General features: G+C 46.1%; 50 protein-coding genes (1 of these 50 running past the window's edge). 30 read left to right on the top strand and 20 right to left on the bottom strand.

The annotated features are described in order from the left end of the window. Positions 1-64 precede the first annotated feature (64 nt). Entirely contained in the window at positions 65-673 is a 609-nt protein-coding gene (locus KIV41_RS18750) for a YitT family protein (RefSeq protein WP_038886138.1), read from the bottom strand. A gap of 218 nt (positions 674-891) precedes the next feature. Between KIV41_RS18750 and KIV41_RS18755 the strand changes: the two genes are divergently transcribed. Beyond that, positions 892-1,287, top strand: coding sequence for a GFA family protein (locus KIV41_RS18755; RefSeq protein WP_010453571.1), 396 nt, complete (start codon positions 892-894; stop codon positions 1,285-1,287). 26 nt (positions 1,288-1,313) lie between these two features. Here the strand turns inward: KIV41_RS18755 and nhaD are convergent, their stop codons facing one another. Further along, positions 1,314-2,744: a sodium:proton antiporter NhaD gene (gene nhaD / locus KIV41_RS18760; protein ID WP_138953993.1), complete on the bottom strand. Its 1,431-nt coding sequence runs from the start codon at positions 2,742-2,744 to the stop codon at positions 1,314-1,316. 439 nt (positions 2,745-3,183) lie between these two features. Beyond that, positions 3,184-4,209, bottom strand: a complete 1,026-nt coding sequence (locus KIV41_RS18765; RefSeq protein WP_285337406.1) for an acyltransferase — start codon at positions 4,207-4,209, stop codon at positions 3,184-3,186. Positions 4,210-4,461: 252 nt separating this feature from the next. Here KIV41_RS18765 and KIV41_RS18770 point away from each other — a divergent pair, with 252 nt between their 5' ends. Further along, entirely contained in the window at positions 4,462-5,052 is a 591-nt protein-coding gene (locus tag KIV41_RS18770) for a TetR/AcrR family transcriptional regulator (protein WP_285337407.1), read from the top strand. A 121-nt stretch (positions 5,053-5,173) separates the two neighbouring features. Next, positions 5,174-6,028 carry an alpha/beta fold hydrolase gene (locus tag KIV41_RS18775; RefSeq protein ID WP_038886135.1) on the top strand — a complete coding sequence of 285 codons (855 nt, stop codon included), beginning with the start codon at positions 5,174-5,176 and terminating at the stop codon, positions 6,026-6,028. Between the two features lie 121 nt (positions 6,029-6,149). Here KIV41_RS18775 and KIV41_RS18780 read toward each other — a convergent pair whose 3' ends face one another. Together KIV41_RS18780 and KIV41_RS18785 are read right to left on the bottom strand one after the other, a co-directional pair. Further along, positions 6,150-8,690, bottom strand: a complete 2,541-nt coding sequence (locus KIV41_RS18780; protein WP_285337409.1) for a glycosyl hydrolase family 18 protein — start codon at positions 8,688-8,690, stop codon at positions 6,150-6,152. A gap of 388 nt (positions 8,691-9,078) precedes the next feature. After that, the gene (locus KIV41_RS18785) at positions 9,079-9,582 is read right to left on the bottom strand and encodes a DUF2850 domain-containing protein (RefSeq protein ID WP_285337411.1); all 504 of its coding nucleotides are present in this window, start codon (positions 9,580-9,582) and stop codon (positions 9,079-9,081) included. A 225-nt stretch (positions 9,583-9,807) separates the two neighbouring features. Here KIV41_RS18785 and KIV41_RS18790 point away from each other — a divergent pair, with 225 nt between their 5' ends. Together KIV41_RS18790 and KIV41_RS18795 are read left to right on the top strand one after the other, a co-directional pair. Then, positions 9,808-10,092: a pyrimidine/purine nucleoside phosphorylase gene (locus tag KIV41_RS18790; RefSeq protein ID WP_010453558.1), complete on the top strand. Its 285-nt coding sequence runs from the start codon at positions 9,808-9,810 to the stop codon at positions 10,090-10,092. 146 nt (positions 10,093-10,238) lie between these two features. Beyond that, a complete protein-coding gene (locus tag KIV41_RS18795; RefSeq protein WP_010453556.1) occupies positions 10,239-10,520 on the top strand; it encodes a hypothetical protein in 282 nt (93 codons plus the stop codon). A gap of 53 nt (positions 10,521-10,573) precedes the next feature. On the opposite strand, the gene KIV41_RS18800 is transcribed toward KIV41_RS18795, so the two are convergent. Beyond that, positions 10,574-11,767: a GGDEF domain-containing protein gene (locus KIV41_RS18800; protein WP_138953988.1), complete on the bottom strand. Its 1,194-nt coding sequence runs from the start codon at positions 11,765-11,767 to the stop codon at positions 10,574-10,576. Between the two features lie 507 nt (positions 11,768-12,274). Between KIV41_RS18800 and KIV41_RS18805 the strand changes: the two genes are divergently transcribed. The 8 genes from KIV41_RS18805 to KIV41_RS18840 all read left to right on the top strand — a co-directional run bounded on the left by KIV41_RS18805 (position 12,275) and on the right by KIV41_RS18840 (position 21,744). After that, entirely contained in the window at positions 12,275-13,570 is a 1,296-nt protein-coding gene (locus KIV41_RS18805; protein ID WP_252042181.1) for a carbohydrate porin, read from the top strand. Between the two features lie 342 nt (positions 13,571-13,912). Continuing rightward, positions 13,913-14,917, top strand: coding sequence for a LacI family DNA-binding transcriptional regulator (locus KIV41_RS18810; RefSeq protein WP_010453548.1), 1,005 nt, complete (start codon positions 13,913-13,915; stop codon positions 14,915-14,917). Between the two features lie 22 nt (positions 14,918-14,939). After that, positions 14,940-16,187, top strand: coding sequence for an ABC transporter substrate-binding protein (locus KIV41_RS18815; protein ID WP_252042182.1), 1,248 nt, complete (start codon positions 14,940-14,942; stop codon positions 16,185-16,187). 62 nt (positions 16,188-16,249) lie between these two features. Then, entirely contained in the window at positions 16,250-17,239 is a 990-nt protein-coding gene (locus KIV41_RS18820; RefSeq protein WP_010453544.1) for a carbohydrate ABC transporter permease, read from the top strand. A 1-nt stretch (position 17,240) separates the two neighbouring features. After that, a complete protein-coding gene (locus KIV41_RS18825) occupies positions 17,241-18,125 on the top strand; it encodes a carbohydrate ABC transporter permease (protein WP_009706754.1) in 885 nt (294 codons plus the stop codon). Positions 18,126-18,150: 25 nt separating this feature from the next. Continuing rightward, entirely contained in the window at positions 18,151-19,500 is a 1,350-nt protein-coding gene (locus KIV41_RS18830; protein ID WP_071235799.1) for a GH1 family beta-glucosidase, read from the top strand. Continuing rightward, the gene (locus tag KIV41_RS18835; RefSeq protein ID WP_285337415.1) at positions 19,500-20,594 is read left to right on the top strand and encodes an ABC transporter ATP-binding protein; all 1,095 of its coding nucleotides are present in this window, start codon (positions 19,500-19,502) and stop codon (positions 20,592-20,594) included. Before KIV41_RS18830 ends, KIV41_RS18835 begins: the two co-directional genes overlap by 1 nt. 130 nt (positions 20,595-20,724) lie before the next feature. Beyond that, positions 20,725-21,744 carry a LacI family DNA-binding transcriptional regulator gene (locus tag KIV41_RS18840; protein WP_285337416.1) on the top strand — a complete coding sequence of 340 codons (1,020 nt, stop codon included), beginning with the start codon at positions 20,725-20,727 and terminating at the stop codon, positions 21,742-21,744. Positions 21,745-21,799: 55 nt separating this feature from the next. Here the strand turns inward: KIV41_RS18840 and KIV41_RS18845 are convergent, their stop codons facing one another. Next, positions 21,800-22,579 (bottom strand): transporter substrate-binding domain-containing protein, encoded by a 780-nt coding sequence (locus KIV41_RS18845; RefSeq protein ID WP_285337418.1) that lies wholly within the window; start codon positions 22,577-22,579, stop codon positions 21,800-21,802. A 524-nt stretch (positions 22,580-23,103) separates the two neighbouring features. Here KIV41_RS18845 and KIV41_RS18850 point away from each other — a divergent pair. The 6 genes from KIV41_RS18850 (at position 23,104) to KIV41_RS18875 (ending at position 32,279) form a co-directional block, all read left to right on the top strand. Beyond that, complete coding sequence (locus tag KIV41_RS18850) at positions 23,104-24,738, top strand: ABC transporter substrate-binding protein (RefSeq protein WP_285337420.1); 1,635 nt, start codon at positions 23,104-23,106, stop codon at positions 24,736-24,738. 103 nt (positions 24,739-24,841) lie between these two features. After that, a complete protein-coding gene (locus KIV41_RS18855; protein WP_005428401.1) occupies positions 24,842-25,816 on the top strand; it encodes an ABC transporter permease in 975 nt (324 codons plus the stop codon). A gap of 8 nt (positions 25,817-25,824) precedes the next feature. Then, a complete protein-coding gene (locus KIV41_RS18860) occupies positions 25,825-26,817 on the top strand; it encodes an ABC transporter permease (RefSeq protein ID WP_161445443.1) in 993 nt (330 codons plus the stop codon). Beyond that, entirely contained in the window at positions 26,814-27,767 is a 954-nt protein-coding gene (locus KIV41_RS18865) for an ABC transporter ATP-binding protein (RefSeq protein WP_038887923.1), read from the top strand. The genes KIV41_RS18860 and KIV41_RS18865 overlap by 4 nt, the downstream gene beginning before the upstream one ends. 13 nt (positions 27,768-27,780) lie before the next feature. Then, the gene (locus KIV41_RS18870; protein WP_285337422.1) at positions 27,781-28,764 is read left to right on the top strand and encodes an ABC transporter ATP-binding protein; all 984 of its coding nucleotides are present in this window, start codon (positions 27,781-27,783) and stop codon (positions 28,762-28,764) included. A 65-nt stretch (positions 28,765-28,829) separates the two neighbouring features. Beyond that, positions 28,830-32,279 carry a hypothetical protein gene (locus tag KIV41_RS18875; RefSeq protein WP_285337424.1) on the top strand — a complete coding sequence of 1,150 codons (3,450 nt, stop codon included), beginning with the start codon at positions 28,830-28,832 and terminating at the stop codon, positions 32,277-32,279. 89 nt (positions 32,280-32,368) lie between these two features. Here KIV41_RS18875 and KIV41_RS18880 read toward each other — a convergent pair whose 3' ends face one another. Continuing rightward, complete coding sequence (locus KIV41_RS18880) at positions 32,369-33,373, bottom strand: LacI family DNA-binding transcriptional regulator (protein ID WP_285337425.1); 1,005 nt, start codon at positions 33,371-33,373, stop codon at positions 32,369-32,371. 758 nt (positions 33,374-34,131) lie between these two features. Next, positions 34,132-34,320, bottom strand: coding sequence for a hypothetical protein (locus tag KIV41_RS18885; RefSeq protein ID WP_285337427.1), 189 nt, complete (start codon positions 34,318-34,320; stop codon positions 34,132-34,134). Between KIV41_RS18885 and KIV41_RS18890 the strand changes: the two genes are divergently transcribed. Next, complete coding sequence (locus tag KIV41_RS18890; protein WP_045455779.1) at positions 34,319-35,617, top strand: carbohydrate porin; 1,299 nt, start codon at positions 34,319-34,321, stop codon at positions 35,615-35,617. The genes KIV41_RS18885 and KIV41_RS18890 overlap by 2 nt on opposite strands. Positions 35,618-35,817: 200 nt before the next feature. Here KIV41_RS18890 and KIV41_RS18895 read toward each other — a convergent pair whose 3' ends face one another. Further along, on the bottom strand, positions 35,818-36,696 hold the full coding sequence (locus KIV41_RS18895) for an AraC family transcriptional regulator (RefSeq protein WP_285337429.1): 879 nt from the start codon (positions 36,694-36,696) through the stop codon (positions 35,818-35,820). A 259-nt stretch (positions 36,697-36,955) separates the two neighbouring features. On the opposite strand from KIV41_RS18895, the gene KIV41_RS18900 reads away from it, so the two are divergent. Both KIV41_RS18900 and KIV41_RS18905 read left to right on the top strand, forming a co-directional pair. Next, on the top strand, positions 36,956-39,730 hold the full coding sequence (locus tag KIV41_RS18900; protein WP_285337431.1) for a glycoside hydrolase family 3 C-terminal domain-containing protein: 2,775 nt from the start codon (positions 36,956-36,958) through the stop codon (positions 39,728-39,730). Positions 39,731-39,926: 196 nt separating this feature from the next. Then, positions 39,927-41,267: an MATE family efflux transporter gene (locus KIV41_RS18905; protein ID WP_285337432.1), complete on the top strand. Its 1,341-nt coding sequence runs from the start codon at positions 39,927-39,929 to the stop codon at positions 41,265-41,267. A gap of 42 nt (positions 41,268-41,309) precedes the next feature. Here the strand turns inward: KIV41_RS18905 and KIV41_RS18910 are convergent, their stop codons facing one another. After that, positions 41,310-42,017, bottom strand: coding sequence for a DUF445 family protein (locus KIV41_RS18910; RefSeq protein ID WP_285337434.1), 708 nt, complete (start codon positions 42,015-42,017; stop codon positions 41,310-41,312). A 564-nt stretch (positions 42,018-42,581) separates the two neighbouring features. Next, entirely contained in the window at positions 42,582-43,301 is a 720-nt protein-coding gene (locus tag KIV41_RS18915) for a PAS domain-containing protein (protein WP_038887021.1), read from the bottom strand. A gap of 833 nt (positions 43,302-44,134) precedes the next feature. On the opposite strand from KIV41_RS18915, the gene KIV41_RS18920 reads away from it, so the two are divergent. The 5 genes from KIV41_RS18920 to KIV41_RS18940 all read left to right on the top strand — a co-directional run bounded on the left by KIV41_RS18920 (position 44,135) and on the right by KIV41_RS18940 (position 51,530). Continuing rightward, a complete protein-coding gene (locus KIV41_RS18920; RefSeq protein ID WP_010453504.1) occupies positions 44,135-44,944 on the top strand; it encodes an AraC family transcriptional regulator in 810 nt (269 codons plus the stop codon). A gap of 414 nt (positions 44,945-45,358) precedes the next feature. Then, a complete protein-coding gene (gene putA / locus KIV41_RS18925) occupies positions 45,359-48,490 on the top strand; it encodes a bifunctional proline dehydrogenase/L-glutamate gamma-semialdehyde dehydrogenase PutA (protein ID WP_285337436.1) in 3,132 nt (1,043 codons plus the stop codon). A gap of 11 nt (positions 48,491-48,501) precedes the next feature. Further along, the gene (locus KIV41_RS18930; protein ID WP_071235808.1) at positions 48,502-49,209 is read left to right on the top strand and encodes a 1-pyrroline-5-carboxylate dehydrogenase; all 708 of its coding nucleotides are present in this window, start codon (positions 48,502-48,504) and stop codon (positions 49,207-49,209) included. A 137-nt stretch (positions 49,210-49,346) separates the two neighbouring features. Beyond that, complete coding sequence (gene putP / locus KIV41_RS18935) at positions 49,347-50,840, top strand: sodium/proline symporter PutP (protein ID WP_138953782.1); 1,494 nt, start codon at positions 49,347-49,349, stop codon at positions 50,838-50,840. Between the two features lie 180 nt (positions 50,841-51,020). After that, entirely contained in the window at positions 51,021-51,530 is a 510-nt protein-coding gene (locus tag KIV41_RS18940; RefSeq protein ID WP_138940898.1) for a MerR family transcriptional regulator, read from the top strand. A 108-nt stretch (positions 51,531-51,638) separates the two neighbouring features. Here KIV41_RS18940 and KIV41_RS18945 read toward each other — a convergent pair whose 3' ends face one another. Further along, entirely contained in the window at positions 51,639-52,169 is a 531-nt protein-coding gene (locus tag KIV41_RS18945; protein WP_010453496.1) for a GNAT family N-acetyltransferase, read from the bottom strand. A gap of 413 nt (positions 52,170-52,582) precedes the next feature. On the opposite strand from KIV41_RS18945, the gene KIV41_RS18950 reads away from it, so the two are divergent. Continuing rightward, positions 52,583-52,822, top strand: a complete 240-nt coding sequence (locus KIV41_RS18950; RefSeq protein ID WP_285337439.1) for an RNA-binding protein — start codon at positions 52,583-52,585, stop codon at positions 52,820-52,822. Positions 52,823-52,840: 18 nt separating this feature from the next. Here KIV41_RS18950 and KIV41_RS18955 read toward each other — a convergent pair whose 3' ends face one another. The 5 genes from KIV41_RS18955 to KIV41_RS18975 all read right to left on the bottom strand — a co-directional run bounded on the left by KIV41_RS18955 (position 52,841) and on the right by KIV41_RS18975 (position 55,389). Further along, positions 52,841-53,329: a GNAT family N-acetyltransferase gene (locus KIV41_RS18955; protein ID WP_285337441.1), complete on the bottom strand. Its 489-nt coding sequence runs from the start codon at positions 53,327-53,329 to the stop codon at positions 52,841-52,843. After that, positions 53,298-53,747, bottom strand: coding sequence for a hypothetical protein (locus KIV41_RS18960; protein WP_285337443.1), 450 nt, complete (start codon positions 53,745-53,747; stop codon positions 53,298-53,300). Before KIV41_RS18960 ends, KIV41_RS18955 begins: the two co-directional genes overlap by 32 nt. Continuing rightward, entirely contained in the window at positions 53,734-54,096 is a 363-nt protein-coding gene (locus tag KIV41_RS18965) for a hypothetical protein (protein WP_045394722.1), read from the bottom strand. The genes KIV41_RS18960 and KIV41_RS18965 overlap by 14 nt, the downstream gene beginning before the upstream one ends. Before the next feature lie 146 nt (positions 54,097-54,242). Beyond that, the gene (locus KIV41_RS18970; RefSeq protein WP_045394724.1) at positions 54,243-54,776 is read right to left on the bottom strand and encodes a GNAT family N-acetyltransferase; all 534 of its coding nucleotides are present in this window, start codon (positions 54,774-54,776) and stop codon (positions 54,243-54,245) included. Between the two features lie 7 nt (positions 54,777-54,783). Next, a complete protein-coding gene (locus tag KIV41_RS18975; RefSeq protein WP_071235814.1) occupies positions 54,784-55,389 on the bottom strand; it encodes a histidine phosphatase family protein in 606 nt (201 codons plus the stop codon). A gap of 315 nt (positions 55,390-55,704) precedes the next feature. Here KIV41_RS18975 and KIV41_RS18980 point away from each other — a divergent pair, with 315 nt between their 5' ends. Then, a complete protein-coding gene (locus KIV41_RS18980; RefSeq protein WP_045394728.1) occupies positions 55,705-55,953 on the top strand; it encodes a hypothetical protein in 249 nt (82 codons plus the stop codon). A gap of 10 nt (positions 55,954-55,963) precedes the next feature. Here the strand turns inward: KIV41_RS18980 and KIV41_RS18985 are convergent, their stop codons facing one another. Beyond that, positions 55,964-56,131, bottom strand: a complete 168-nt coding sequence (locus KIV41_RS18985; RefSeq protein WP_156145290.1) for a hypothetical protein — start codon at positions 56,129-56,131, stop codon at positions 55,964-55,966. 321 nt (positions 56,132-56,452) lie between these two features. Here KIV41_RS18985 and KIV41_RS18990 point away from each other — a divergent pair, with 321 nt between their 5' ends. Next, entirely contained in the window at positions 56,453-56,935 is a 483-nt protein-coding gene (locus KIV41_RS18990; protein ID WP_010453479.1) for an Lrp/AsnC family transcriptional regulator, read from the top strand. Between the two features lie 71 nt (positions 56,936-57,006). On the opposite strand, the gene KIV41_RS18995 is transcribed toward KIV41_RS18990, so the two are convergent. Further along, positions 57,007-57,671, bottom strand: the final stretch of a protein-coding gene (locus KIV41_RS18995) for an RluA family pseudouridine synthase (protein ID WP_285337446.1). The gene runs 1,015 nt beyond the window's last position; the window shows 665 of its 1,680 coding nt (coding positions 1,016-1,680); the start codon falls outside the window, past its right edge; it ends in the stop codon at positions 57,007-57,009.

Genomic DNA, 57,671 nt, shown 5'->3' on the forward strand with positions numbered 1-57,671 from the left:
CGGACCATATAATTAGCCCCGAGTTAATGGCTCGGGGCTTTGTTTTGTTCGTGACTCAGTCCTATCACACAACTTGTGGCTTCGGCTGATAGCGCCCAGGTTTGTGGTTCATCGCTAAGATTAAGTTGGTCGCGATCGCGCCAAGTACAGAAAGGGCGATCAAGTAAACATCGACGATAAACAGCGACATCACAACGATAGTACAGTCGAGCGCCATTTGTACTTTACCTGCACGAATACCAAAGCGCTCCTGAAGGTAAAGCGCCAGGATGTTAAAGCCACCTAAACTCATCTTGTGACGGAAAATCACCAGCATCCCCATACCAATCAAACCACCGCCTAGTAGGGCTGCGTACACGGGCTCAATACGAGAAATTTCAATCACATGGTGCAGGTGGTCTACCGCAAAGGAAACGATCGAAACCGCAATAAAAGTGTTGATGGTAAAACGCCAACCCATGCGCATTACAGACAGAATGTAGAAAGGTAGGTTCAGTGCGAAGAACACCTGACCAAAACTGAAGTCGCTGATTTTGGTAAGAAAGATTGCCAACCCTGCCGTACCGCCAGTAAGTAGTCCAACCTTGTTGAAGAAGATAACCCCAAGTGACACCAACGCGCTACCGAGCGTCAGCGCTAAGAGGTTCTCTCTAAGGCTATGATCTTTATCCATAAAAACATTTTCCTAGGTTTTAAAAACGTTTTAGCTGCGAGCACGCAACCAAAACGGATGCGGTTAGCAAAACGCCAACCAAAGAGTGATAAAACGCTAAATAAAATGTCGCGAAAAGTGATTGATGTCGAGTTTTTGACCTAGATTACGCAGATGTTAACTGTTTAACAGACTTTACACATTAAACTGAGCGAACACGGAAGGAACAAGGAAAAGTCATGATTAAACAAGTGGGTAGCACCACAATTCAGCCTTTGCATAAGCTCTCTTGTCACTGTGGAAAAGTGCAAATCGAACTGTCGTTACCGAATGGAATCGAGAAGCCTCGGCGCTGTGATTGCTCCATGTGTCGACGTCGTGGTGCGATTGCGGCGTCGGTACCTTTGAATGGGATTCGCATCATTCAAGGTGAGGAAGCACTCAAGCTTTATCAATTTAATACCAATACGGCTAAGCATTTCTTTTGTGGTGAATGTGGCATTTATACTCACCATCAGCGCCGCTCTAACCCAAGCGAATACGGTTACAACGTTGGCTGTTTAGAAGGTGTAAACCCATATGAATTGGGAGAGATAGAAGTAATGGATGGCGTAAACCACCCATCAGACCGATAAGAATTCTTAGAATCGATTAAGGCAGTTTAAGTAAACAAACTGCCATTCATCCATAGGTGCGCGGCAATACTTGCAGCATAACCCAGAGCAATAACGGGTGCCCATTTGAGGTGCCCGAAGAAGGTGTATTGCCCTCTTGCTGCCCCCATGAGTGCTACGCCAGCAGCAGAACCAATCGACAGCAAGCTACCACCGACACCCGCAGTGAGAGTCACGAGTAGCCAGTTACCCATCGACATGCTTGGGTCCATGGTCAAGACAGCAAACATCACCGGAATGTTATCGACGATCGCGGAAAGGATACCCACCATAATATTTGCCCAAATTGGGTTCCACTCGGTATACATCACGTTAGAAACCAATCCTAGGTAGCCAAGTAAACTAAGCCCACCGACACACATTACCACGCCATAGAAGAACAACAGAGTGTCCCACTCGGCACGAGATATACGATTGAATACGTCAAATGGTACTACCGATCCTAGCCGTTTCAACGCGTAATCATCACCATTGGCAATCGCCATTGCAGCTTTTTTGGCAAGAGAATGTTTGAGCGTTTTACGCAGGAAGTAGCCGAAAAATTGTAGATAGGCGAGTCCCATCATCATGCCGACCACGGGAGGGAAGTGCAAAACAGCATGGAAGGAAACCGCTGTCGCAATGGTTAGGATAAACAAACCAACGATGCGCCTTGCACCTCGCTTAAGTTCAATGTGTTCGTGAACCGTATCTGGCTTCGTATTTGGTACAAACAACGACATGATGAAAGCAGGAATGACGTAGTTGATCAGTGAAGGTACAAACAGCGGCATAAATTCAGCGAAGCTGACGTGCCCTGCCTGCCAGACCATCAGAGTAGTAATGTCACCAAACGGGCTAAACGCCCCACCGGCGTTGGCAGCAATGACGATATTGATACATGCAAGATTGACAAAGCGGGGATTATCACCTGAAACCTTCATCACCACTGCACACATCAAAAGGGCGGTCGTTAAGTTGTCTGCGATAGGGGAAATCACAAACGCTAAGCTTCCCGTTAACCAAAATAGTTTTTTAAAGTTAAAGCCTTTTCCGACCATCCACGCTTGTAGTGCGTCAAACAGTCTGCGCTCTTCCATTGCGTTGATGTAAGTCATCGCCACCAGTAGGAACAATAAAAGTTCAGCGTATTCCAAAAGGTTGTGTTCCAGTGCGGCTTTGGCGATGTCTGCTTGGTTGTGCTGGGCAAAGGTGTAACCAATCAAGATCCAAATTAACCCTGCAGCGAGCAACACGGGTTTAGACTTTCGCATTTGCAGGTATTCTTCCAGCATCACCAGAATGTAGGCAATGGTGAAGAAAATGAGCGCGGCATAGCCGACGGTGGAATTGACGAGATTAAGATCACTGGTCGCAGCTGCAAATGTAGAGCTAGAAAACATCAAACAGCAAAACGCGACAATTGGATAGATTGGCATAGACATTTCTCCTTGTCCGACTGGAGAAATTTTAGCCACATATTAGAGGGTTAAGTGTGAGAAAGCTCGAATTAACGATAGGAGTTTTGAATTGATGTAGCTTGCGCCACTACTTTCTGAGTGACGCAATACTTGCCGCGCCAAATAGGATTGCAGCAGCATATAAACCATAGGTTAACCAATGGCTAATTTCTAAAAAAGGAACGAGTCCTTGACCTGCCCACATACAGCCTCCGTTTAATGAGCACGTTGTTGATGTCGAATGAATCTAAAGTAAATGAACAATGTTTTTTGTGAGTGATAGCAAATTACGCAGTATTAGAAATGATAATTTTGATGAGTGAGAGAGAGCTCTCATTTTTGATTGGCTTGCTTTACCCCTTAAGTGTTAGAGGTGTATCTATGCCCAAGCACCTTGAGGTTACTTGGGCATACGGACTCAGCGGAGTAATAGTTTTTGTAGTGGTGTTGCTTCAATAGCCTTTACAAGCAGCAGTGTCACCACAATCGTTGCTGGATAAATAAAGGCGTCTTTGGCTAGGTTTTCCAACCCTAATATACCTGCGACGTTCATCATCATGATGATCACCAATAAGTGGCTCACGTAGATGCCTAGAATGCTAGGTGACCACTTAAACACCCACGGCATATTGCCAAAGTTTGGATGTGCAAGAAGCCACATGAATACGCCTAAAGCCCAAATCACCGTGCCAAATAAGAAGTCGTGTGAGTTAAAGGCGATCTCGTAATCCATTAAGTAATAGGCTTCGGCAAAGTGCAGTGCCATACCGATAAGAATCAAACGAATGGTGTTATTGCGTGACCATCGCCATTGATGTTGTCTCGCTAAATAACCAAGCACCACCAACAAAGTACTGAAGAACGGACCATTACGAGTGAAGAATGGGGCTGGTAGCTCTGTGAGCGTGATGTAACTGCCGGCGAATACACCATAGACATAAAGCAATACTGCTGTGGGAAGTAGTAGCTGTGTCATGCCAATTCGAACCAGAAATGCAATAAATGCCACCGCAATCACAAGGGCTGGTAGGAACCATAAATGGACTAAGCCACCCTCCAATAGCGAATTAATTGGGTTCGACATTAGATAACCCCAGTAACCCTGTCGCTCAGTGAGATAGCCTGCTTCAGCAACTACTTGCCAACGGAAGGGAACTAACAAACAGATCGCACTCCAAACCAGCCATATCTTAAGCAGAGGTTTGGCGTAGTTTTTCAGTGTTTCAACAGGATGTGTGCTGAGCTTAGGTTGGATTAGATAGCCGGAGATGAGGAAAAAAAGTGGCACAGCAAAGCGAGCCAACTGGTTGAGTATGTACCCAATCCAAGGCACTCCATCCCACTGCCAATAAGTGAGAGCCATCTGACAGTGAAGCCCAACGATCGCAAACATTGCGATGATCCGAGCGAACTCTAAACTGGCAATTTTCTTTGTGGTTGCCATAAATACTTACCTAAAAAGTGAAAAATCGCTGAGAAATTAGCAGCTAATAGCCCACTCATCGTGGTAAAAAATCAACTCATGTGCAATTGATGGTAACCAGTTTCCGAAATTCAGACCCATCTCAAATTTCGAAAATTTGTATTCATTGAGTTGCTCAATGTATTGCGAACGAGAGTGTGCCTGATCGTAATAGTTGGTTTGACCAGTAAACTTAACATTGAAAAATAGGACGATCGTGCTAAAAATGGTGTTATGAAAAAAGGAAAAGTAACCAAAGAGCTCATACTGCAGCGCGCGTTCCAACTGGCGAGTGAAAACGGCTTGGAAAGTCTCACCATTGGTGAGCTCGCAAAGCAGTGTGGTATGTCGAAAAGTGGCTTGTTTGCTCACTTCAATTCCAAGTTGAACCTTCAACTGTCGGTGTTGGAATTTGCCAATCAAGTATTCGCTGAGCGCGTAATTGCGCCTGCGCGCGAGTTAGGCGATAGCAACATTGAGCGTAAAGTACGTGGCTTGTTGGACACTTGGATGACGTGGAATCACTCTTTTCAAGGCAGCTGTATGTTCCTTGATGCTTGGAACGACACCGCAGAAGAAGGCTGTGCGTTGCAAGCAGCATTGCGCAAATCGATTGATACTTGGTTGAATTACTTAGAAATTCAGATCAAGAAAGGTAAAGAAAACCAAGAGTTTGTCTCCGATTTAGACACGCGGCAAGCGACCTTTGATTTGTACGGGCAGTACTTAAGTGCGCATGTGTTTTACTCAATCAAAGGACAAGAAGAAAGCCAGAGGTTGTTCTGGCAAGGCATCGATAATTTGTTTACTCGATGGAAGCGCTAGCTCCGCGGTAACGGGCATAGTACAAGATTCATAACGAAGAGCGACATAGAGCGCTCTTTCTTATCAGCATAAAAAGCACGACCGTTCTATTTTGTGCAAGGCTGATAGCTAAGGAAAAATCATGAGTGAGAAAATTTACTTCAATACTTCGCAGAAATTCAGTGTTAAACGCAGTTTGGTCAACATCAGTACGCGTCTGCACCATACTCTGGCGCCATCACACGCAAAAAAGACGGCACGTAAACTGCTGCTTACCCCTGCTCGTACTCAGCCCAAAAATGCCGAGCCACAGGGGCTTATCAAAAGCGAAGTGCAAGGCCATGCTGGCGCAATCAAGACCTATCAGCTTGGCAGCGGTCCGGTTTGGGTACTTACTCATGGTTGGTCAGGGACAGCGAGCCAGTTCTATCCACTGATGGAGCATATTGCGGCATCGGGTTACACCGCACTGGCTTACGATCATCCTGCGCATGGTGAAAGTGATGGTCAGTATGGACACATCCCTGCGTTTGTTCGTGGCCTTGAGGAAGTATTGGATTCCGTCGATGACGTTGCAGGCTTGGTGGGGCACAGCATGGGCACAGCATCTGCATTAGAGTGTCGTCATAGTAAATTGGAAAACAAGCCTTTGTTGTTGATTGCCCCGGTTCTTAACTACGTAGAGAACTTGTTTGGCAGCATCGCGCGTTCGGGTTACTCAATGAAGTTATTCAAAGCGGTGGTTTCGGAAGTAGAAGACCAGTTTGGCTACCCATTGCAATCCATTGACCCAGAGAAACGCCTAGCTGAGCGAGAAGCGAAAACCATTATTGTTCATGATGAGCAAGATAAGTTCACCAAACACAGTGTGTCTGCTAAAGCAGCGGACGAGATTGAACGAGTTGAACTGGTTACGACGCAGGGGCAAGGTCATGGCCGCGTGATGAAGTGTGATGAGGTATTCCAGAGTTTCGACCGTTTAATTGAAGCAAGCTGATTATTGAAAACCATCCCCTAGGTTCTGATGAAACAACAAAGGACAGCCGAAGCTGTCCTTTTCTTTTTTATAACTCTATTAAAAGCGAGTGATGTTGAATCACAACGCTTTTTCGTAGTGCTTAGTTACAGTTAGCTGGACCAACTTCTTTCCAAACACCCCATTCGCCAGATTGGCTAGGATCTTGGCCTTGAGTCCACCATTTCGCTTCCCAAGTCTTACCAGCGTGTGTCACTTGGTCACCGCCAGTGTAAACCGCTGCTGCATCCCAAGCGTTAGTACAAGTGCCACCACCTGTGCTGTGCTTCGATACAACAACGGTTGCATTTGCTGAAGACGCTGCCTGACCATCGCTCACGCTGACAGTGAAACTTAAGCTTGTGTCTTGTGAGTATTCTGCTGCTGTGAACGTCACTTTCGCGCCGTTAACTGTTGCGTTTAGACCTTGAGGTAGCCTCCAATCAAACGTTAGTGTGTCGTTGTCAGCGTCGCTAGAAGCTGAAGCATCAATCACGACTACGTCACCAGCTTTCGCTGTTGCAGGTGCAGAAACTTTTGCAACTGGCGCTGTGTTTGGTGGATCAATCACGCCTGCTGGCTTAACTGTTACTACAACGAGATCAGAAGCGGTAGCGCCTTCGTTATCAGTTACCGTTAGTTTGAACGTTAGCTGCTCTTCTGCAGTCACTTCCGCTACATCAAAGCTTGCTGTCGCAGTGTTCGCGCCAGATAGAGCTACTCCAGTACCTGATACTTGCTCCCAAGCGTAGCTTGCGATTGTGCCATCAGAGTCAGTTGAGTTGCTGCCATCAAGAACAACACTTGCAGGACCTGTTACTGCTTGGTCTGCACCAGCTGCTGCCGTTGGTTTGCGGTTTGGTGGAACAACCACACCACCAGCCATGCCTTCGTGCATTGCGTTAAGGATGTCGCCGTTATCGGCATCAATTTCCCAAGAGAATAGACCTGCTAGACCTAGCGTTTTCGCGTAGTTACCTTTTGCCAATACAGAGCGGTGATCGTCAAATGTGATTAGCTCACCCGTTGAGCGGTTCCACACCCAAGGTGCTTCTGCTTGATCATCATAGCCGTATTCAAAGCCGTTAATGCCTGTATTGTTCGCACCTAGCATGAATGACTTAATACCTTTGTAGTCAATCACGCCATCTTCCCAAACGCCTTGAGTCGTGCTGCCTTTCAGCTTACCTGTTGCAGTACCTGTCATTGGGTCGTTTGGATCCGTTAGCGTATCCGGTGTTACACCTTCCCAGCCACGACCGTACATTGCAGTACCTAGGACCAGTTTGTTCGCAGGAACGCCTTGCGCTAGGAGAAGTTGGATGCCGTTGTCAGCCGTGTAAGCTGGGCCTTTGTACGGTTCGCCGTTTTCATCAACGCCGCTACCATCACACTGACCAGGACGCATGAATGAGCCACAGTAAAGTGCCGTTTGGTGACCAGGAACGTTGTTCCAACCGCCGTAGAAGTCGTAAGTCATCGCGAAGATGTAATCCATGTATTGCACGGCATCTGCGTAATCAACGTCTTCAATTTTGTCGTAACCAACGCCAATTGCTGAAGTTAGTTCGTAGGTGCGGCCTGTTTCCGCTTCTAGGTCATCCAGCATTGCACGCAGTTCACGCATCAATGCAATGTAAGCTGGGCCATCGTTTACTGGGTCGCCCTTATCTGCTGCAGCACCGCCACCACCAGGGAACTCCCAGTCAATATCTACACCGTCGTAGAACTTCCAAGTTTTCAGGAATTTCTTAACTGACGCGACAAATGTGTCACGGTTTTTCTTATCAACGAAGTCGTAGAATGGGTCAGAAAGTGTCCAACCGCCGATAGATGGAATGATTTTTAGATCTGGGTTACGTTGCTTCAATGCCATCAGCATTGCGTAGTTACCCTTGATAGGAGTGCTGTATTCGTGACCCGCTTGAGCAAAGCTCTTCTGGTACGCTGCCCATGGATCATGGATAACTACTTCATAGTCATTTACACCACGACAGGCGGTTTGTAGAGCGTTGAAGCTGTTACCACCAACCGATTTTACCGACTCGTTTGGACCACAGATTGGGATGAAGCCGTAAAGGATGTGAGTCAAGTTGTCGACAGGCATGTTATCAACTGTGTAATTACGGCCGTAAATACCCCATTCAACAAAGTAAGTACCCATCACAACGCTTGGGTCTGTATTGTAGGTTTTGTTGTTCGGGTCAACATTCATGGTTAGAGGCGGTAAGTGAGAACCGTCTGTATCCGCGATAGTGATCTCTGCTGGTGCGCTCTTAGCACAACCAGTCGCGTCACACGCTTCGATTTCCATTTGGTACAAGCCACCTTGGCCGTATTCAAATGATGCAGTGGTTTGGCTACCAGTGATAGGGCCTGTTGCCACTTTTACGCCATCAAAGTAGATGTTGTAAGTGTCGCCAGAAGTGCCACTCCACTGATTAAATTTCACGTTGATCTTAGCTAGCTCATGGTACTTAACCATGTCGTTGTAGCCAGATGTGGTTTCCATTGCCAGCTCAATTTTAGAAAACTGCAGGTTATTGGAACCGTACATATCGATACTTGGTGCGGTTGGAGCCGCGTGTGCAGCGCTAGAAAGTGCGAGGGCAACCCCTACTGCGCATAGGTTAAATCGAATCATAACTTTTCTCTCAATCCTTGAATTCATGCTCGCGAGTGAGCACAAGCTGTTTCTGCGCAAAGAAAATAGATCACTGCTGTTGATGCGCAAAAACATCATATTCAGCATTTCAGAGTCTTTTTTTTCGTCAAAAAAAATTAAAACGCTTTTCGAGTCACTTGCGAGAACTTTCTATCCATTCAACAGTTTGTTGCAGTCAAAATTGAATATCGAGTCAAGAATTTATAAATTTCATGCAAAGCTATTAATAATTGTTATGTTAATGCTGGTGGTTAAAAATGAGATGTTTATCAATATTCTTCGCAAAAATAGAGGGGAATCAAAAGGAGGGCGACAGACCTTGAGCTGTTTGGTTAATAGTTCAAGATCTGACTCAATTGAAATGTGGCTATTTGTTGCCAAAGTGCTGACTTAATGCTGCTCGGCGTTTTGATGCTGAGCCAATATCTGAACCTTGAACTGTGTGCTCAAACCCTTTGAGAATAAAACGTTGATCCGGAATTCGGGGTTCAATACGTCGAATTTGAGGAGACAGGTGTGATCCCGAGATTTGATAAACCGTTTTACCCAAGCCTGTATTGAGAGTTATGAGCTTTCCATCAAATTCAAAATTGGTTGCAACAAAGCGATTGTTTCTGAATACGCCATCTGCGGAAAACAGTAATACTTCTGTTTGATAGGGCGGTGCACCAATCTCGATCCATTCACCATAGATTTTGTCAGGATCGATGTAATCTAAATAAGACAGATGCAATAGGTAGCCAAATATGCCCAAGACCCCGCAAGCAACGGTCAAGAAGATACTCTTGATCAACGCGAACTTATTGCGTTGAAAGAAAGAAGGTTGGGCTTCTTTTTTCTCAATTTTTCTTCGCCGAGTATTTGAGGTCATGGTTCCAATTCCTTTTGGTTTCTTTATATCGTGGAAAGCACAGAGATAAAAAACAAACAATCTCGTCACTTGAATGTGTGTTTTATGATTCCTTGCTCATTTTTACATTCAGTCACAATAATTTTAACAAGTGTATAGGCCATTTTCATATTGAAGGTAAAAGCTTGAGTGAAGGATAAAAACAAGGTACAACGAAGGCGACGTTATTAAGAGGAACGAAAAATAATGACTATTAAGGAAAATAGCTACTTTGCTGGAATGGTGAAGTCTTTGGGTTTTCAACAGAAAAACCAAGACGTAAGTGTAGGGGTAATGGAAACTGGAGAATATACTTTCGGAACCCAAGCGCCAGAACGAATGACAGTGATCAAAGGGGCACTGCGCGTTAAGTTAGCGGATGAAAGTGATTGGAATACATATCAATCAGGGGAGTCGTTTGAAGTCGCGGGTAACTCATCATTTGATGTAGAAGTAAAAGACTCAACAGCCTATCTTTGTGAATACCTCTAATGTTGAAAACAGCCACTACTTAGTGGCTGTTTTCTTATCCCTTGTATCGAACTTCCACACACATTTGTGACTCGGTCACTTAACTGTTTGTAACTTAGGTATATACTTATTAATAAACTTACGTTTACAAAACAGAGGGGGCAGATATGGCAGTTCAACCTAAACACTCTGATCTACCTCCACGTTATGAGGCTACAGACTTCACGAAAGATCAGAGACAGCGATATACATCTGTTGCCAATGCAGCAGTAAAGAGGCGTGACTTTTACAAGAAAGCACTAGAAAAGAGTTTGGTTGGAAAGGTCAAGGAGCGAGCTCTTAAGCCTGTAATACAACCTAAGTCTGAAAAGCCCGGAAAAATGCGTCAGGCTATTTGGCTTGTCGTTATGATGGTCGTTGGTCTGTGGTTCATGTATATGTACGCGTAGCTAGGGTCTGTTGCTCTTTCGCGGTTAGATTTTGTTCGGATGGGGACGCCTAGTCATTTCACGGACTTTCTACTTAACGGTGTTACATTTGAGCATTGTGTCATCGTGCCAAGTAGGCTGTGTGATTCCTTGAGTGCTTGGATGTTTTGAGAGCAATCTTCATAGAAAGCGAATCGATTCTTACCTGTGTGTTTAGCGGTGTACATTGCTTTATCTGCGCATCGGGTGAGCTCAGAGAGATCATGTGCATCTTGTCTATAGATAGCGACGCCGACACTCATTGTGATTTCATTTATGGAGTCACAACTGTGGTACCCACCATGAAACAAGTTAACGATGCGAGAGAGGATATTGTTTAGATCCTTTTTGCTCCGTACGTCATAGAGCATGATGACAAATTCATCCCCAGCAAATCTTGCAATAGAATAATCGTGTTGGTTTGTGTTTCTGTCTTTGTTTCTAATGCTATTTTTTAGCCGGGTGGCGAAATGCTGTAATACTTGATCACCCACATCATGACCGTAGCTGTCGTTAATTAACTTAAAGTTATCAATATCAAGAAAAACTAAAGCGGTTACTTTATCTCTGCCTTGCGCGTCTACCTCTTCCAGTTTTGATCTTGCCCACTTCTCGAAGCTCCAACGGTTCGCTAGCCCCGTTAGTTGGTCAAGGTATGCAAGCTCTTCAATGCCTTCACGATATAGATTTTGTATGTAAAGTATGACTTTTGAATAGTAATAAGCAAAGGTGTGACAGATAACACTGGCGGCGATCAACGAAAAAACAAATCGTTGGTATGAGTAGCTTTCCCCTTCAAAAATAGATAGAGGAAGGTTGGAAGCAATAATGATTAAACCTACAAATATGCCGTTTAAGATTAATCCTAGTTTAAATTCATTGATGAGAATTAGCGTTGCCAGTATTGGGTATAACCACAATAACTTGCCCGTCTCGCTATCGTTATAGAAAAACAGCAGCAGCCCATCACATATTAATAGAGCACTGAGTATCAGATCGGAATGACTATGACTATCTTGGCATCGAATAGCATAACAGTTGATCAAGCATCCTAAGGCACAGATGCCATTTAGTACGCTCAGCCCATAGCTGCCTTGATTGTAGTGCGCTACCAAGCCGTATGACATAAACATTGACGCTAGAAAAGAGCACATAAAAGTGATCTTCTTTTGGCGAGTTAAGTGAATGTCCGCCATTTCTTCAAGGCGAGCTCCGGCCAGCTTTGACATCAAATATCCTTATAAAGACTTTATTTGGCTTCTCTTATCGATGAATAGGGTTTTTGGATACCCAATGGCTTACCACTTGATGCAGCGGCCACATGGAAAGTCTAGAAGTACTTTGTGTGATGTGTTGAGTATCAGTGGTTAACTGTGAAGGTGGTCATATTTAGCTTGGTGATTTCTGTTCAATCTGTAAATTAATTACCGTTATTGAAATCTTTCACAATGCTGAAAAGTTTCAGCGGTACAGATGCTTTTGCTCATGAAATACTCGAAAAGGTTGTGATGCAATCATGGGTATTTGATGAAATGAAAGCGATTTCAAATTGTGATTTATCTTTGTTTTACTTTTATCTATTTGTTTATTAAGGATGAATCTGAAGTTAGGTTTCATGTGTTGTTTCATGTCATTTGGCTCGCTATTGACCTGTGAAGCGGTAGCGGCTTTTCACCCCTTTCATTCCTTAATATCCCTATTGAAATAACAACACATACAAATTTTAGGGATATAAAATGAAAAACTTTAAAGTTTTACCTCTCTCTCTTGCTGTGGCCGCTTCGCTTGCTTCTCTACCTTCTTTTGCTGCTGATGCCGATGTTGATGCATTAGAAAAACGCATCCAAGAGCTGGAAACGAAACTGGAAACGGGTTACGTTTTTGATCAGCAACCAGCCGTTCTCTCTTCTGAAACAGAAGTCCCACTTGGAATTGTTTTCTCAGGCTACGCTCGCTACGGAGCGGGTTATCAAGGCAGTGATGCTCTGACCGTTGGTACCGCGGGCGCGTTGAACTCGAATGCGACTGGTCGTCTTGGTAATGAACAAAACGGTGGTGAATTCCAGTTAGCAAAAGCATTCAAGAGCGATGGTGGTGCGATTTGGGATTTGGTCTTCATGTTAGATCACTGGGCGGACGCTTCATGGGCTGACGATGGCGGTGTAAACGTGAAGAAGATGTATGCTGGAGCTTCTAATTTATTTGAATCCCAACCTGATTTGTATGTGTGGGCAGGTCGTGATTTCCACCAACGTCCTCAAACAGACCTAAACGACTACTTCTGGATGATGCACGATGGCCAAGGTGGTGGTTTCTATAACCTAGACTTAGGCGGCGTGAAGTTTGACTTTAGTGCAGTAGGTCAAGTGGAAGGTGACATGGTGGGAGACAATGGCCGTTATGCACTGACCAGTAAACTACACGGTATCCAGCTAGGTGAATCTGCAAATCTCAGTGTTTATGCGAACTACGGTTTTGCGTCTGAAAAACTAAAAGATGAGGATGTGGGCGATGTTACCGCTTACCAAGTGGCAGGTGAACTATCTGCTGCAGGCCAACGTTTGATTGTTCGTTACTCAGACAATGCAAAAGACAGTGTGTTTGACTTAGCTGAAGACCAAACCGCGTTATTAGTGAGCTTTGATGGTAGTACCTCAATCACAGACAAAGCGGGTATTCAATACTTAGCGGCATACCAGTCATTGGAAGTAGAAGGCAATGAAAGCCGTGTGAACTACAACGCGATTGTTCGCCCTACTTACCAATGGAACGATATTCACTCTACTTGGCTGGAAGCTGGCTACAGCGTGGTGGATTACGATGATATTGACGCTACTAATAGCTCTTGGAAAATGACTCTATCGCAAAATATGGCAATCGGTCCTGAAACCTGGTCTCGTCCAATGCTACGTTTCTACGCAACAGTCGGTAATGCAGACAACGAATACACAGGCTTTGATTCCAATGGCGACAAGGTGGCAACCGATGTAGATACTCTAACGGTTGGTGCAATGTTCGAAGCGTGGTGGTAAGCCACACCTAGTTAACTACTGTCCATGTAAAGATGGTAAACACTTAAGGCAGAAGTATCAGGTGTTTACCATCCATTCATCTCTTAACTCTTATGTTTTTGCCTCCCTCGTGGAGGCTTTTTTTCGTTAAAAGGCTGCGGTCTGTGTTGTCTCATGAAACAGTTTCATGGGTGAAAAGAAAACTGCAAGTAGCCTCATTATTTATCAAATTACTCAATTTAGCCCCAAACTTGTTGTGAACTCTCTCACGCTAACCATCCAATGGATATTGAATAATTGCTTTATGAAAGCGGTTTCGAGAGTAATGAAACTCGTGATGTGCAGTCAGTAAAGAGGTTTCTTGTGGCGACGATTAAAGATGTATCTGAATACGCTGGCGTTTCTCAGGCTACGGTTTCTAGGGTCGTAAATGGCTCATGCCGAGTTAGCCATGACAAAAAGCTAAAAGTCGAAAAAGCAATCAAAGAGCTAGGGTATCGTCCCAACTCTATTGCACAAGCACTAGCATCCAGCCGCACTGGCAGCATCGGTATCATCGTTCCTGAATTGGGTGGCCCATTTTACTCAGGCATTTTGCACAGTATTGAAGAGCGTCTGCGCCGCATGGGTTACCACGTGGTTGTGACGGCAGGCTCCAACACGGAACAAAGTCAGCGTGAATCGGTAGAGTTTCTGCTTGGACGCCGAGTGGACGCTATGATTCTGCACACACAGAGTCTTTCAGATGATTATTTGATCGATCTAGATAGCAAGGGGATACCGGTGGTTTTAGTCAACCGTTATATCCCTGAAATGGCACACAGCTGTATCGAGATTGATAACGAATTTGGTGGCCGAATGGCGACCGAATACTTGTTGCGAATGGGGCATCGCAACATTGCATGTATAACCGGACCTCTGGACAGATCTGACGCACGGGGGCGTCTACAAGGTTACCGCAAGGCTCTTGAAGAAGCGGAAATCGCGTATGACGAAGCGTTAGTGTCCGAGGCCGGTTTTACAGAAGAATCTGGCATCAGTGCTATGCGTAAATTGCTTAAACGTGAAAGCGGTTTCACTGCAGTATTTGCGTGTAATGATCACATGGCATTTGGTGCTTATGAAGTCTTAAAAGCAGAAGGAATATTGGTGCCTGAGCAAATCTCGCTTGTCGGGTTTGATGACATCTTATTTGCACGTTACCTAACGCCAGCCCTTACCACGGTTAACTTCCCTATAGAACAGATGAGCGCAGAGGCGGTGCAACTTGTCATCCAAGCGCTGAACAAGAACAAACGTGATGTGAACTTCAAACTCACTCCTAACTTAGTGCCAAGAAGTTCGGTCAAGGAACTGAATACTCTCTAGAACAATAATTAAGGACAACAACATGAAACTGAAAACTTTGACGCTTGCCATGACTGCTGCACTTGGTGTTGCTGCGACGGTAAACGCTGCCGACGAAACTAAAATCCGCTTCGATGGCTTTCCTGACTTCGATAGTAGCTTGAAAGTTCTACTACCTGATTTTGAGAAAGAGACGGGTATTAAAGTTGATTACCTAATGAATAATCATGGCGACCACCATACGAAGCTGACAACCAACTTGGCGACGGGTTCTGGTGCAGGTGATGTGATTGTTGTTGATGTAGAGAAGATTGGCCCATTTGTGGCGTCAGGCGGTTTGGTGAACTTGTCTGAGAATTATGGCGCTGATAAGCACGCAGAGAGCTTTGCTCCTTACGCATGGGCGCAAGGCAAAGGTGCCGACGGTGATGTGTACGGCATGCCTGTCGATTTAGGTCCTGGCGTTATGTACTACCGCACAGACATCTTTGAAAAAGCGGGCATTGATATTAACGAAGCGATCAAAGATTGGGATTCTTATATCGCCGCAGGTGAAACGCTGAAAAAGCAAAATGTACAGCTAATCGCTTCGGCAGCTGATGTGGCACAAGCGATCATCTTCACTACAGTTCCTGAAGGTGAAGGTCTGTACTTCGACAAAGATGGCAACCCAGTTGTGACTTCTGAGCGCTTTGTGCACGCATTCGAAGTGGCAAAAGAGATCCGTGACAAAGGCTTGGACGGTCGTATTCTGGCGTGGTCAAACGAATGGTACGAAGGCTTCCGTAACGGCACATTTGCCACTCAGCTTTCTGGTGCTTGGCTACTTGGTCACCTAAACAACTGGATTGCGCCAGAAACAGCAGGCAGCTGGGGCGTGTCTAACCTTCCTGATGGTATTTACGGAAGCTGGGGGGGCTCATTCCTATCGATTCCAACCCAATCTAAACACCAAGATGAAGCGTGGAAGCTGATCGAATACATGACAACCAAGCGTGATATTCAGCTTCAACACTTCGAAACCATTGCAGCATTCCCTGCTAACACCACGACTTACGACGACCCAATGTTCGAAGAGAAAATCGAATTCCTAGGTGGTCAGCAAGCACGCCTATTGTTTGCTGAAGTGGCGCAGAACATCAAGCCAGTGGCACCAGCGAAAGGCGATCACGTTGCTCGTTCAATCATCTTAGAAAACGCACTGATGGAAGTGCTGGATGAAGGTAAAGACATTAAGACAGCGCTTAAAGAAGCTGAGCGCATGATTAAACGTCGTACGCGTAATCTGTAATTTTTGCCAATACTTAAGGCAAGGAGGGGGCATGTCCCCCTTCTAGGTAAGAGGTCGTTACTATGAATCAGGCAGCGAGCAAGGTTATGGAAACATCACAGCGTGAGAGCATTTTTTCTCGTCTAAATTTGAAAGCGCTTACACCGTATGGATTCCTATTGCCGTTTTTGATTATCTTTTCAGTGTTCGGAATTTTTCCGTTGCTGTTTTCTATTTTTCTTTCTTTTCATGAGTGGAACCCAGTCGAGGGTTTGGGGGCAATGGACTATGTGGGGTTCGAAAACTACCACATTGCTCTGACAGACCCGTGGTTGTGGCGCTCACTGAAAAACACGCTTTGGCTAGCCATCACATCAGGTGTGGCTCAGCACTTAGTTGCTTTACCTGTGGCGTACATCTTGGTGTCGCTGGGTGACCGTTTCCGTCATTGGCTGACATCGGCGTACTTCCTACCGTTCATTACATCTACGGTGGCAGCGTCGCTTATCTTCTTCAACATGTACTCGCCAAACTCGGGCATCATCAACCAAAGCTTGATGGCACTGGCAGACAGCACCTTGTTTGGTTGGGCATTCTCTTGGGTGAACGACTTCCAGCCAATCCGTTGGTTAGATGACGCGACCATGGTGAAGCCTTCCATCGCCATCATGGTGTTCTGGAAATACACCGGTTTCAACATCGTGTTGTACACCACCGGCTTAATGACGATTCCTAAAGACATCCTAGAAGCGGCACGTATGGACGGTGCAAACGCATGGCGTCGATTCTGGAGCATTTCACTACCAATGATTCGTCCATTCATCTTCTTTGCGGTCACCATGACCATCATCGGTAACTTGCAGTTGTTCGAAGAACCATTTGTTCTAACGCGCGGTACTGGTGGTACGGGTCAGTCTGGCTTAACCATCTCTATGTACCTCTACAAAGTGGGTTGGGAATGGTTAGAAATGGGTACAGCGTCAGCAATTTCATGGCTGCTCTTTACCTTGATTGCAGGCTGTACAGCGGTTCAATTCTTCTTCTTCGGTAAGAAAGGTCTAGGGGAGCAATAAGATGAGTACTAACACTTTACCTGCGGCGCAGCGTTGGCGTCCAAGCGATCGCAGCATCGAGATCTTCACCAAAGTATTGATGGTGATGCTCGGCTCCGTACTGATTGTTTCTGCCATCATGACGGTATTCCCGTTCATTTGGTCGGCGTTACTTTCAACCCGTGACCGTACCGAAATTTTTGGTACAGGCATCAGCTTTGCCATTGGTGATAGTTTAGCAGTCAACTACGCCAAGCTATTGGAAATTATGCCTTTCTGGCAGGCGATGTTTAACTCCATCTACATCGCGTTCCTAGGCACCACGATCTCATTGCTATTTTGTAGCATGGGTGGCTATGCGTTTGCAGTCTACAAGTTCAAAGGTAAAAACGTGCTGTTTGGCATGCTGGTTGGCTCGATGATGATTCCGCCAGTATTGAGCCTGATCCCTTACTTTATGATCGTGAAGTTCCTTGGTTTGCTCGATAACCACTTAGCGGTTTGGCTACCATTCACCACCACGCCATTTGGTATTTTCTTGATGCGTCAGCACGTGGTGGCATCGATTCCGAAAGAGCTGTTAGAAGCGGCGAAACTGGATGGTGCGGGGGAATTTAGAACTTACTGGAGTGTGGTATTGCCACTGATGAAACCAGCGCTAGCGACGCTTGCTATCGTGCAGTTCGTCTTCTTCTGGAACATGTTCATGCAACCTCTGGTAGTACTGACTACGCCAGAGAACTACGTGATTACTCAGGCACTGCGAAGCGTGCAGGGCATTCCAAATACGCCATGGGGCGCGGTGATGCTAGGCACCACTATCTCCATTCTTCCGTTAGTAATTACTTACTTATTTGCTTCGAAACAGATGATTAGCGGTCTGACATCAGGCGCTGTGAAAGGTTAAGAGAAATTTAAGGCATAAAAATATAATGAATAAATTCCAATTACCCCAAGATTCTAAAATGCGCTGCCCTGAGTTCCTATTTGGTGTCGCGACGTCTTCTTACCAAATTGAAGGTGGCGCGCAACTTGGCGGGCGTACTCCATCGATTTGGGATACGTTCTGCAACAAGCCTGGCGCCGTCGACAATGCTGATAACGGTGATGTGGCGTGTGATCATTTTCATTTATGGAAACAAGACATTGAGATGATTCAAGGTCTTGGCGTGGATGCCTACCGTCTGTCGATGGCATGGCCTCGTATCCTGCCAGAAGATGGCAAGGTGAATGAAGAAGGGCTGAAGTTCTACGAGCAAATCATCGATGAATGTCATGCTCGCGGTTTGAAAGTGTTTGTCACTCTTTACCACTGGGACCTGCCTCAATACCTTGAGGATAAAGGTGGCTGGCTTAACCGTGAAACGGCTTACAAGTTTGCAGAGTACGCGGATGTAGTTAGTGCTTACTTCGGTGACAAGATCGACTCTTACGCAACACTGAACGAACCTTTCTGTTCTGCTTACCTAGGTTACCGTTGGGGTGAGCATGCGCCAGGTATTAAAGGCGAACGTGAAGGCTTCTTGTCGGCACACCACCTCATGTTAGGTCATGGCTTGGCGATTCCACACATGCGTAAGAACGCACCAAACGCAATGCACGGCTGTGTGTTCAATGCGACGCCTGCGTACCCATACACAGAGGCAGACGCAGAAGCGGCAGAGTACAGCGATGCAGAAGGTTACCACTGGTTTATGGACCCAGTGTTGAAAGGGACATACCCAGAAACCGTACTTAAGCGTCAAGCGCACAACATGCCGATGATTCTAGAGGGTGACCTCGATATCATCCGTACTGACCTAGATTTTATTGGCATCAACTTCTATACCCGTTGTGTGGTGCGATTTGATGCGAGCGGCATGCTAGAGAGCATTCCTCAACCAGAAGCAGAGCATACGTTTATTGGTTGGGAGATTTACCCACAAGCACTAACCGATCTATTGCTGCGTCTGAAAGCGCGTTACTCAAACCTACCGCCGCTGTACATCACTGAAAACGGCGCGGCGGGTGATGATCACCATGTAGCGGGCCAAGTGAATGATGAACAACGTGTGCGCTACTTCCAATCGCATTTAGAAGCGCTGGATGAAGCGATCAAAGCAGGCGTAAATGTGAATGGTTACTTCGCTTGGAGCCTAATGGATAACTTTGAGTGGGCGTATGGCTACAAACAACGTTTTGGCATCGTACACGTTGACTACCAAACTCAAGAGCGCACCTTAAAGCAGAGTGCGATTGCGTACCGAAACATGCTGCTAGAGCGAGCTGAGGAGAACAGATAATGGCTAAAGTAGAATTCAAAAACATCAAAAAGTCTTACGATGATGTAGAAGTCGTCAAGCACTTCGACTTTACCGTGCAAGATGGCGAATTTGTGGTTTTCCTTGGTCCGTCGGGTTGTGGTAAATCGACCACACTGCGTATGTTGGCGGGTTTAGAAAGCATCACAGCCGGTGAGATTTACGTTGGCGATAAGCTGATGAATAAAACCGACGCCAAAGACCGTGACCTTGCGATGGTGTTCCAAAGCTATGCGCTTTACCCACACATGACGGTCTACGAGAACATCGCCTTTGCGCTCAAGCTAAAGGGCATGCCGAAAGATCAAATCGACGTTGAAGTGCGCAAAGCGGCGAAAATGCTGGAGCTGGATGCGCTGTTGGATCGTAAGCCAAAAGAGCTGTCTGGTGGCCAGCGTCAACGTGTGGCGATGGGACGTGCGATGGTGCGTACGCCAAAAGTATTCTTGTTTGATGAGCCATTGTCTAACCTTGATGCCAAGCTACGTGGTGTGATGCGTGAAGAGATCAAACACCTTCATCGCGAACTGAAAACAACGACGATTTATGTAACTCACGACCAGATTGAAGCGATGACATTGGCAGATCGTATCGTGATTCTGAAAGACGGCTATGTGGCTCAGGTTGGCACGCCAACAGAAGTATTCCAGCGCCCAGCAAACAAGTTCGTGGCTCAGTTCATCGGTAACCCATCAATGAACATGCTGGATGCGAAGCTCGTGGGTGAAGAAGGCAACTGGGAAGTCGAACTGGGTGATGTTCGTATTCCTCTTCCAGAGCGCTTCAAAGCTCACGCTTCTAAGAACCTAGCGCTACACTTTGGTGTTCGTCCGACGGACATTCATTTGCGTTCAGAGCAAGTGGATCACGACCGCGTACTGCCGTTCCCGGTGAAAATCAAAGATAAAGAGCTATTGGGTCCGAGTATTCTGTTGAAGACAGAAATCGCTGGTCAGCCTCTAATGGTGGAAACGCAAGCCGCTGAAGTGGATGTGGATACGCTGACTCTATACTTGGATTTGGATGCAATTCACCTATTTGATGCGTTGAGTGAAAACTCTCTAGCAACGTTCTAATCTGACATATGAAAGCCAGTGCGCATAAGGCGTGCTGGCTAATTACCAAGCTCTCATTTCTTATCGTTAAGCGTTGCCGTACTCCTTTCGGTTAAATATATTTCTATCATTAGCTTGCATGTTGGTAACTATGAAAAAGAAAAAACGCGCTCCATCCATTTACGATGTCGCCAAACTCGCCGGGGTTTCACCGAGTACCGTCTCTCGTTTTCTCAATCGCACCACCTTTATTTCTAAAGAGAAAACCATAGCGATAGAAGACGCGATCAAAGCGCTCGATTACAAACCGAACTACCAGATGAATCAGGGCAGTAATACGCGCTCTATGACGATTGGTGTGTTAGTTCAAAATCCTGAAAGCCCTTTCACTAGCCGTATCTTTAATGATATGGAACGATTCCTTGGGCCAAAAGGGTATTCGCTCGTGATTGCTTCGGGGTACTGGCAACACAGTATGCAGTTACAGGCGTTGGATTATCTTGAAAAGAGCAATGTTGATGGCGTGATTGTGGTCGCTGGTAGCTTAACCGAACATGAGTTGGTTGAGTATTCGCGAAAAATTCCGGTCGTTGCGGTTGGTTATAGCTACACCAGTGAAAAGCTGCATTCAGTCAACATCGATAACGTTCTAGGTGGCCACATGGCAACGCTGCATTTGTTGCAACAAGGCCATGTGAACATTGCTCATATCAAAGGGTTACTCAACCAACCAGACGCGGTTGCGCGTTTTGTCGGTTATAAGAAGGCACTCACTGAAGCGGGGATCAAAGTGCGGAATAACCTCATTAAGCAGGGCGATTTCAGTAGCGAAGTCGGCTATGAACGCACCGTTGAGTTGATTGAATCTAAAGTGCATTTCTCGGCGTTGTTTGCCGCCAATGATCAGACCGCTTATGGGGCGATCAAAGCGCTGCATGACCACGGTTTTAAAGTGCCGGAAGACGTCTCTGTGATTGGCTTTGACGATCTGCCTACGTCGAAGTATTTCACCCCGGGGCTGACCACACTACGTCAGCCTGTTGAAGAGATCGGGGTTGCCTGTGCCGAGTCGATTCTTGGCTTATTGACTGGTGAGCAGTGCAATACTCGACTTCCACCGATTGATCTGATTGTACGTGATTCAACGGTATCGAAATTCCGTCCTCAATAAGCCAATACCCAAGTAGCCAATACTCAAAAGCTAGGGTTACTTGGGTATCACTGCTCTAAGCGGGTAACAAGTCCGATTGATAGTAAGCTAGTTCACTGGGCAGAATAGGGTTGGTCAAATGAAACACACGGCGCTGGTGGAGCTTCATTGCACGCACATCTGTGCCGTAGGTTTGTTCAAATAACTCATCCAGTTCACCATTGTTCAGGCTACGTTCCAGTCCTAACTTGAGCTCTGTAAATAATTCGGCCTTTTCTGGATGGCAGTAAAACACCAGTGGGAAAGGGTAATAGAGCATAATGGTTGGTTCCACGACCAAATCGGGAACAAGGTACGCGTATTGTGTCACGATCGCTTCGGCTTCATTTGCACCGAGTGCCATGTAATCACATTCGCCACTCTGTACCGCTAATAAGCGCTCCTCTAGGCTGTCATGCTCTTCGACTTGATACTGATTAACGCGAAACAGATCGGCATCCGCCCAAGTTGCAGGAATACCAATACTCATCTGTTTTAGCTTCGCTTCACTCAATCCTCGAAACTCTACCAATCGGTCTTTACGGACAATCAAAACTCGGCAGCCCAATAATCCTTTACATAAAGGCTGTGGAAGCATCAGATAACTGCCTTGAGCAAACTTCTTATTGCCAGCAACGGTGACGAGCAGGTCAGTTCCGTGAGAGAAGACTTGCCCTTCATCCTTTGCATCTGGATAGTCAGTTAAGTCATTGTTTAAAAACAATTCCTGTTGAGAGTTTTGAAGCGCAAGTTGCAAGGCCTCCCATTCATATTGCTGACGAATCGTTGATTTATTGCCATTCCAAAATTGCACCATGGTGCTCTCCTTTAAGTGGATCTCATTAGATTATGATTTCACTGCTTATTTAATATTGAAAGCGCTTTCTTTTGTTTCGTGGAATTTTGTGTACGAGCGCACGAAGGCTGAATCAATGAGTGAACTTTATTAGGAGTAGCTATTGTCAAAAATGATCGTGACGTCACGCATGATCAAACTTGCATGAGCTCACAAAATACAAGGTTTTGGAGTTGATTTTAACCTATTGAAATTAATAGATTAAATATTAAAGTGAGATCTAGTGCTGTTTTAACTTATTGAATATATTGATTTTGTTTGATTGTGATCAGAGCTTTGTTTTTGCTCACTTTTATTGAAGAACCTAAGCATTTTTACGAGTATCTATCGCATAAAGAAAGCGCTTTCTTTGTGTCGGTTTCGAGCCTGTCAGCGTCGTCAGCGATGATGAACTGATGAAACCATTCAACAAAGTTCGCTTCATTTTTTTGAAATCAAAAGAAAGCGCTTTCTTTTCGTATCCAACATTATAAAAGGACAATGTGATGCATAAGAAAACTCTGCTCGCTACATTTGCTGCCAGCATGATGCTTGCTACTACTGCTCAAGCGGACACTATCAAACAAGGTGGTACGCTGACGGTGCCAATCATCAATACCGGGTTTGTTGAAAACTTTAACCCTTACACGACGAAGGACACCTTACACGGCATTATGTTCGAGCCATTGTTTGTGTTGAACAACATGACGGGGGAAACACACTATCGTTTGGCTGAGTCGGTTGAATATTCTGATGACCTAAAAACCATTACGCTAAAATTACGTGAGGGCTTGGAATGGTCTGATGGTGCACCACTTACTGCAGAAGACGTGGTGTTCAGCTTTGAGTTGACAAAGAAAGCGCCGGCATTTGATGTAAAAGCGATTTGGCCAACGGGTAACTTAACAAGCATTACAGCGACAGATAAACAAACGGTGGTATTCAACCTAGCAGAACCAGATTCAACTTTCCTTTGGAGCATCGGCGCTTACCACATTGTCCCTAAACACACTTGGTCGAAAGTAACAGATTACACAACGTTCACTAACCCTAATCCTGTGGGCAGCGGCCCGATGACGACGGTGAAGTACGTAAAACCTCAGCAGATGGAGCTATGTCGTAATCCACATTACTACCTAGAAAACCGTCCTTACCTAGACTGTGTAAACTTCCGTTCTTACAACGATAACTCACAGATCCAGCCTGCTCTGATCAAAGGTGAAATCGACTGGGGTTCAAACTTTATTGCAGATGTTGAGTCCACGTTTGTTGGCCAAGATAAAGAAAACAACCACTTCTGGTACCCAGCGAACGATGCGATTCACTTGTACGTGAACACCAAGAAAGCCCCGTTTGATGATCTGCGTGTACGCCAAGCCTTGTCTATGGCGCTAGACCGTGAAGCCATTGTTGATATTGCGGCTTACGGTTACCCAACGGTGAACTATAACGTCGGTGGTATCGCTGAGCTTTACAAAAACCACATTGATGAAAATGTGAACAAAAAGTTTGGTCACTTAACGCAATACGATGCGAAGAAAGCGCAGAGCTTACTCGATGAAGCTGGTATTGTTGACCGCAATGGCGACGGCTTCCGTGATAACGCTGATGGTTCTACTGTTGAGTTTGATATCGAAGTGGTTAACGGCTGGACGGACTGGATTCAGGTCGTGCAAATGGTGACAGAATACTTCGCGGATGTTGGCATCAAGGCGAACGTGAAAACCGTTGACTGGGCGGTATACGACAAGAACTTGAAAGACAGTGCGTTCACCATGTCAATCAACTGGTCAATGGTGTCGGATAACCCAATCCTTGCATTCCAAGAGTACTACCACACATCACGCGTTGGTAAAGGTTTCCATGCAGGTCACGGTGTGCATTCTCCTGAAATCGATAAGCTGATCGACAGTTTCGGTAAAATTGGTGATGCAGAGAAACAAGAAGCAATCATCTCTGAACTTCAAGAGTTTACGGCAGAGAACATGCCATTTATCCCGCTGTTCTCAAACCCAACTTGGTTCCAATACAGCACGAAAAATATCGTTGGTTGGCCAAGTGAAAAAGACCCTTACATCCAACCGGTTTGGTATGACGGCGGCAAGCGCGTGATCATCCTGAACAACCTACACCTGAAATAACTAGCAGTTTCAATTTGTAGGTAGGTTTTTTAATTAACATCGGAGCCGCAACCGTAATTACAAAAGTAAGTGCGTGTTGTGGCTCGTAAGTTAAAGGTTTGATATGTCGTTTCTAGCTCGCCGATTTGGCTTTTATTTTACTGCCTTTCTGATTGCGATCTCTTTCAACTTCATGTTGCCGCGCCTTATGCCTGGTGACCCTGTTGATGCCTTGTTTGCTGCGGCGCAAGGTCGAATGGATCCTGCTCAGATGGATGCTGTACGTGAGATGTACGGCTTTGTTGATGGTAACATCTTTGTTCAATACATCGCTTACATGAAAAGTGTTTTCACGCTTGATCTTGGTCCATCGGTTTTGATGTTCCCAGTCAGCGTATCTGAAGTGATTGCGATGGCACTGCCATGGACCATGTTCCTAGCGCTAGGTTCTCTGATCGTGGCGCTGATTATTGGTGTGAGTATTGGTACTTATGCCTCTTACCGTCGTGAAGGACTGTTTGGCCAAATCGTGCCGCCAGTACTGGCCTTCATCAGTAACTTCCCTTACATCGTTACTGCTTTATTGCTGTTCTACTTCTTCGGTTTGAAGATGGAATTGCTGCCGTTGGCTTACACCTATGACCCGTCGTTGGAGCCTGGCTTTAACTGGGAATTCATCAGCAGTGTGGCGAAACACGCAATATTGCCAATGGGCTCAATGGTCGTAGTCGGTATCTCGACATGGGTGTTCAACATGCGTAATGCGATGATCAACGTGCTGGGTGAAGACTACGTCACCATGGCAGAAGCGAAAGGCTTGAGCAGCTACAAAGTAATGAGCCGCTACGCAGGTCGTAATGCGATTTTGCCTGTTGCAACAGCGATTGCGATGGCGATTGGTTTTTCATTCGCTGGCTCAATCATGACAGAGGTGGTGTTCAACTACCAAGGTTTGGGCAACATTCTGCTGAAGGGCATCGTGGCGCGTGATTACCCACTTATCCAAGCCATCTTACTTATCTTAGTGACGGCGGTTCTGACTGCCAACTTCATTGCTGATCTGCTGTACGTGTGGCTTGACCCACGAATTTCGAACTAAGGTGCATCATGGAAAAACTAATCAATACCCCAACGCCTTCTGAGCACGATGAACTGATGACTCGTGAGTCGAAATTCTCTTGGAAGCGAATCAAAAAAAGCTTCGGCAAAGTGTACGCTTTTTTCTATGGCAACCCGCCTGCCATTATCGGTGGTTTGCTGCTGTCGATTGTTCTAGCTGGTGCGATTTTCGCTCCTGTGCTAGCAACGCATGACCCTGACCGTCGTGTTGCAAGACCACACGTTGCGCCAAATGCAGAGCACGTACTTGGCACTACTCGTAGTGGCCGTGATGTCTACAGCCAAGTGTTGCACGGCGCGAGAAAATCACTCACGGTTGCGATTTCAGCTGGTGTGATTGCAATGAGCCTAGCCGTCATTATCGGTGTCTCTGCGGGCTACTTCGGCGGCAAAATCGATGAGCGTCTTAACTTCCTAACTAACGTTTTCTTGGTGTTCCCTCAGCTACCTTTGCTGATTGTGCTCGCCGCTTTCTTAGGGCAGGTGGGGTCCCTCGTCATCACCATATTGCTCGGAATAACTTCCTGGCCTTGGGGAGCGCGAGTGATTCGTTCGCAAACCATGGCGATTCGAAGCAAAGAATTCATTATCTCGGCAGAAGTAATGGGCGAATCAAAAATCCGCATCATCCTAGTCGAAATCCTACCGAACCTTGTCTCGATTGTATTTGGTGGTTTCTTGGGCACAGTGATTTACGCAATGGGCTCAGAGGCGGGTCTTGGCATCCTAGGTTTGGGTGACGCAACAGAAGTGAGCTGGGGCTCGATGTTGTACTGGGCACAAACGTCTTCGTCTCTATACACAGGTGCTTGGTGGGAGATGCTAGTCCCTGCGATGGCTCTCGCAATCACAGGTGGTGCACTGGCACTGATCAACATGTCGATTGACCAAGTGAGTAACCCGAAACTTCGTACTGGTCCACACATTAAGCTGTGGCACAAACTGAAAAAAGAAGCAGATAAGCGCCGAGGTCTAAGATGAGCAACTTATTAGAAATTAACAACCTATGCGTCGATTACGTGTCACCAAATGGTGTAGCGCGTGCGGTGAACAACGTCAGCATCAGCATTGCTCCGGGTGAAACGCTCGGTATCGCCGGTGAGTCTGGTTGCGGCAAAAGTACCTTGGCATTTGCTATCTCACGTCTGCATAAAGCACCGGCTCTGATCTCTGAAGGGGAAATTCTCTACAAAGGTCAGGACGTATTGAAGATGAACGATAAGCAGCTGCGCAACTTCCGTTGGAATGACGTGTCTGTGGTGTTCCAAAGTGCAATGAACTCTTTAAACCCAGTGATCACCATTGGTGAGCAGTTAACCGACGTGATTCTTGCGCACCGAAAAGTGACTTACCAAGAAGCGTATGACCGTGCGGTTGAGCTGCTTGGCGTGGTGGGCATTCACGGCGACCGCATGGCGAGCTTCCCACACCAATTGAGTGGCGGCATGCGTCAACGTGTTGTGATTGCTGTTGCGCTCGCGTTAGAGCCAAAATTGATCATCATGGACGAACCAACCACCGCGCTCGATGTGGTGGTAGAGCGTGAAATCCTGAATGAACTTTACGAGCTGAAGAGCAAATTTGGTTTCTCGATTCTGTTCATCAGCCATGACTTGAGCTTGATGGGCGAAATCGCAGACCGCATTGGTGTGATGTACGCGGGCAACCTAATTGAACTTGGGGATGCGAAGAACGTATTTGGTGATCCTCAGCACCCATACACCAAAGGTTTGATTTCTTCATTCCCAACCATTCACGGGCCGAAAGAGCGTTTATACGGCATTCCGGGTAACCCTGTGAACCTACTGAAAATTCCGCAAGGGTGTAACTTCCAAGCGCGTTGCAATGCATGTTTTGCAGAGTGTCAGAAGAGCGATCCAACCTTGGTGCCAGTTACGAATGGCAACCTAGTGTCATGTCATTTGATGTAAACGGGAGAGAATAATGGATAACGTAACAAACCCAGAAGTGATTCTCTCAGTTAAGAATCTAGTGAAAGATTTTCCTATTGGTCAGTCTGCAAAAAGCAACCTGATGCGAGCGGTGAATGACGTCACGTTTGAACTGCGCAAAGGGGAAGCGCTGGCTATCGTGGGCGAATCTGGCTCAGGTAAAAGCACGGGCGCACGCGTTTTGACGCGCATCTACGACAAAACCTATGGTGAGGTAACGTTCAAAGGCCAAGAGTTGGGTGAATACATTCAAGAGCACGGCGAGCTGGAATACGCGCGCCAAGTGCAGATGATTTTCCAAGACCCATTTGGCTCGCTGAACCCAGTTCATACCATTTACCACCATATTGCACGTCCGCTTCTGATCCACAAACGTGCGGAAAAAGACGCGATTCCAAAGCTGGTTTACGAACTGCTTGAGCTGGTTGGTCTGTCTCCGGTGAAAGAAACCGCAGAAAAGTACCCACATGAGCTAAGTGGTGGTCAGCGCCAACGTGTTGCGATTGCTCGTGCGATTGCCGTCGACCCTGAAGTGATTCTGGCGGATGAGCCTATCTCAATGCTCGACGTGTCAGTTCGCTTGGGCATTTTGAACTTGATGTCGGATCTGAAAGACAAGCACGGTATCTCTTTCATGTACATCACCCATGACATCGCGACCGCGCGTTACTTCGCGGAAAAAACCGCCGTTATGTACGTGGGCCACATGGTCGAGTGGGGCAACAGCGACAACGTGACACAAAATCCGCAACACCCATATTCCCAGTTATTGCTCTCAGCGGTGCCTGAAGTGGGCAACTCCGGTAAGCGTGATTTGATGGCGAAGAAGGGTGAAATCCCGCTATGGAAGCCAAGCAGCGTAGGCTGTCCGTTTGCCAGTCGCTGTTTAAAAGCGACCGAAGTGTGTACTCAATCGGTGCCTGAAGCGACGAAAGTCGGCGAAGACCATTACGCACGCTGTCACCACTTAGGATAAAAACAAATTAGCTAATTAAAAAAAGCGTAGAAAGAAAGCGCTTTCATAATTATTGGAAGAACATTATGACTTTTGAACATTATTCTTGCCCAACCGTAGAGGGAAGCTTCGTCGATTTGGACGGCGAGCGATACTACAAGATTTCTCATGTCGACCAAATGAACCCGTTTTTCATCAGTGTCGTGTCGGCCAGTGACCATTGGCTGTTTATTTCATCCGCGGGCAGCTTGTCGGCGGGGCGTATTCGTCCCGAGAACGCGCTGTTCCCTTACAAATCTGTCGATCATATCCATGAGAGCGCGGAAAACACGGGCTCAAAAACCATCATTAAAGTCGCCAGCGAACAAGGTGTGGCAATGTGGGAACCGTTCAACCGTCATCATGATGGCTTGTACCAAGTTGAGCGTCATCTGTACAAAAACACCATTGGTGACAAGATTGTTTTTGAAGAGCTTAACCACACGTTAAAGCTTAAATTCCAATGCAGCTGGAACACCAGTGAAGAGTTTGGCTTTGTTCGTCGCTCGCAAATCACCGATCTTTCAGGCACAACTCGAGAGATTGAGTTGATTGATGGCCTGCAAAACCTATTGCCATCGGGCGCGCCGCTGTCTGCGTTGCAAACTCGTAGCGCTTTGGTCGATGCCTACAAATGGAATGAGTTGCTTGATGGCAGTTCACTAGCACTGTTTACCATGTACGCAAAACTCAGTGATCGTGCTGAGCCAGCGGAATCTTTGCTTGCAACGACCGTATTCAGTGTCGATAACGATTATGGCCAGCGCTTATTGAGCAGCAGCCAAGTGAGCGCGTTCCGTCAAGGTCGTGAAATCAAGAATGAAACTCTGACCAAAGGCGTACGTGGCAGCTACTTGATTCACAAGTCTATCAAGCTAGAAGCAAACCAACACAAGTCTTGGTTGATCATTGCGGACATCGATAAGAACCACAGTGATGTGACAACGATGCGTAATCGCCTTGCGCAGCCAGTGAACATGGCGCAACAAGTTGAGCAGAGCATCGCTGCCAATCAACAAGAGCTGATAAGTTTGATGTCTGGTGCGGATGCTTGGCAAATCACCGCGGAAGAAGAGACCAGTGTGCACCACTACGCGAACGTGCTGTTCAATAACATGCGTGGTGGGGTATTTGAGAACAATTACACCCTAGATAAAAAAGATGTGTTGGCGACGATTCGTAATGCCAACCGCCTTGTGTTTGAACGTCATGCTGCGCTGTTTAATGACCTGCCGGAGCAGTTTACCCATGCTGAGCTTGTGAGTCTGGCTAAGCAGAGTGAAGATGCACAGTTAATCCGTTTAAGTTACGAATATTTGCCGCTGACGTTTGGTCGTCGCCACGGTGATCCAAGTCGTCCTTGGAACCACTACGAAATCAAATTGAAAGACGACAATGGCGAGCGTTTGCTTTCTTACCAAGGTAACTGGCGCGATATTTTCCAAAACTGGGAGGCGATTGCACTGAGCTATCCTGGCTTTATTCAATCGTTCCTAGCCAAGTTTGTGAATGCATCCACAATGGATGGCTATAACCCATACCGCATCACCAAAGATGGTATTGACTGGGAAATGCTGGAGCCAGATGACCCATGGAGCAACATTGGTTATTGGGGCGACCATCAAATCATTTACTTACTCAAGTTCCTAGAACTGGCAGACAAGTATCAGCGCGATGACCTGTTAGCGATGATGCAAACGGATGTGTTCAGCTACGCGAACGTACCTTACGAGTTGTGTGATGTTGAGAAGTTGTTCGTCAATCCAAAAGACACCGTGACGTTCAATGATGAGTTGCAACACAGCATCGAACAACACGTATCTGCAATGGGCAGCGATGGTCGATTGGTGCTTGGTAGCGACAACGACGTGTACATGGTCAACCTGACTGAGAAAGTGCTAGTACCACTGTTGGCGAAACTGAGTAACTTGGTACTTGATGGCGGCATTTGGCTCAATACTCAGCGACCAGAATGGAACGATGCGAACAATGCGATTGTGGGTAATGGCTTGTCGATGGTCACGCTGTACTACATGCGTCGCTATGTCGCGTTTTTGCAGCAACTGTTGGCAGATGCACCCGCTTCGGTCAGCATGTCGAAAGAAGTGTTTGAATGGCTACTTTCAACCACTCGTATCTTGTCGGAAGCGGCAAAAGAGATTCGCCAAGAAACCGTAACTCGCCAAACTCGCAAAGCGATCCTGACTCAGTTGGAGAAAGCCGCCGAAGATTTCCGTCAGCGCGTATACCGTGTGAATGGTTTCTCGGGCAAAACCACCGTTGAATCATCGGCTATCAAGCAGCTACTTGAGGTGAGCTTGACTGTGCTGGATTCGAGCATTGCGAGCAACTTGCGTGAAGATGGCCTGTTTAACGCCTACAACATCCTGACTTACTCTGCGGAAAGCTTGCAGGTGGAAGAGTTGTACCCAATGTTGGAAGGTCAAGTGGCAGTCCTGAGCGCTGGCGTGCTGACACCAGCGCAAGCGGTGAACTTACTGGACAATCTGTTTGCCAGCGAGATGTACCGTGAAGATCAACACAGCTTCATGTTGTACCCAGATCGTGATTTGAGTGCATTCATGAACAAGAACAGCTTAACGGACGCGCAAATCAATGCGGTGCCGGTGTTAAGTTCGATGCTGAAAAAGGGCGATCAACGTTTAGTAAATGCGGATGAGCAAGGTCAATTCCACTTCCATGCGAGCCTAGAGAACAGCGGTTATCTTAAAGCGCAGATTCAGCAGCTTCGTGACGAGTATGCTGATGTGGCTGAAGAAGAATGGGAAGCGATTGAAGCCCTATACGAAGATGTGTTCAATCACAAATCCTTTACTGGCCGCTCTGGCACCATGTTTGGTTACGAGGGTTTAGGCTGTATCTACTGGCACATGGTTTCTAAGCTGTTGCTTGCGGTACAAGAAAACTACTTGGCAGCGCGTGAACTGGATGCTGATAGCGAAGAGACGCAAAAGTTAGCGGAATACTACTACCGAGTTCGCGCTGGTATTGGTTTCAACAAAACGCCAGAAAACTACGGCGCATTCCCAACAGACCCTTACTCTCACACACCAAAGCATGCTGGTGCGCAGCAACCAGGTATGACGGGGCAGGTGAAAGAAGAAGTGATTACGCGCTTTGTTGAACTGGGCATTTTGGTTGAAGAGGGCGAGATTCGTATCGACCCACGTTTGCTTCATCGTCATGAGTTCTTGACCGAATCGGCATCGTTCTCTTGCCAAAGTGTGGCGGGTCAAACGCAAAGCTATGTGGTTGAGAAAGATCAGTTGGCGTTTACTCTGTGCCAAGTGCCGTTTGTGTATCAACTTGTGGAGTCGGAGATTCAAGCTGGTATGGTATTAACCCAATCAAATGGTAAGCAGCTTGTTGTAGAAGGCTTGGCGCTATCGAGCGCGTTGAGCCAGCAAATCTTTGCGCGCTCTGGAGAGGTTGAGAAAGTCGTTGTGTCGATTCCAACATCGCTCTTAAGAGCATAAGTCGCTGAAAAGCAAAGGCCCCGATCGATATCGGGGCCTTTTTGTATCTGTATTCAGCCAAACGAGTTGGTACGACTGGAGTGTGGAGGTTATCGTTTTCCGACGGACTCTCGCACGATTAGCTCTGGCGTCAGTTTATGCTTAAGTGGGCGCTCTTGTTTATGCACTAAAGCAATTACCCCTTGAGCGGCTTCACACCCCATTTCTGGTACCGGGAAGTTTACTGTGGTCAGTTTTGGACGAATATGTTGGCTATGACTGTCGTTATCGAAGCCGACAACAGAAATGTCCTTCCCAATCTCTAAACCACGTTCGTACGCGACGTCATATACCGCGAGTGCGATATTGTCGTTATGGCAGAAGATGGCGGTAATTTCAGGATCGCGGTCAAGCAATCGACGAGCACAGGTATGATTTAACCCGCGATCTTCATGGTCAAAGCGACCTTCTACAATCAGGTTAGTGTCGTAATCAATACCATGTTCAGTGAGTGCGTTACGGTAGCCTTGTAGACGATCTCGACTATCGATCTTGCTCAGCTGGCCAGTAATACAAGCCACTTTAGTATGGCCGTTTTCTAACATGTGCTTGGTTGCGAGATAGCCGCCCAACTCGTTATCGATAAAGATGCACTTATCTGCAACCTCGGGAATGTAGCGGTTGAGCACGATGGTTGATGGTGTCTTCTCAATAACCTCAATCAATTCATCGTCTGACAGCATGTCTGAATGAATGATCAAACCGTCGACTTGCTTAGAACGCAGGAAGTTAATTGAATCGATTTCACGTGAATGTGATTCTAAACCGCTGGTCACGATCAGATGGTTATTGTTTTCGCGTACGGTGTTTTCTGCGTTGTGCATCAAAGGGCCGTAGAAAGGACCATCTAAAGAACCAACCAACATACCGATACTGTTTGAACGGCTAGACGCCAAGGCTTGAGCAAACGCATTCGGCTTGTAGCCCAGCTTTTCAATCGCATCAAATACCTTTTTACGGTTGGCTTCTTTGACTGTCGGGTGGCCGTTTAGCGCTCGTGAGACAGTAGATTGAGAAACTTTTGCCAGCTCAGAGACTTCTTTAATCGTGATCAATGGTAAGTACCTTATCCATTCTAATTATCGAACTATGTTACTCGCCGTTTTCTATTCGTCATAGAGAAGGCATCACATTTGTCGACTTGGTCGCGCTCTGGTCTACCAAACGAGAGCCATTGGTGTATAAATTCAACAAAAATGCGCACGTGAAATCACGCGCATCTGAAAGTTCGAAAGTGCTTTCAAAAACATTAAGACTCGTCAGCCCATAAACAAAGAGAGTAAAGGACAGAAGCAAAAGCGAATGTGATCTTATTCTCTAATTTTCATTAGCTTATGAAGCAATAACGAGATTTTACAAATTCTGTTTACTGAATTATCTCCCTTTTTATACTTAATCTCAAGAAAGCGCTTTCCGAGTTTTCTAGCCAAATCAATAAATCAACATGAATGAACACTTACTGAGAGATGCTGTGATGACGTGTTGGGAATACGTAATGAATGCTTTGTTTCTCGTAGTATGGCTTTTTGAAGTGACCGTTTTATAGGGAGCTTTGTTTAGCTGATTTTTGGCACTGAAATAGCAGGGGAACCTTTATTTCATTGGGCTTTAGAGCATCGATTAAGTTTTGAAACGGTGCAATATTCGTGTTGTTGCAATTCGATCATCGCCATCGTTCCTGCGCTCTAGGTATGGGTTCATTAGTGCGTCGATGAGTAGCTTGTATGATCAATCACTCAAACTAATGATCAAATGTATCAATGATGTGATCTACACACTGAGAAAACGCTTTCTTGGTGAGTGCGATCACTTTTTAGCTCGCTTTTTGTCCATATAATGCCGTCAAAAGCGCTAGGGAATAGCCGTTTTGCTGCAGTTTGGGGGATTTCTGTCTTTTTTCCTCAAACATCAGCTCAATTTGCTCATTTCTGGCAAAAAATTTTGCTTCATTAAGAAAGCGCTTTCTTGGAAATGCAAAATATAATAATGATGGAGTTATCATGAAAAACTTTAAGGTTTTACCTCTTACCCTAGCAGTGGCTGCTTCGTTTGCTTCTCTACCTTCTTTTGCTGCTGATTCTGAGATTGAAGCGCTTGAAAAACGCATTCAAGAATTGGAAACAAGAATTGAAACTGGCTACGTCTACGATCAACAACCTGCTGTATTAACGCCAGAAACGGAAGTGCCATTAGGCATCGTATTCTCTGGTTACGCACGTTACGGCGCGGGCTACCAAGGCAGTGATGCTCTGACAGTGGGCACGGCTGGCGCATTGAACTCAAACGCAACAGGTCGTTTAGGTAATGAACAAAACGGCGGTGAATTCCAGTTAGCTCGTGCCTTCAAGAGTGATGGTGGTGCAATCTGGGATCTCGTGTTTATGTTGGATCACTGGGCAGATGCTTCATGGGCTGACGATGGCGGCGTAAACGTGAAGAAGATGTACGCTGGTGCGACAAACCTATTCGAATCTCAGCCAGATCTTTATGTTTGGGCAGGTCGTGACTTCCATCAACGTCCACAAACCGATTTGAACGACTACTTTTGGATGATGCACGATGGTCAAGGCGCAGGCTTCTATAACCTAAACCTTGGTGGTGCGATGTTGGATTTCGGTGCGGTAGCTCAAGTTGAAGGCGACATGGTAGGTGACAACGGTCGCTACGCAATCACAAGTAAACTTCACAGCATCAAACTGGGCGAGTCTGCGAATTTAAGCCTATACGCCAACTATGGTTTTGCTTCTGAAAAACTGGATGGCGAAGATGTTAGCGATGTAACGGCATACCAAGTCGCGGGTGAGCTATCGATGTCGGGCCAACGCGTGATTGTTCGTTACTCTGATAACGCAAAAGACAGTGTATTTGACCTAGCTGACGGTCAAACAGCAACGCTAGTGAGCTTTGATGGTAGCACTTCACTGACTGACAAAGCGGGCATTCAATACCTAGCTGCTTACCAAGCGCTTGAAGTGGAAAGTGATGAAAGCCGCGTTAACTACAACGCGATTGTTCGTCCAACTTATCAATGGAATGATATCCACTCTACGTGGCTAGAAGCGGGCTACAGCGTGGTGGATTACGACGACATTGACGCAACCAACAGCTCTTGGAAAATGACGCTATCGCAAAACATGGCGATCGGTCCTGAAACTTGGTCTCGTCCAATGCTGCGTTTCTACGCGACAGTGGGTAATGCAGACAACGAGTACACAGGTTTTGACTCAGTAACAGGTGAGAAGATTTCATCAGACGTGGATACCGTGACAGTAGGTGCCATGTTCGAGGCGTGGTGGTAAGCCAATACGTGGATTCTTAACTCAAGTGCGGCTCTTGGGGGGCCGTGCTCACTCCATTGGCAATATGCGAGAGGTAATGCCCGAGCCGAGAAACGATTTGCAACATACTATCTTGAATCGACTTGGGCATGTTACGGGGGAGCTCGATTATATTGCAGTGAATGGTTACCCATTCATAGCCGCTGGCATAGCGGCTTTTTTTATGCCAGTAAGAAATGTTCTTTGCGGTAACTTCTCGGACTGTGCTGAAACTTCTGTTTAAAGCATTTCGAGAAATAGTTGCTGTCCGAAAATCCACACTGTTCGGCGATGTGCTGAACCGAGCGCTCGTTCTCTTCACACAATAACTTTGTCGCGTAGTTCAACTGCACATCACGCAAATACTGGTTCGGTGATGTGTCTAAAAACTGGCGAAATAGCCTTTCTAGCTGACGTTTACTGATGAAGGCTGCCTTCGCAATTGCATCGCTGTTTACGCCGACATCACTGAAGTGCTGCTCAATAAATACCAAGGCTCGGCTGAGTGCAAGTGTGGTTTGTGGCAACTCTTGGCTTTGGTCTTGATACATTCGGGAAAGAGCAATCACCAACTGCTGCATTAAGCTGGTTAGCATGACTTCAAATCCAGGCTGTGAGGCTTCATATTCCGACTTCAAATCTGACAAAAGGCGTTCGATTTCTGGCAATTGCTGACGGTCTAGGGTCAGTTTTGCTTTGTACTCGGTGGTTTGTCTCGCGATAGGTTCTACTTTGAACATGGCTTGGTAGCCGGACAACTGGCGCATCGAAGGTATTTCAAAAAACGGCGTGTTGGAGTCAAACATCAAGTTAATGATCTTGAGTTTGTTTACGTCTCGAAAGCCATGCTCGATGTCGCCATTAATCACAAATACATCGCCTTTGTGTAGCGGGTATTCGTATTCCGCGACTGTGTGCTTACCGCTGCCACTGACCACTAAAAATAGTTCAGAAAAGTCATGTTTGTGCGCGGCAAAATCACAATGGTGATGTCCGTCGACGTAGGCAAACTTGAGATGACTGTGCTTCTGATGTGCTTTGAGTTGGTAGATGATGCTCATGTCGCGATATTCCTTTTTACTGTCGCCATTTTGGTAGAATGGCGCATCCGGTCAGCATACTATTTCCCCATAGAAAAACGAATTTTCATCGACGTTTTTTGCCCGTTTTTGCTGGGCTGGCGACGTTTTTTAACTTGCCTTCAATGCCTGTTTAGCTGGTGAAAAGCACGATGCCAATAACGAATTGCGCGACTTTAATGACCCGTTGTCATTCAGCGCGCTGAAATACGAAATAAAAATGAACGGTTGTGGGTTGTGTATGAACAATAAACAAATTAGCCAAGCGCAAAAGAACCTCGTCCCTGTAAGCCGACAAGCGGCAGCCGAAGGGATTGTACTTCTCAGAAATAATGACGCGGTTTTACCTCTGACCGCGCAAGATACCCTATCGCTGTTTGGTCGCTGCCAAATTGATACTCACCGCAGCGGCACAGGTTCGGGAGGGGCAGTGAATGTGCCTTATGCGATCAGTGCGCTAGACGGTTTGCGCGCTAATGCAAAGGTTCGTTTGAATGAAGAGTTGGTTGCGATCTACCAAGATTGGATTGCAGAGCACCCATTTGACGATGGCGGCGGTGGCTGGGCGGCGGAACCGTGGTTCCAACAGGAAATGCCACTGACTGATGAACTTGTTGCAAAAGCGGCATCGAGCTCCAACAAAGCCATGGTGTTTATTGGTCGTACCGCTGGTGAAGACCAAGACAACGCCGATGAGCCGGGCAGCTACCGCTTAACTGCAGAAGAAGCGGACATGATCGCCAAGGTCAATCGCCACTTCAACGACGTGATCGTAGTGATGAACGTCACCAACATCATGGACATGGCGTGGTTAAACACCATCGAAGGCAATGAATCCATCAAAGGTGTGCTCTACAGCTGGGCTGCGGGTATGGAAGGCGGTCATGGTTTGGCGGATATCGTGTCTGGCGAGCAATCACCAAGTGGTCGTTTGACCGATTCGATTGCTTACGATCTTGCCGACTACCCATCATCGGCGAACTTCGGGCGTAAAGACCGCAACATCTACGTTGAAGATATCTACGTGGGCTACCGTTACTTTGAAACCTTCAATCCTGAAGTGGTGCAGTTTGAGTTTGGCGCTGGCCTATCGTACACCGATTTCAGCCGTGATTTGGTCGAGTTCACAACTCAAGGTCAAGGTGCAGATGCTGTGCTGCACTTTGATGTTGAAGTGATCAACGTTGGCTCTGAATTTGCCGCCAAAGAAGTGGTGCAGCTTTATGCTGAAGCGCCCCAAGGCAAGCTAGGTAAACCTGCTCGCGTGTTGGCGGGCTTTGCTAAAACACAAACACTTAAGCCTGGCGCGAGTGAGTTGGTTCGTATCTCAATACCTGTTGCTTCGCTAGCTTCTTACGATGACAGCGGCGCGACCAGTCATCGCAGCAGTTATGTGCTGGAAGCAGGTTGCTACCAGTTCTGTATTGGTGAAAGCGTACGTCACGCTAAGCCAGTTGCGGCGACGTTCCAATTGGATGACACATTAGTCGTTGAAGTATTGAGTGAGGCTTGCGCGCCAATTCATGAATTTGAACGCATGAAGCCTGCACAAAAGAGCGATAATGGCACGTATGCGTTGAGCCATGAAATGACGCCACAACGCAGCGTCTCTTTGGCTGAGCGTATCCAAGCTAATATGCCTCGCACGTTCGAACTGACCGGCAACCAAGGCATTAAGCTGATGGATGTGAAACAAGGCAAAGCGAGCCTAGAGGACTTTGTCGCGCAGATGTCAGCGGAGCAACTTGCCACTATCGTTCGTGGTGAAGGTATGTGCAGCCCGAAAGTGACGCCGGGAACGGCAGCCGCGTTTGGTGGTGTGTCGGACAGTCTGTTTGAACTAGGTATTCCAACGGCAGCGGCAGCAGATGGCCCGTCAGGTATTCGTATGGACAGTGGACACAAGGCAACGCAGGTACCAATTGGCACTTTGCTTGGTTGTACTTGGAACTCCGCCCTAAACGAAGAGCTTTTCTTCCTGATTGGTGAAGAGTTGCGTGCCAACCACATCGATACTTTGCTTGGCCCTGGCATCAATATTCACCGCCACCCTTTGAATGGACGTAACTTCGAGTACTTCTCTGAAGATCCGTTTATGACGGGCGTAATGGCGGCAGCGCAAACTCGTGGTTTAAGCAAAGCGGGCGTATCGGGCACCATCAAACACTATGCGGCGAACGATCAGGAAACCGCTCGTGTGGATGTGGACAGCGTCATGTCTGAACGTGCACTGCGTGAAATCCATATCAAGCCGTTTGAGATGGCGGTGAAGCAAGGCAATGCGACCACCATCATGACCTCTTACAACCCAGTAAATGGACATTGGGCGGCATCCAACTACGACTTAAACACCACTATTTTGCGTAATGAGTGGGGCTATACCGGCATTGTGATGACGGATTGGTGGGCGAAGATGAATGACCCAATCGAAGCGGGAGAAGAGAGTAAAACCTTTACTTCATTTATGGTGCGTGCACAAAACGATCTTTACATGGTGGTCGAGAATGATGGTGCAGAGAGCAATGCGATGGGCGATGACACGTTACAAGCGCTAGAAAACGGCACACTAACCATTGGTGAGTTGCAGCGCTCTGCGATGAATATCTGTCGCTTCATCATGGCCGCTCCAGTCATGGAACGACCGCTGAAAGCTTACGAGCCAATCAAAACCTTTATTGCACAAACTGAGCAACCAAGTGAAGAAACGCATTCCGTTGAACAGGAAATTACCTTGAATACGAAAGTGAACGCTTCGGTTGTGCTTAAGGTGGACGAGGAAGGTGTATACCAGTTCAACGGCATGATGAAGTACGAGCGTGACTCTCTGGCGCAATCTTCTTGCAGTCTATTCCTCAATGGAGACTTTAGTATGACGTTACCAATGCATGGCACGGATGGTGAACTGATTACTGTAGAAGGTTTGAAGGTGAAGTTGAATCCTGGGTTCTACACCCTAGATATCGACTTTGTTAAGCCGGGTTTAGAGCTGGAAAAAATCAAAATAATCAAGCAGTAAACAATAAATGATAACGTAAACTTATGGTTTTGTTGTTGCTGGGTAAATGGTGGGGAATGTTTCTTGTAAATACCCCTAAAAGTAACGTGACTTTGCGTTTAAAAGTTATACAATCCGCGCACAAAATTAGTCGATAACTCAAACTGCTTCACAGTTCTCTGTGGGGCAGTTTTTAGTTTTAGGAAAGGTCAAACACATGCCTAAAAGCCAGAATATCAACCAGCGTATGTCCATTGTGGCATTAGCTTGGCCAATACTTGTGGAAATTTTGCTACGGACGGCTTTAGGAACCAGCGATGTATTTATGTTGAGTGGTTACTCAGACAAAGCGGTATCCGCCGTTGGGGTAATCACACAATTAACATTTTTCCTAATCATTGTATCCACCTTCGTAAGCAGTGGTACGGGGATTCTGATTGCGCAATATAATGGCGCAGGACGCGAGAAAGACTCGGTTGATGTGGGCGTTGCAAGTATCGCTTTATCCGTGCTTGTAGGCGTATTCTTGAGTGTGCTGGCTGTGATCGGGGCGGTGTTCTTCTTGCCATACTACGGCTTAGAAGCCCAAGTTGAGCAGTACGCTCGAGAATACTTACTGATCAGTGGTGCAATGACGTTTAACGTGACCATCGGTATCGTCTTTACTACGATTTTGCGGAGCCACGGTTATTCGCGATCACCAATGGTGGTGAACCTGATTTCTGGCGTGTTCAACATCATCGGTAACTACATTGCGCTTTATCAGCCGTTTGGCCTACCTGTGTACGGAGTCGAAGGGGTTGCGGTTGCGACGGTCGTTAGCCAAGTGATCGGTACATTGATGCTTGGTGTGATCCTGACCCGAAGTAGCATTGACGTGCCAATGTCAAAGCTAATACAAGTGTCGGGTGATGTATACAAGAAGATTTTGAAAATCGGTGGCATGAACGCTGGTGAAGTTTTGTCTTACAATATGGCACAAATCTGCATCGTTTATTTTGTAGTGCAGATGGGAACATCATCACTTGCGGCATTAACTTATGCGCAAAATATCGCCCGTTTCTCTTTTGCATTTGCCTTAGCAATTGGCCAGGCGTCGCAGATTCAGACTGGTTACTACATCGGTAAAGGTTGGATAACAAGTATTCTAAAACGTGTTCAAATTTACTTTTTAGTGGGTTTTATCGCATCAACAACGGCGACGACGTTGATTTACCTGTTCCGAGATGAAATTTTAACCGTCTTCACCGATCAGCCAGAAATTTTGGCATTAACTGGTGCTTTGATTCTGGGGTCTATCTTGCTGGAAGCGGGACGCGTGTTTAATTTGATCTTCATTTCGGCACTGAAGGGGGCTGGTGATATCAAATTCCCGGTACAAATGGGTATTTTAAGCATGTGGGGACTGGGGGTGTTATTTTCCTATGTCTTCGGTATTCATATGGGCTACGGCGTGTTCGGTGCTTGGATGGCGATGGCGCTTGATGAGTGGGTACGTGGGATCATTATGGCAAGACGTTGGCGTTCACAAGTGTGGACTAAGTTTCGAGTCAGCTAAAATCAAAAAGGGCCCTGAGTAAGGGCCCTAATCATTTAATGGTTAAGCACTAATAGCTGAGGTGGCTATACCAATTAGACCACCAAAAACACCGCCCCAAACAACAAGCCAGCCTAGGTGTTCACGAATCATCTTTTGTACGATTTCTTTTACCAATTTTGGCGTCAATTCACTTAGGCGTTGATCTATGATGCCCTCGATGTTCTGTTTAATTTCATCCATCATTGCTGGTGATTCAAGCTGTTCTTTTAAAGCTTGTTTGATGGTGTCACTCTGACTGAGCTCAACCATCGACTCCTGCATTTTCTCAACAAACGGCTGTTTTAAAGGTTGAAGTGCTTCTGAGCCGCCAAACATTGCAAGCATACTGCCGAATGACGAAGTTTCGATCACGCCAACAAGCTTATCAAAAGCAGGCTCGAAGTCTACTTTCTCAATGACAGGTTCTAAGTCGATGTTAACCCCACCAGACATTTCCTGATTCAGGAATCGGTCGATGTTTTTTTCAGTAAAAAATTGCTCCATCATTAATTGTTTGATGGCGAATTTAAATTCTTCAAAACGAGCGGGAATTACGCCTGAACCATATAATCCAGGTACTTTCTCAAACAGCATGTGTATGGCTAACCAGTTTGTAATTGCACCAGAAAATGCAAACAGCCCCGCGAACCAAAGGTAATCATTTTGAATATGGTAGCCAGCCCCCATTAACGCTAGGGCCAGAATATTTGTCATTAAGCTCTTGTTCATGAAATGGAACTTTCGAATAAGTAATAGATTTATGAGGGGAGATTTTAGGGGATTACTAGAAAAAACAAAACCCGACAATCATTGTCGGGCCACTGCTTTTATCTACCCTATTAATATAGGGTTTAAGTAGTTTGTTGGTTTCGCAACGTTTTAGATGCGGAAGATCTTACGACAAAGTTGACATTTCCATCGTTCTGAATAGCCGAAAAGCTTGTCAGCCCAACTTTGTTTTACTTGTACGATCTGCATTGAACCACATTTACACATAAGCTAATCACCTTATTATTAATGTAATAACTAAGCCATTTAATGAGTATAGCTGTTTCTCAAAAAGTGAAATTACAAACGATCCAGCGTATGACTCTGCATTGTGTCCACTGCTTACGATTACGCAACGGGGCGGTATAATACCACAAATATTGTGATATCGATCCCATATTTTGTTTCATATTTAAGATTTTGTATGTGTGAGGTCACGAAAGCTCTAACGACAGTGGAATGATGAGGAGAGGTGAAGTGCCAATAGTAGCGAGCCAAACGTTATGGCTCGCTGTGGTTAAATGTCTATCGTTCTCCGTTTAACACTACGGAGAGTTGCCTTTTCAGGAGAGTCTGAGGCACGATTGAGCCGAAGCCGGCTTCCATTGCCTTATCGATCAACTCATTTTTACTATTAGCCTCAAACTTGGTTCGTAAGCGTGCTACGTGGCCTTCTACTGTTTTAGTTGAAATGCCCATTACTTGAGAGATGTACTGAGGCTTCTTTCCATACAGGAGCAAAAATAGTGTTTCTTGTTCTCTGTTGGTCAATTTTTCTGGCTCTGGTTTTAGGTTAGAGAAGCGGAAAATAGACTTTTCATCGTTATGTACACCGATCGCTCGGCATACCCAATATCCAACCTCTATGATTGCGGTATCCGTCAACTCTCGTCCATAAAAAATGGTGCCGACAATATTACCGTCATCATCGCGCCAAGGTGTTTTGGTAAAAATGTGCGCCCGCCAACGACCGTCGGGGTATGGGTGTATATCGAGAATCTTTAGAGATTCACCACTCTCAATTACGTAGTGGTCTTGACGTTGAAACTCAAGTGCACACTCGGTCGTTGGGCTCACCATATCAAAATCGGTTTTCCCTATGCACTCGTCGGGAGAAGTATGCCCCAAAAGCTCCGCGTATTCTTGGTTTACATAGCGGAATACTGAGTCTTTATCTTTACATCCCCAACAACCCGGTAGCTGTCGGAGAAGCGACTGTTCTATGGCATTGACTGGAATATTCACAAGATGGCTCACTTATTACTGCTTATTATACTGCTGAACAAAGAAGCAACATACGTTTGGTATGTGATCCAGCAGGCTTATCCCAACAGATAACATTGATTGGTATTACAGGTACTAACCTTGATCATGCTTTCGTGATTTGTGTAATGAGCGAATATGAGTTCGTGAGGTGAAGCCTCGAGTTTCATTACACTGGGATGGAATTAAGTGCGGCCATACTATCAGCTTATGCCATTGTTTTCATTGGCTTGAGACAAAAAAAAGCCAGCCTGAAGACGGGCTGGCAACACAAGATAAATCTTGTCGACGTGTAGAAGAGGTTCTAAATTACATAGCGAGGGTCTGCTAAGTAAATTAGAGGTATCAATAAGATACCGATGAGCTCCGGGTCGTATGCCTCCGAAGCTCGAGATCTAATGTATTGAATTAGAGGCATATTCGAAAGGGGGGAAATCCCTCTATGCTACTGTTTTAAAGAAAAAATCTTCTTTTTAAGCGATTATTTCTCTTGCCAGATTCGTGCTATCCATGAATTTATCGTCATTTCGGCTATATAGCGTCAGAAGTGTGAGTTATAGGGAATGAGGATCTTCGTCCTGTGCGCGGCCAAATTATAGATATTTATCTATCTTTCGGTTTTTGTTAATAAAATTGGTTGAGCAATGACCGTAGGTTACGCTCGCATGATCATCGTTCCGGAACTATGATCATGTTGAGTGCTTTGATCATGTTGATTTGATCTTGTGCGATTGAATTGGGGAAGATTTGCAACCCAACCGAGAAGGTATATGATGCCAAGGTGTAAGCCGACCGTGTAAAGACGACAGTTCGAAATGAGTGATTCAGATAACCCGAAAGCCCCGCTATATAAAGAGATCATGCTGCCTAAGCCAGCAGAGCTGATCACGCTTCCGTCTTATATGGATTGTCATGATCATGCTTACACCCAGATTGTGATCGGCTTGAAAGGACAAGCAGAATTTGAAGTCCGCGGACAGGGTAACTTGGTTGGTCCTGGACAAGGATGCATCGTAACGGCGTCTTCTGATCATGCTTTCGGTGGCGTGATTCATCAGTCTGATATTTTGGTGCTCAACATGCCAAAACCAGCGAGTGACGAACCAGAGATGCTTCAGAAAATCAATAACCTAGAGCGCTCTCACCTTTACTTCCAGTTGGATGGCCAAATCCAAAAGCTGATTCAGATGCTGGTGCAAGAGATGCGCAATCATCCCGACGACTTACTGCTTAGCCGTGCTTGTAATGACACTGTGATTGCTCTGATGCAACGTCATATATCGGCATTTGAAACGTCTAGGAAAGAGTCTCGCTTTGATTTGGAAGCGATTGACCGCTATATCGAGCAGCATCTTAGTCATAAAATCAGTGTGGCACAGTTGGCAGGCAGTGTGTTTTTGGGTGAAAGCCAATTCCATAGCTTGTTCAAAGATCAGATGGGTATTACGCCGCATCAGTACGTACTTGGTAAGCGCATCGATATGGCGCGTGATTTGATTGAGCAAGGTAACTTAACGCTTGGACAGATTGCTGAGTTTACAGGTTTCTCGAGCCAAAGTACTTTCACGCATACTTTTACTCGTTTACAAGGATTGTCACCTTCCCAGTATAAGAAACAGTATTAATATTCTGCTTCTATTTTTATTCATTAAATTGCTTATTGAGAAACAGCCGCGCATGGATCGCGGTTTTTTTGCGCATGCATTTTTTGTCGCCAAGCTGAACTTTTTTGTTTATTTCCTCGATAACTTTCCACTTTTTTGTCCATTTCTCGCAAAAGGGCAATCTAAATCCTTCTTATTCAAATGAAAATTCTCGAAAAATCGTCATTTTTTGTTGTAAATGACATGCAAAGATGAATTTTTACAACACAATATATTATGTAATTGCGTGTGACTATGTAGATGTTTTGTTATAAAAGCGAGTTTTTAGCAAAAAGCTCGGAGTTTTTGACAAGTATTCTTCTCGGGCTCAAAATACACTGCCAGCCATTGATGATCCTCGAAGCGGTTTTCGAGGAGAGAGATTGAGGAAAACGCATGTTTACAGCAACGAACGTGTTAACACCGGAATTTATCGAGCAGCCGCTTGATAAGTTGTGGTCACTGATCTCGCCATTGTACATGGTGGACGAGTCTCAATGGCTAGAGCAATTATTGCCACTAGCAACGCCGACAGCGGAAGAAAAATCGGCAATCACGACCCAAACAACCCAGCTTATCGAAGCCATCCGTGCGGACAAGAAGTCAATTCAGATGATTGATGCGTTACTGCTGGAATACAGCTTAGATACCCAAGAAGGTATCTTGCTGATGTGTCTTGCAGAAGCCTTGATGCGTATTCCTGATTCTGCAACGGCAGATGCTCTGATTAAAGATAAGTTAAGCGTTGCTGACTGGAAATCTCACCTTAAGAGTTCTGATTCGGTCTTCGTTAACGCTTCGACTTGGGGCTTAATGTTAACGGGTAAAGTGATTGGTCTTGGTGAGCAAGAAACCCAGAGCCCAGGTCAGGCTGTAAACCGTCTTGTAAATAAATTCTCAGAGCCTGTGATTCGTAAAGCCATGTATCAGGCAATGAAGATCATGGGTCATCAGTTTGTACGTGGTCGTACGATTGAAGAAGCGCAGAAGAACGGTCGCCCAATGCGCGACAAAGGATTCACTTACTCATTTGATATGTTGGGTGAAGCGGCGCTGACTACGGCAGACGCAAGCAAGTACTTCAAAGACTACCTAATGGCGATTGAAGCCGTTGGTCGTGAAACGTACGGTAGCGATACAAGTCCTGCACCTTCTGTTTCTATCAAGCTTTCTGCACTTCACCCACGTTATGAAGTGGCAAATGAAGAACGCGTGATGACAGAGCTTTACGACACCTTAACGCAACTGCTCAAGCGCGCTATCGAAGTGGATGTTGCCATTACGATTGACGCAGAAGAAGCGGACCGTCTTGAGCTGTCATTAAAACTGTTTGAAAAACTGTACCGCAGCGACCTTTTGAAAGGCTGGGGCAAGTTTGGTCTGGTAGTTCAAGCCTACTCGAAACGTGCATTGCCTGTGCTCGTATGGCTAAACGGTCTAGCGAAAGAGCAGGGTGATTTGATCCCGCTTCGTCTAGTAAAAGGCGCGTACTGGGACAGCGAAATCAAGTGGTCGCAACAAGCAGGTTACGAAAACTACCCTGTTTACACGCGCAAAGAAGCGACGGATGTTGCTTACCTAGCGTGTGCGCGTTTCCTACTGAGTGAAGGCGTGCGCGGTAATATCTTCCCGCAGTTTGCTAGTCACAACGCGCACACTGTTACGGCTATTGCTGTAATGGCAGAGCACAAAGATTACGAATTCCAACGTCTGCATGGTATGGGCGATTCGCTTTATAACCATGTGATGGACACTTATGGTCAGCCAGTACGTATTTACGCGCCAGTCGGTAGCCATGCGGATCTGCTGCCTTACTTGGTTCGTCGCTTACTAGAAAACGGCGCGAACAGCTCGTTTGTGCACCGTTTGGTGGATGCGCGTTGTCCTATTTCAGAGCTGACGCATCATCCTGTTGATGTGCTGACCTCGTTTGAGACGCTACACAACGGTCAAATTCCAATGCCAACCGGCATTTTCCCAGAGCGTAAAAACTCGTACGGTGTCAACGTTGATATCGACAGCGAAGCGAAGCCGTTTGAAGCGCAGGTTGAAAGCTTTCTGAATCAGAAGTGGACTGCGGGTCCGATCATCAACGGCGAAAAACATGCCGAAAGCATGATCAAGGAGAGTGCTGCTGAAATCATTACCGCACCTTACGATCGCCGTATCGAAGTAGGTCAGGTGGCTTTCGCAAGCCTTGATCATGTTTCCGCTGCAATCGAAGCGGCTGATGCTGCATTCCCTGAGTGGAAAGGCACCGCGATAGAACAAAAAGCGCAGTGTTTAGAAACTTTGGCTGACCTAATGGAAGCCAACCTTGCTGAGCTGGTGGCGATTTGTCATCAAGAGGCGGGCAAGACGATTCATGACAGCATTGATGAAGTGCGTGAAGCGGTCGACTTCTGTCGTTACTACGCGAAACAAGCGCAAAACCTTCAAGCGTTCGAGTTGGAAGGATTTGATGGCGTGAAGCGCATTTCTAGCCGCGAAGGGTTAGGCGTATTCGTTTGTATCAGCCCATGGAACTTCCCACTAGCGATATTCCTTGGTCAAGTTACAGCCGCATTGGTTGCAGGTAACACAGTTGTGGCTAAGCCCGCTGAGCAAACTAGCTTAATTGCGGCGCGTGCGATTGAATTGATGCTAGAAGCCGGCTTCCCAGCAGGCGTGATTCAGCTATTGCCGGGGCGTGGTGGTGAAATTGGTCATGCACTAACGTCTCACGATGCGATTGCAGGCGTGGCATTTACTGGTTCGACAGCAACGGCGCAGCGCATCAACGTGACGCTTGCCGAGCGCAGCGCGAAGCCAGTACCGTTTATCGCTGAAACTGGCGGTCAAAACGCGATGATTGTGGATAGTACGGCACTGCCAGAGCAAGTTGTGCGTGACGTGATTCGTTCCGCTTTTGCTTCTGCAGGTCAACGTTGTTCTGCCCTGCGTGTCCTGTTTGTTCAAGAAGACGTTGCGGATCGCATCATCAACCTTATCCAAGGTGCGATGAATGAACTGCATGTTGGTATTCCTTACCTACACAAAACGGATGTGGGTCCGGTTATCGACAGCAATGCAAAAAATAAACTCCTTGCTCACCTAGAGCACATGACAAGCACGCAAACCAAAGTTGCACAGCTGCAATTGGATGAAGCGTGTCAGCACGGTGATTTTGTGTCGCCAAGTGCGTTCGAAATCTCGGGCATTGATGTTCTGAAAGAAGAGCAATTCGGTCCTATCTTGCACATTGTTCGTTTTAAAGCGTCTGAGTTGCCAAACGTGGTTGAGCAAATCAACCAAACCGGTTTTGGTCTCACAATGGGTATCCACAGCCGTAACGAAACCACTTACCGTTGGATTGAAAAACACGCTCGCGTGGGTAACTGCTACATCAACCGAGATCAGGTTGGTGCGGTGGTTGGCGTTCAGCCATTCGGTGGTCAAGGCTTATCGGGTACGGGGCCGAAGGCTGGTGGTCCTCACTACCTATACCGCTTCACTCAACAACATCTTGTTCAAGCAGAGAAAGCATAAGGAGTCGCATTATGGTTCATCAAATCACGTATTTTAAAGATGCATTCTCTGCGTGGGAGCAGTGGAATCTGACCGATTTTGATTACAAATGCGAGCATTTGCTGGCATTTAAATCTGCGATTGAAGAGCAGCATAGTGTGGTTGGCAAAGTGGTGTCTTACCACTTGCAGCAAGCGTCTACTCTTCTAGCAGAAACTCATCAGTTAGTGGGTCCTACGGGCGAAACTAACGAGCTGTACGCGGCGGGTCGCGGTGTGGCTTTGGTCGTTTGTGAAAACAATCTGGCGAATACCGAGAACGCACTGTACAGCGCATTTGCAATGATCACCTGTGCTTTGATTGCAGGCAACAGTGTGGTGATTTGCAGTGACAATACAGAGCTTACTCAATTGGTTAAGCAGGCTGTAGTGTCAGCAAACTTCCCATCTAACTTAGTCCAAGTGGTTGCGTACGATGCGTCTTCCCCGTTGTTAGACAGCGACGTACGTAGTGTGGGTTATGTTGGGCATTCACAGGTTGAGCATGCGCTTAACCTGCAACTGGCTAAGCGTGACGGTGCTATCGTCGGCTTAGTTTCTGAAACGGATTTAGAGTCACCGACATTGACTCATGATCCTCATCTATCGTTGCGCTTTATTACTGAGCGTACACGAACGATAAATATTACAGCGGTGGGCGGTAACGCGACTCTACTCGAGTTGGGAAGCGACTCCCACTAACCTGACTTGTGATGCCAACCTAATCACAAAGAGTCGTAGAGCTCATTTGGGTTGGTATCTCTTGCTTTGATGTATTGCTGCGATGGCAAAATATCAAAGAGGGCAAGGAAGGAAATAATTATAACGAGGACTATCAAATGATAGAAAATAGCTTTGCTATCACGACCACTTTTGTGGCGTATTTACTAATTATGGTTGCCATTGGCGTTTACGCGTATAAGAGGACTTCCAATTCATCAGATTACTTCCTAGGTGGTCGTAGCCTTGGTCCATGGCCAGCGGCACTATCTGCGGGTGCATCAGACATGAGTGGCTGGTTGCTACTTGGTCTTCCGGGGTATGCGTATGCAGCAGGTATTGAAGCATTCTGGCTAGCAGGCGGTCTGCTTGTGGGTACATGGCTAAACTGGTTAATCAGTGCAAAACGCCTACGTACGTACAGCATCCAAACTGATGCGCTAACGCTGCCTGAGTTCCTGTCGCGTCGCTTTAACGATAAGTCGAAACTGATTCAGACAATCTCTGCGTTCTTCATTCTTCTATTCTTCCTTTTCTACACCAGCTCAGGCTTGGTAGCAGGGGGTAAACTGTTTGAGACCGTATTCGGCTTGGATTACAGCATTGCCGTTATCATTGGCACAGTGTGTGTGGTTTCGTACACGCTATTCGGTGGTTTCTTAGCGGTGTCTTGGACGGACTTGGTGCAAGGTCTACTGATGGCGGCAGCACTAATGATCGTGCCTGTTGCAGTAATGGACGGTGGTCTAGGTCAACTAGCGACGGACATGCACAACATTAACCCAGAGCTATTAACGCTATGGAACGACGTGAAAGGCGAGCCTCTATCGGCTATCGCAATCATCTCGTTGGTGGCATGGGGTCTAGGTTACTTTGGTCAGCCACACATCCTAGCGCGTTTTAAAGCTTCTCGTTCAAACAAAGACCTAACAACAGCGCGTCGTATCGCTGTGGGTTGGACTGCGCTTTCTATGGCGGGTGCAATGCTAGTTGGTCTTGTTGGTCTAGTGTGGGTAACGGGTCACCCAGGCACGCAACTAGAAGATGGCGAAAAAATCTTCATGCTATTGGTGAACACGGTATTCCACCCAGTGATTGCAGGTATCCTATTGGCGGCAATCCTAGCGGCGGTAATGAGTACTGCGGATTCGCAACTTCTTGTGTCTTCATCTGCTTTAGCTGAAGATTTCTACAAGCAAGTGATTAAGCCGGATGCGACGTCTGAAGAAATCGTGATGATTGGTCGTATTGGCGTTATCGTGATTTCTCTTATCGCGCTATTCCTAGCAATGACACCAGACAGCTCTGTTCTAGGTCTTGTATCTTACGCATGGGCAGGCTTTGGTGCTGCGTTTGGTCCGGCAGTTGTACTTAGCCTTTACTGGAGCGGTATGAACCGTAACGGTGCACTAGCAGGTATCCTAATCGGTGGTGTGACTATCGTGGTTTGGAAACAGCTATCAGGTGGTTGGTTCGATGTGTACGAAATCGTACCGGGCATCATCTTCTCAACGATTGCGATTATTGTCGTAAGTAAGTTGACTGGCGGTGCGGCACAAGAAGTACTTGATCAACACAAAGAATACGAGAAGAAGTTGGTTGAACTAGACTAATTTCTCTCAAATGAAAACAAAGCCCGCGTTTATCGCGGGCTTTTTTGTGTTTGTTCGATAGCAATTTGAATGACTCACCAATACCTCAATGAAAGAGTTTCTGAGGTATAGTGAAAAACGTGTTGACCCGTCTATCAGTGTAGGGCTGATGCTATGTCTGTACCGACAAAAGGAGCCATTATGCTAACCGTAACCCAACTGGCCAGAGAGTGTGGACTCTCTCGTACTACGATCCTCTACTATGAACGCGAAGGCTTGCTAGCGCCTGCGCATCGTTCAGAAAATGGTTATCGATGGTATGGAGAAAATGAGATTCAGCGTTTAAAAACCATCTCATCATATCGCTCTTACGGGTTACCGATTTCCAGCATACGTACTTTGTTGGCACAGAAAGGCAAATCTCAAGCGGAGATCTTGAAAGACCATTTCAATGAACTCGAACGCGAGATTCAGAATCTGCGAGCGCAACAAAAAGCGATCGTGGTGCTACTACAAGAACCACAACTGATAGAGGATAATATTGTGACTAAAGAACGTTGGGTACAAATCATGCAGGCGGCGGGTTTTTCTGAAAATGACATGGTGACATGGCACCAGAAATTCGAAGAGATGGAGCCTGCTGAACACCAAAAGTTCCTTGAATCTTTGGGTATTGAGCAAGACGAAATTGTGCGCATTCGCGCTCTATAATTAGCGTTTAAACAGCGTCTTAAAAACCGGTTAAATAAAAATAAGCCTCTTTGTGAGGCTTATTTTTTGTGGCGCTATATTTAATAAAAAAGTTTAATAACAAACTGCCTAGTTACGGATTTTTGAGTAAACCACAGTGTTACTCAATTCCCCTGAGGTAGAGAGGCGGTCGTGTCTCAACTCGCCTTCAAAGTCATAACCACAACGCTCTGCGACGGCGCGGCTTTTTAGGTTGGTTGAATCTGCGGTAATCGCAATGCGTCTTGCGCCGAGGTCTTCAAACGCGTAACGCTCTAGTTCAAGCACCGCTTCGGAAATATAGCCGTTGCCCACCGCTGCATCATCCAGCCAGTAGCCGATTTCAAACGATGGCACTTCTTGATCACGAATCATTAAGCCTACCGCACCAATTAAGCGGTCGCTTTCTTTCTCAATGATGAAGTAACGTAACTCCCCTTCAAAACTCTCAAAGTTGGCGATGGCTTTTTCTGTCCCCTCAATCATGGCTTCTAGTGTGAGCACATGTGGCACCCAAGGAAGATACACTTCGAGTGTCTTCTGGCTACGCAATACTGCTTGGTGCGCTTCTTCTGCACGATCTAAACAAGCAGGGATTAGCTTAAGACGTTTCGTTTCCATATCGACTCTCCTTTGGGTGAAAAATGAACGAAAAATCATTTAAACAGATGTACTTAGAATGATCTAGTTGTTCGTATACCCAAATAACCTCGAGATGCTAGGTTCAGCGAGAATGACTTGGTTTGTATACGCGGCGGCGATTTAAAGGTCTAGTGGGTCTAAATCAAGAATCGGCAACAAAGTATACAAGCCAAGGCAGCTCGCCCTTTGGGAGCGTGTCATTGACTCGATTGCTACGTCAAACAACTTGGAAAGAGCTGGCTATTACGCTGCGTTGTTTTCCTTGACCTCGAATCAATGACAACGCTCTGAATCCTGCATCATGAAGTCATTTGGGTATAAAATATTATTCACTTGGTTTGTTTTGAAGAACCTGAGAGAATTGTATGGTTATTCAAACCACTAGGTTCACTATGAAACTTTTAGTAAGAAACTTGGCTCGTCAAGCGACTGAGCAAGACATGCGTGCACTGTTCTCTGCACACGGCAAAGTAGAGCTTTGTACATTGGTTCTTGATCAAGAAACCGGTTTATCAAAAGGCTTCGGTTTTGTGATCATGCCAGATGAAGCAGAAGCGATTGCTGCACTGGAAGCGCTGAACTTGAGCAACGTAGCGAAAAGCAAAATTCGCGTGAAAGTCGCTCAAGACTAAGATAGAGAAAAGCCAGCCTCACTGCTGGCTTTTTTGTATTTCAAGAGAGGAAGGGAGAGCTAATCGCATTGGCACATAACGAATTCCTTCTTTCTCGCAGAGATCATCGGTGCGTTCAAAACCGTGCTTTTGATAAAACGACACTGCGTTGGGTGCTGAGCGAAGACGCACATAACTTCTTGGTTTATCTTGGGTTGAGCCCAATATCGTATCGAGAAGTTGTTTACCCAAGCCATGACCTTGAACTTCGGTTGCTACGAACAAGTGGGTGAGATAGTTATCATCTTTTAAAGCGGCAAAGCCAACCACCTTACTGTCGCGAAATGCCGCTAAGGCAAAGAAGTCTCGATGCGTTATTGCTCGTGTCATATCTTGTCCGATTCTTGCGAGGAAGCGCCGTTTTCCTTCCTCGGTAAAGTGCTCAAGGATGTGGCGCTGTGTAACTTTAGAAACCAAATCCGCCACTTGGATAATGTCATTCGTTTGCGCTTTGACTATCTCTATCATCAATCTTCTCTTCGAGCTGTCTCATTAATTGCGCTAATTGCAGTTTATCGAAGTTGTTGGAATTTGGAACCTGATAAGAATCTTTAGCGGTGTAGAGCATCAAGCAGTTACCATTGAAAGGTTCTTTCTCAATTTGAACCTTGCTGATTTCATTCAATGGAATACGAAAATACACAGTAGAATCTTGATGGTACTTCAAACTATTAGAAGCGGACTCAATGCTGATCGATTTTGGCGTAAACCACTTACGCTTAGATAGATGTAATACGAACAGCAATAGGGCAAATACAGCCATTCCGGCCCCTATTAACCATAGGTAACCGCCTATATAAGCAAAGTAGGTGAGTGATAGAAACCAAATGCTGAATAAGAACGGATTGTTCTTTGGCAGGTTTTGTGAGGTCTCATGAATGATCACTTCGAATTTCCTCGCTGCTTATGTTCGACAGCTTACGCAGAGCTTGTGTAAGCGGCTGAGATTTCACTTCAATTAAAATCAGGTTTATTAGCCCACCAACTGAGATAGCCGCAAGGACCGCGCTGATGCCACTTCCTTTGGTCACTAAGCCATACAGACCGGTACTCAGCATAAGGATAAACGTCGCCATTTTGATGGTTAAATGGCGCTGAACCAAATAGTGACCTGTTTGGTAGTCCTTAATCACGTAAACGTATTGCCCAAAGCTACCGAGTTCTACTTTGACTTTTCTATCTAGCGCATGACAGCGGAACCCTTGTTGATTGAGAGATTTTGCGAGGCTTTCCATGCCAATGACTCCATGTTCTATCTAGTTATCTTTTGCACATCATAATGTCACGATGAGAGCCGCTTAGTTTCGCTGAACGACAAATCTAAGAGGCAAGTCCCACCGTACACTCAATGCTTTCTTTAGTTTGCGGAACGCTTTCAGGTTTAGTTATTCGCATCAAATCTGCATTGGTAGACGCAAACTTCGCGTTCTGCTCCTTGCATGCCGAGGGTTTTGTTTCCTACATAAGGCACATTTAATTTTTGTATCACGGATTTTGAGCGTTGGTTTTCTACCAAGTGCATCACTCGAATACCGATGAGTTGGAAATAAGATTTAGTAAACTCAATCAGCGCTTGAGATGCTTCGAATGCATAACCTTTCCCCCAATAAGGCACGCCAATCCAATAACCTAGAGTGCCATAACCGTCCTCAATTCTTGGTAAACTTACCGCGCCAAGCAGTTCTCCGGTGCTACGTAGCGTTATGGCATACGCTATGCCTCTTTGCTCATTAAACATAGGACCATGCCCATCTATCCATGTTTTCGCCATAGGCAGTTCATAAGGATGCGGAATGTTCGCCGTCATATCTGCAATGATTTTTTCTCCGGCGAGCAACGCGACGCGTTCACTATCTTCATGCTGGAAAGGTCGCAGAATGAGTCGTTCAGTAAAGAGTTTTGGTTGTGTTGGCATAACGGAATCACCTTACAGATTGAATGACCCAAACATCCAGGTCTGGTCTGTAAGTAGTGTCGAAGTAGCCCAAATCATCGAACGCAAATCGGACGCCAGTTTCGTTGGCTCTTGGTTGGTTGCCACAAATCACATTAAACATCGTGCTGAGGAAGCGTCCGTGAGACACCACCAAGTAGCGGCCACTGCCACGTCTGATGATAGATTGAAGGGCAAGGCTTGCTCGGGCGTAAAGCTCAACACCGCTTTCCCCTTCATTGGCAGAGACAACGCAAGGTTGATATGGGTTGACGAAATCAGCCATAGGATATTTGTGCTTAGATTCACTAAATGGCAAACCTTGTAATGGTCCGTTGTCACGCTCCATTAACTCATCATGAGTCGTTATGCTGACATTTAGCTGTTCAGAAAAGATCTCGGCGACGTGTCGCGCCCGCTGCATTGAGCTGCTCAAGATTGCGTCGTACTGGCGCCCTTCTTCAACAAACTGTTTTGCTCTATTTTGTGCTTGCTGAATACCTACTTCAGTCAATGGGCTGTCGAATCGTCCTTCGTGTACTTTCAGGTCGTCGGCTTGTGAACGCCCATGACGGACAAAGGTGATATGAATCATCTAACTTCCTTGTTTTGTATTAGTTTCCTCAACCCGATACGTGCTTACTATGCATCTATCGGCATCGTGGCGAAATACTTGCAGCTAATGAAAGTATTTGCGTAATCACTGATAGCGTCATATTACATAGGTTTGTATTATTTTTGCACAAGTGGCGCCACAAAATGAGACCGACTTAGGTCTCAGTTTTTAGGTGGATTAGCGGAATTTTCTGGAGGAATAGCACAAAAAGACAAAACACATTTATTATTGTGGAATTTTTTTGAACAAAATATGTCAACTGTCAGTAGTCCAGTAAAAACAGGGAGAGGAAGCATGCCGGAGATTTATTGCTCAGCCTGCAGAAGAACAACGCAGCACAAAGTGATCATGAAGCGTTGTGAACCTGATCAAATCGAAACACTGACTGGAAAAGTGGTAAGCTTTACGCAGTTGATGGCGAAATTTGTGACAGGTGAGCACTACTATGAAATGGAACCTCAATACTATTGTCGATGCTGTAATCATCGCGCTATAGGTGAAGTTATTCAACATCCAGCGCGACAGACGTCAGCGATCATGTGATCGAGATTTATTAAGCAGCAAGTTCTTTTTGCGTAGCGAACGGTAATCCATCAATCATTACTGGCCAACCATATGAGGCATACTCTGCGGCTAATGATTTTGCGACTTCGTGTGATACTGTCGTGTAAGTCCACTCTCCAAGACCGAACGGCTTGTACGCAAGTTGTAGGGTTAACATTGCTTTCTCCTAATTATTTTTCCTCATTATTGCCTTAGAATTTGGCTCGGTTCTTTCCTATTTGGCTCATTTTATTCTCTGCAGAGTTCAGGGATAAGTTTTTTCATTAACATTATTATCTCGCCTATAAACTCATAGAAAAATTTCCAAATTTTATAAATCAAAGTTATGTAGATTTAGCCATCTTGTTTTTGTCGCTGAATTTTTGTGCTACGCAAACGTTAAAATAATGACAGATTCACACGTTGTTGATTTGTCTGTTTGCAAAACAAATGGCAGCGATTAAGGTATGGATGCTAAGTTGTTGCGAGGATGTAATTGATGAGTTATCACCTGGATAGGATTGACTTGCAGATATTAAGTATTTTGCATTCTAAGGGGCGGATACCTGTTGTGGAGTTAGCCAAGCTGGTTAATCTCACGACGTCACCATGCTCGGAACGAGTCAAAAGGTTGGAAAAAGGTGGCTATATTAATGGCTACCATGCAGAGCTTAATGCTGAAAAACTTGGGCTAGATGTCCAAGTATTTATTCATATTCGTTTAGACCAAACCAGTTTCTCTATCTTTGAAAAGTTTGCGAAGGCGGTCGAGTTGATGCCAGAAATAGAGGAATGTTATTCGCTGTCAGGGGATTTCGATACCATGATCAAAGTGCGAGTCAAAAGTATGAAAGCTTACCAGGAGTTTATGTCGAGTAAGTTAGGGACCCTACCTGGTGTTATTCAAACCCGAAGTGAAGTCGTAATAGAAGAGCATAAAGTTGGTCGAGGTGTTAACCCAGATCTCCTAGGGACACTTTAGTGTTGTCGGGCCATAAGTAAAGACGCTGAAACTCAGCGCCTTGGAACAATGGTCTTCTCGATGCTGTTGGGCTAGAACTCGCACTCCGCTTTAAAGCACATGCGTTCCTTACTATATGGATGGTCCAACTCCAACATCTCTGCGTGCAAATGCAGACGGTTGGCTTTTTCGCCATACAAGCCGTCGCCAACCATTGCCATGTTCAACCCCATGTGGTGCGCGCTGTGTACACGTAGCTGGTGGGTTCGTCCTGTTTTCGGGTACATGTACACCTTGCTGCGTCCGTCTTTCACTTCAATCAGCTGCCAGTAAGTTTCAGCAGGTTTACCGTGCTCAAAGCACACCAGTTGACGTGGGCGGTCATCCGGATCGCCACGCATCGGGAGTGAGATTTCACCTTCAGGCTCGGTTAACACTCCTTCAAGCAGCGCCATGTAGCGCTTTTGTACACCGCGTGTGATGAACTGCTTTTGCAGGCTCTTGTTTGATCGTTTGGTTAAAGCAAACACCAAAATCCCCGACGTTGCCATATCCAAGCGGTGAATAACGAACGGCCCTTCGACATCTGGGAACATCGCTTGCAGGCGTGTGTACGCCGAATCCTTGATGGTTTTGCCCGGAACGGAAAGCAGACCCGAAGGCTTGTTGACGATCACCATGGCTTCGTCTTGGAACAGAATTTCCAGTTCTTTATCTTCCGCCCAGTTCTCTGCTAATGGGTTTGGTTCCACATCCA

The sequence above is a fragment of the Vibrio sp. D401a genome, assembly GCF_030248515.1.
Taxonomy (GTDB): domain Bacteria; phylum Pseudomonadota; class Gammaproteobacteria; order Enterobacterales; family Vibrionaceae; genus Vibrio; species Vibrio rotiferianus.

Bases quoted from the DNA above. Each gene is read 5' to 3' on its own strand.
- KIV41_RS18750 (WP_038886138.1), bottom strand. From the start codon at position 673: ATGGATAAAGATCATAGCCTTAGAGAGAACCTCTTAGCGCTGACGCTC.
- KIV41_RS18755 (WP_010453571.1), top strand. From the start codon at position 892: ATGATTAAACAAGTGGGTAGCACCACAATTCAGCCTTTGCATAAGCTC.
- nhaD (WP_138953993.1), bottom strand. From the start codon at position 2,744: ATGCCAATCTATCCAATTGTCGCGTTTTGCTGTTTGATGTTTTCTAGC.
- KIV41_RS18765 (WP_285337406.1), bottom strand. From the start codon at position 4,209: ATGGCAACCACAAAGAAAATTGCCAGTTTAGAGTTCGCTCGGATCATC.
- KIV41_RS18770 (WP_285337407.1), top strand. From the start codon at position 4,462: ATGAAAAAAGGAAAAGTAACCAAAGAGCTCATACTGCAGCGCGCGTTC.
- KIV41_RS18775 (WP_038886135.1), top strand. From the start codon at position 5,174: ATGAGTGAGAAAATTTACTTCAATACTTCGCAGAAATTCAGTGTTAAA.
- KIV41_RS18780 (WP_285337409.1), bottom strand. From the start codon at position 8,690: ATGATTCGATTTAACCTATGCGCAGTAGGGGTTGCCCTCGCACTTTCT.
- KIV41_RS18785 (WP_285337411.1), bottom strand. From the start codon at position 9,582: ATGACCTCAAATACTCGGCGAAGAAAAATTGAGAAAAAAGAAGCCCAA.
- KIV41_RS18790 (WP_010453558.1), top strand. From the start codon at position 9,808: ATGACTATTAAGGAAAATAGCTACTTTGCTGGAATGGTGAAGTCTTTG.
- KIV41_RS18795 (WP_010453556.1), top strand. From the start codon at position 10,239: ATGGCAGTTCAACCTAAACACTCTGATCTACCTCCACGTTATGAGGCT.
- KIV41_RS18800 (WP_138953988.1), bottom strand. From the start codon at position 11,767: ATGTCAAAGCTGGCCGGAGCTCGCCTTGAAGAAATGGCGGACATTCAC.
- KIV41_RS18805 (WP_252042181.1), top strand. From the start codon at position 12,275: ATGAAAAACTTTAAAGTTTTACCTCTCTCTCTTGCTGTGGCCGCTTCG.
- KIV41_RS18815 (WP_252042182.1), top strand. From the start codon at position 14,940: ATGAAACTGAAAACTTTGACGCTTGCCATGACTGCTGCACTTGGTGTT.
- KIV41_RS18820 (WP_010453544.1), top strand. From the start codon at position 16,250: ATGAATCAGGCAGCGAGCAAGGTTATGGAAACATCACAGCGTGAGAGC.
- KIV41_RS18825 (WP_009706754.1), top strand. From the start codon at position 17,241: ATGAGTACTAACACTTTACCTGCGGCGCAGCGTTGGCGTCCAAGCGAT.
- KIV41_RS18830 (WP_071235799.1), top strand. From the start codon at position 18,151: ATGAATAAATTCCAATTACCCCAAGATTCTAAAATGCGCTGCCCTGAG.
- KIV41_RS18835 (WP_285337415.1), top strand. From the start codon at position 19,500: ATGGCTAAAGTAGAATTCAAAAACATCAAAAAGTCTTACGATGATGTA.
- KIV41_RS18840 (WP_285337416.1), top strand. From the start codon at position 20,725: ATGAAAAAGAAAAAACGCGCTCCATCCATTTACGATGTCGCCAAACTC.
- KIV41_RS18845 (WP_285337418.1), bottom strand. From the start codon at position 22,579: ATGGTGCAATTTTGGAATGGCAATAAATCAACGATTCGTCAGCAATAT.
- KIV41_RS18850 (WP_285337420.1), top strand. From the start codon at position 23,104: ATGCATAAGAAAACTCTGCTCGCTACATTTGCTGCCAGCATGATGCTT.
- KIV41_RS18855 (WP_005428401.1), top strand. From the start codon at position 24,842: ATGTCGTTTCTAGCTCGCCGATTTGGCTTTTATTTTACTGCCTTTCTG.
- KIV41_RS18860 (WP_161445443.1), top strand. From the start codon at position 25,825: ATGGAAAAACTAATCAATACCCCAACGCCTTCTGAGCACGATGAACTG.
- KIV41_RS18865 (WP_038887923.1), top strand. From the start codon at position 26,814: ATGAGCAACTTATTAGAAATTAACAACCTATGCGTCGATTACGTGTCA.
- KIV41_RS18870 (WP_285337422.1), top strand. From the start codon at position 27,781: ATGGATAACGTAACAAACCCAGAAGTGATTCTCTCAGTTAAGAATCTA.
- KIV41_RS18875 (WP_285337424.1), top strand. From the start codon at position 28,830: ATGACTTTTGAACATTATTCTTGCCCAACCGTAGAGGGAAGCTTCGTC.
- KIV41_RS18890 (WP_045455779.1), top strand. From the start codon at position 34,319: ATGAAAAACTTTAAGGTTTTACCTCTTACCCTAGCAGTGGCTGCTTCG.
- KIV41_RS18885 (WP_285337427.1), bottom strand. From the start codon at position 34,320: ATGATAACTCCATCATTATTATATTTTGCATTTCCAAGAAAGCGCTTT.
- KIV41_RS18895 (WP_285337429.1), bottom strand. From the start codon at position 36,696: ATGAGCATCATCTACCAACTCAAAGCACATCAGAAGCACAGTCATCTC.
- KIV41_RS18900 (WP_285337431.1), top strand. From the start codon at position 36,956: ATGAACAATAAACAAATTAGCCAAGCGCAAAAGAACCTCGTCCCTGTA.
- KIV41_RS18905 (WP_285337432.1), top strand. From the start codon at position 39,927: ATGCCTAAAAGCCAGAATATCAACCAGCGTATGTCCATTGTGGCATTA.
- KIV41_RS18910 (WP_285337434.1), bottom strand. From the start codon at position 42,017: ATGAACAAGAGCTTAATGACAAATATTCTGGCCCTAGCGTTAATGGGG.
- KIV41_RS18920 (WP_010453504.1), top strand. From the start codon at position 44,135: ATGAGTGATTCAGATAACCCGAAAGCCCCGCTATATAAAGAGATCATG.
- putA (WP_285337436.1), top strand. From the start codon at position 45,359: ATGTTTACAGCAACGAACGTGTTAACACCGGAATTTATCGAGCAGCCG.
- KIV41_RS18930 (WP_071235808.1), top strand. From the start codon at position 48,502: ATGGTTCATCAAATCACGTATTTTAAAGATGCATTCTCTGCGTGGGAG.
- putP (WP_138953782.1), top strand. From the start codon at position 49,347: ATGATAGAAAATAGCTTTGCTATCACGACCACTTTTGTGGCGTATTTA.
- KIV41_RS18940 (WP_138940898.1), top strand. From the start codon at position 51,021: ATGCTAACCGTAACCCAACTGGCCAGAGAGTGTGGACTCTCTCGTACT.
- KIV41_RS18945 (WP_010453496.1), bottom strand. From the start codon at position 52,169: ATGGAAACGAAACGTCTTAAGCTAATCCCTGCTTGTTTAGATCGTGCA.
- KIV41_RS18950 (WP_285337439.1), top strand. From the start codon at position 52,583: ATGAAACTTTTAGTAAGAAACTTGGCTCGTCAAGCGACTGAGCAAGAC.
- KIV41_RS18955 (WP_285337441.1), bottom strand. From the start codon at position 53,329: ATGATAGAGATAGTCAAAGCGCAAACGAATGACATTATCCAAGTGGCG.
- KIV41_RS18965 (WP_045394722.1), bottom strand. From the start codon at position 54,096: ATGGAAAGCCTCGCAAAATCTCTCAATCAACAAGGGTTCCGCTGTCAT.
- KIV41_RS18970 (WP_045394724.1), bottom strand. From the start codon at position 54,776: ATGCCAACACAACCAAAACTCTTTACTGAACGACTCATTCTGCGACCT.
- KIV41_RS18975 (WP_071235814.1), bottom strand. From the start codon at position 55,389: ATGATTCATATCACCTTTGTCCGTCATGGGCGTTCACAAGCCGACGAC.
- KIV41_RS18980 (WP_045394728.1), top strand. From the start codon at position 55,705: ATGCCGGAGATTTATTGCTCAGCCTGCAGAAGAACAACGCAGCACAAA.
- KIV41_RS18985 (WP_156145290.1), bottom strand. From the start codon at position 56,131: ATGTTAACCCTACAACTTGCGTACAAGCCGTTCGGTCTTGGAGAGTGG.
- KIV41_RS18990 (WP_010453479.1), top strand. From the start codon at position 56,453: ATGAGTTATCACCTGGATAGGATTGACTTGCAGATATTAAGTATTTTG.